At 74.0% G+C, this 57,671-nt stretch carries 49 protein-coding genes (2 of these 49 cut by a window edge); 25 read left to right on the plus strand and 24 right to left on the minus strand.

All coding sequences use genetic code 11. The features are described from left to right. A protein-coding gene (locus ACLQ14_RS14440; RefSeq protein WP_425814190.1) for a dihydrofolate reductase family protein crosses the window boundary here: on the minus strand, positions 1-227 show its 5' portion. 334 nt of this gene lie to the left of the window's left edge; 227 of the gene's 561 nt are visible here — the first part of the coding sequence; its start codon is at positions 225-227; its stop codon lies beyond the left edge, outside the window. A gap of 178 nt (positions 228-405) precedes the next feature. On the opposite strand from ACLQ14_RS14440, the gene ACLQ14_RS14445 reads away from it, so the two are divergent. Continuing rightward, on the plus strand, positions 406-1,005 hold the full coding sequence (locus ACLQ14_RS14445; protein ID WP_425814192.1) for an NADPH-dependent FMN reductase: 600 nt from the start codon (positions 406-408) through the stop codon (positions 1,003-1,005). A 31-nt stretch (positions 1,006-1,036) separates the two neighbouring features. Here the strand turns inward: ACLQ14_RS14445 and ACLQ14_RS14450 are convergent, their stop codons facing one another. Both ACLQ14_RS14450 and ACLQ14_RS14455 read right to left on the minus strand, forming a co-directional pair. After that, complete coding sequence (locus tag ACLQ14_RS14450; RefSeq protein ID WP_425814194.1) at positions 1,037-1,732, minus strand: response regulator; 696 nt, start codon at positions 1,730-1,732, stop codon at positions 1,037-1,039. Continuing rightward, a complete protein-coding gene (locus tag ACLQ14_RS14455) occupies positions 1,729-2,982 on the minus strand; it encodes a sensor histidine kinase (protein WP_425814196.1) in 1,254 nt (417 codons plus the stop codon). The genes ACLQ14_RS14450 and ACLQ14_RS14455 overlap by 4 nt, the downstream gene beginning before the upstream one ends. 168 nt (positions 2,983-3,150) lie before the next feature. Here ACLQ14_RS14455 and ACLQ14_RS14460 point away from each other — a divergent pair, with 168 nt between their 5' ends. After that, on the plus strand, positions 3,151-3,624 hold the full coding sequence (locus ACLQ14_RS14460; RefSeq protein ID WP_425814198.1) for a DUF6069 family protein: 474 nt from the start codon (positions 3,151-3,153) through the stop codon (positions 3,622-3,624). Positions 3,625-3,757: 133 nt separating this feature from the next. On the opposite strand, the gene ACLQ14_RS14465 is transcribed toward ACLQ14_RS14460, so the two are convergent. From ACLQ14_RS14465 to ACLQ14_RS14475, 3 genes are all read right to left on the minus strand, one after another. Further along, positions 3,758-4,870, minus strand: coding sequence for a GNAT family N-acetyltransferase (locus ACLQ14_RS14465; RefSeq protein WP_425814200.1), 1,113 nt, complete (start codon positions 4,868-4,870; stop codon positions 3,758-3,760). A gap of 122 nt (positions 4,871-4,992) precedes the next feature. After that, positions 4,993-6,684, minus strand: coding sequence for a glycosyl hydrolase 53 family protein (locus ACLQ14_RS14470; protein WP_425814202.1), 1,692 nt, complete (start codon positions 6,682-6,684; stop codon positions 4,993-4,995). A gap of 50 nt (positions 6,685-6,734) precedes the next feature. Next, positions 6,735-8,840 carry a beta-galactosidase gene (locus ACLQ14_RS14475; protein ID WP_425814204.1) on the minus strand — a complete coding sequence of 702 codons (2,106 nt, stop codon included), beginning with the start codon at positions 8,838-8,840 and terminating at the stop codon, positions 6,735-6,737. Positions 8,841-9,053: 213 nt separating this feature from the next. On the opposite strand from ACLQ14_RS14475, the gene ACLQ14_RS14480 reads away from it, so the two are divergent. From ACLQ14_RS14480 to ACLQ14_RS14500, 5 genes are all read left to right on the plus strand, one after another. After that, a complete protein-coding gene (locus ACLQ14_RS14480; RefSeq protein WP_425814206.1) occupies positions 9,054-10,403 on the plus strand; it encodes an ABC transporter substrate-binding protein in 1,350 nt (449 codons plus the stop codon). Between the two features lie 90 nt (positions 10,404-10,493). Beyond that, positions 10,494-11,489 (plus strand): carbohydrate ABC transporter permease, encoded by a 996-nt coding sequence (locus ACLQ14_RS14485; protein ID WP_425814208.1) that lies wholly within the window; start codon positions 10,494-10,496, stop codon positions 11,487-11,489. A gap of 1 nt (position 11,490) precedes the next feature. Beyond that, positions 11,491-12,402, plus strand: a complete 912-nt coding sequence (locus tag ACLQ14_RS14490) for a carbohydrate ABC transporter permease (RefSeq protein WP_425814210.1) — start codon at positions 11,491-11,493, stop codon at positions 12,400-12,402. Continuing rightward, entirely contained in the window at positions 12,399-13,421 is a 1,023-nt protein-coding gene (locus tag ACLQ14_RS14495) for a LacI family DNA-binding transcriptional regulator (RefSeq protein ID WP_425814212.1), read from the plus strand. The genes ACLQ14_RS14490 and ACLQ14_RS14495 overlap by 4 nt, the downstream gene beginning before the upstream one ends. A 173-nt stretch (positions 13,422-13,594) precedes the next feature. Continuing rightward, on the plus strand, positions 13,595-13,948 hold the full coding sequence (locus ACLQ14_RS14500) for an RNA-binding S4 domain-containing protein (protein WP_425814214.1): 354 nt from the start codon (positions 13,595-13,597) through the stop codon (positions 13,946-13,948). 55 nt (positions 13,949-14,003) lie between these two features. Here ACLQ14_RS14500 and ACLQ14_RS14505 read toward each other — a convergent pair whose 3' ends face one another. After that, positions 14,004-15,134 (minus strand): branched-chain amino acid aminotransferase, encoded by a 1,131-nt coding sequence (locus tag ACLQ14_RS14505; protein WP_425814216.1) that lies wholly within the window; start codon positions 15,132-15,134, stop codon positions 14,004-14,006. Positions 15,135-15,243: 109 nt separating this feature from the next. Between ACLQ14_RS14505 and ACLQ14_RS14510 the strand changes: the two genes are divergently transcribed. The 5 genes from ACLQ14_RS14510 to ACLQ14_RS14530 all read left to right on the plus strand — a co-directional run bounded on the left by ACLQ14_RS14510 (position 15,244) and on the right by ACLQ14_RS14530 (position 23,772). Continuing rightward, the gene (locus ACLQ14_RS14510; RefSeq protein WP_425814218.1) at positions 15,244-16,548 is read left to right on the plus strand and encodes a sensor histidine kinase; all 1,305 of its coding nucleotides are present in this window, start codon (positions 15,244-15,246) and stop codon (positions 16,546-16,548) included. Then, complete coding sequence (locus tag ACLQ14_RS14515; RefSeq protein WP_425814220.1) at positions 16,545-17,210, plus strand: response regulator; 666 nt, start codon at positions 16,545-16,547, stop codon at positions 17,208-17,210. The genes ACLQ14_RS14510 and ACLQ14_RS14515 overlap by 4 nt, the downstream gene beginning before the upstream one ends. A gap of 159 nt (positions 17,211-17,369) precedes the next feature. Then, positions 17,370-18,146 (plus strand): ABC transporter ATP-binding protein, encoded by a 777-nt coding sequence (locus tag ACLQ14_RS14520; protein WP_425814222.1) that lies wholly within the window; start codon positions 17,370-17,372, stop codon positions 18,144-18,146. Beyond that, positions 18,143-20,095 (plus strand): FtsX-like permease family protein, encoded by a 1,953-nt coding sequence (locus ACLQ14_RS14525; protein ID WP_425814224.1) that lies wholly within the window; start codon positions 18,143-18,145, stop codon positions 20,093-20,095. Before ACLQ14_RS14520 ends, ACLQ14_RS14525 begins: the two co-directional genes overlap by 4 nt. 290 nt (positions 20,096-20,385) lie before the next feature. Continuing rightward, the gene (locus ACLQ14_RS14530) at positions 20,386-23,772 is read left to right on the plus strand and encodes a S8 family peptidase (RefSeq protein WP_425814226.1); all 3,387 of its coding nucleotides are present in this window, start codon (positions 20,386-20,388) and stop codon (positions 23,770-23,772) included. A 74-nt stretch (positions 23,773-23,846) separates the two neighbouring features. On the opposite strand, the gene ACLQ14_RS14535 is transcribed toward ACLQ14_RS14530, so the two are convergent. The 5 genes from ACLQ14_RS14535 to ACLQ14_RS14555 form a co-directional block, all read right to left on the minus strand. Continuing rightward, positions 23,847-24,527: a VOC family protein gene (locus ACLQ14_RS14535; protein ID WP_425814228.1), complete on the minus strand. Its 681-nt coding sequence runs from the start codon at positions 24,525-24,527 to the stop codon at positions 23,847-23,849. 54 nt (positions 24,528-24,581) lie between these two features. Next, positions 24,582-24,977, minus strand: coding sequence for a VOC family protein (locus ACLQ14_RS14540; protein ID WP_425814230.1), 396 nt, complete (start codon positions 24,975-24,977; stop codon positions 24,582-24,584). 23 nt (positions 24,978-25,000) lie between these two features. Continuing rightward, on the minus strand, positions 25,001-26,371 hold the full coding sequence (locus ACLQ14_RS14545) for a DUF1254 domain-containing protein (protein ID WP_425814231.1): 1,371 nt from the start codon (positions 26,369-26,371) through the stop codon (positions 25,001-25,003). 86 nt (positions 26,372-26,457) lie between these two features. Continuing rightward, positions 26,458-27,279, minus strand: a complete 822-nt coding sequence (locus tag ACLQ14_RS14550) for a deoxyribonuclease IV (protein ID WP_425814232.1) — start codon at positions 27,277-27,279, stop codon at positions 26,458-26,460. Positions 27,280-27,289: 10 nt separating this feature from the next. Next, a complete protein-coding gene (locus ACLQ14_RS14555; protein ID WP_425814293.1) occupies positions 27,290-28,675 on the minus strand; it encodes an MFS transporter in 1,386 nt (461 codons plus the stop codon). A 364-nt stretch (positions 28,676-29,039) separates the two neighbouring features. Between ACLQ14_RS14555 and ACLQ14_RS14560 the strand changes: the two genes are divergently transcribed. Then, on the plus strand, positions 29,040-29,636 hold the full coding sequence (locus ACLQ14_RS14560; RefSeq protein WP_425814234.1) for a TetR-like C-terminal domain-containing protein: 597 nt from the start codon (positions 29,040-29,042) through the stop codon (positions 29,634-29,636). A gap of 22 nt (positions 29,637-29,658) precedes the next feature. Here the strand turns inward: ACLQ14_RS14560 and ACLQ14_RS14565 are convergent, their stop codons facing one another. Beyond that, the gene (locus ACLQ14_RS14565; protein ID WP_425814236.1) at positions 29,659-30,525 is read right to left on the minus strand and encodes an alpha/beta fold hydrolase; all 867 of its coding nucleotides are present in this window, start codon (positions 30,523-30,525) and stop codon (positions 29,659-29,661) included. 125 nt (positions 30,526-30,650) lie between these two features. Between ACLQ14_RS14565 and ACLQ14_RS14570 the strand changes: the two genes are divergently transcribed. Continuing rightward, positions 30,651-31,130 (plus strand): MarR family winged helix-turn-helix transcriptional regulator, encoded by a 480-nt coding sequence (locus tag ACLQ14_RS14570; protein WP_425814238.1) that lies wholly within the window; start codon positions 30,651-30,653, stop codon positions 31,128-31,130. An 18-nt stretch (positions 31,131-31,148) separates the two neighbouring features. Here the strand turns inward: ACLQ14_RS14570 and ACLQ14_RS14575 are convergent, their stop codons facing one another. After that, positions 31,149-31,772: a TetR/AcrR family transcriptional regulator C-terminal ligand-binding domain-containing protein gene (locus ACLQ14_RS14575; protein ID WP_425814240.1), complete on the minus strand. Its 624-nt coding sequence runs from the start codon at positions 31,770-31,772 to the stop codon at positions 31,149-31,151. 72 nt (positions 31,773-31,844) lie between these two features. Between ACLQ14_RS14575 and ACLQ14_RS14580 the strand changes: the two genes are divergently transcribed. Beyond that, positions 31,845-32,573, plus strand: a complete 729-nt coding sequence (locus ACLQ14_RS14580; RefSeq protein ID WP_425814242.1) for an SDR family oxidoreductase — start codon at positions 31,845-31,847, stop codon at positions 32,571-32,573. Further along, entirely contained in the window at positions 32,570-33,493 is a 924-nt protein-coding gene (locus ACLQ14_RS14585) for an alpha/beta hydrolase fold domain-containing protein (RefSeq protein ID WP_425814244.1), read from the plus strand. The genes ACLQ14_RS14580 and ACLQ14_RS14585 overlap by 4 nt, the downstream gene beginning before the upstream one ends. 96 nt (positions 33,494-33,589) lie before the next feature. Here the strand turns inward: ACLQ14_RS14585 and ACLQ14_RS14590 are convergent, their stop codons facing one another. From ACLQ14_RS14590 to ACLQ14_RS14600, 3 genes are read right to left on the minus strand one after another with little or no spacing between them, the layout of a single operon-like run. Next, on the minus strand, positions 33,590-34,072 hold the full coding sequence (locus tag ACLQ14_RS14590) for a DUF1269 domain-containing protein (protein ID WP_425814246.1): 483 nt from the start codon (positions 34,070-34,072) through the stop codon (positions 33,590-33,592). 8 nt (positions 34,073-34,080) lie between these two features. Then, a complete protein-coding gene (locus ACLQ14_RS14595) occupies positions 34,081-34,422 on the minus strand; it encodes an SHOCT domain-containing protein (RefSeq protein ID WP_425814248.1) in 342 nt (113 codons plus the stop codon). A 41-nt stretch (positions 34,423-34,463) separates the two neighbouring features. Further along, positions 34,464-34,883, minus strand: coding sequence for a DUF6325 family protein (locus ACLQ14_RS14600; protein ID WP_425814250.1), 420 nt, complete (start codon positions 34,881-34,883; stop codon positions 34,464-34,466). A 130-nt stretch (positions 34,884-35,013) separates the two neighbouring features. Here ACLQ14_RS14600 and ACLQ14_RS14605 point away from each other — a divergent pair, with 130 nt between their 5' ends. From ACLQ14_RS14605 to ACLQ14_RS14615, 3 genes are all read left to right on the plus strand, one after another. Then, on the plus strand, positions 35,014-36,318 hold the full coding sequence (locus ACLQ14_RS14605) for an ion channel protein (RefSeq protein ID WP_425814252.1): 1,305 nt from the start codon (positions 35,014-35,016) through the stop codon (positions 36,316-36,318). 58 nt (positions 36,319-36,376) lie between these two features. Then, positions 36,377-38,185 (plus strand): SulP family inorganic anion transporter, encoded by a 1,809-nt coding sequence (locus tag ACLQ14_RS14610; protein ID WP_425814254.1) that lies wholly within the window; start codon positions 36,377-36,379, stop codon positions 38,183-38,185. 82 nt (positions 38,186-38,267) lie between these two features. After that, positions 38,268-40,952 (plus strand): LuxR C-terminal-related transcriptional regulator, encoded by a 2,685-nt coding sequence (locus ACLQ14_RS14615; RefSeq protein ID WP_425814256.1) that lies wholly within the window; start codon positions 38,268-38,270, stop codon positions 40,950-40,952. A gap of 202 nt (positions 40,953-41,154) precedes the next feature. Here the strand turns inward: ACLQ14_RS14615 and ACLQ14_RS14620 are convergent, their stop codons facing one another. The 5 genes from ACLQ14_RS14620 to ACLQ14_RS14640 form a co-directional block, all read right to left on the minus strand. Then, a complete protein-coding gene (locus ACLQ14_RS14620) occupies positions 41,155-41,910 on the minus strand; it encodes a potassium channel family protein (RefSeq protein ID WP_425814258.1) in 756 nt (251 codons plus the stop codon). A 74-nt stretch (positions 41,911-41,984) separates the two neighbouring features. Further along, positions 41,985-42,803 carry a mechanosensitive ion channel family protein gene (locus tag ACLQ14_RS14625; protein ID WP_425814260.1) on the minus strand — a complete coding sequence of 273 codons (819 nt, stop codon included), beginning with the start codon at positions 42,801-42,803 and terminating at the stop codon, positions 41,985-41,987. Then, entirely contained in the window at positions 42,800-43,483 is a 684-nt protein-coding gene (locus tag ACLQ14_RS14630; protein ID WP_425814262.1) for a hypothetical protein, read from the minus strand. Before ACLQ14_RS14630 ends, ACLQ14_RS14625 begins: the two co-directional genes overlap by 4 nt. A gap of 2 nt (positions 43,484-43,485) precedes the next feature. Further along, positions 43,486-43,881, minus strand: a complete 396-nt coding sequence (locus tag ACLQ14_RS14635; protein WP_425814264.1) for a DUF7144 family membrane protein — start codon at positions 43,879-43,881, stop codon at positions 43,486-43,488. Positions 43,882-43,988: 107 nt separating this feature from the next. Then, positions 43,989-44,540 (minus strand): universal stress protein, encoded by a 552-nt coding sequence (locus tag ACLQ14_RS14640; protein WP_425814266.1) that lies wholly within the window; start codon positions 44,538-44,540, stop codon positions 43,989-43,991. Positions 44,541-44,659: 119 nt separating this feature from the next. Here ACLQ14_RS14640 and ACLQ14_RS14645 point away from each other — a divergent pair, with 119 nt between their 5' ends. From ACLQ14_RS14645 to ACLQ14_RS14665, 5 genes are all read left to right on the plus strand, one after another. Continuing rightward, entirely contained in the window at positions 44,660-45,604 is a 945-nt protein-coding gene (locus ACLQ14_RS14645; RefSeq protein ID WP_425814268.1) for a cation diffusion facilitator family transporter, read from the plus strand. Between the two features lie 242 nt (positions 45,605-45,846). Further along, positions 45,847-46,515 (plus strand): GAP family protein, encoded by a 669-nt coding sequence (locus tag ACLQ14_RS14650; RefSeq protein ID WP_425814269.1) that lies wholly within the window; start codon positions 45,847-45,849, stop codon positions 46,513-46,515. Between the two features lie 58 nt (positions 46,516-46,573). Continuing rightward, positions 46,574-49,861 (plus strand): right-handed parallel beta-helix repeat-containing protein, encoded by a 3,288-nt coding sequence (locus ACLQ14_RS14655; protein ID WP_425814271.1) that lies wholly within the window; start codon positions 46,574-46,576, stop codon positions 49,859-49,861. A gap of 144 nt (positions 49,862-50,005) precedes the next feature. Beyond that, on the plus strand, positions 50,006-51,895 hold the full coding sequence (locus tag ACLQ14_RS14660; protein WP_425814273.1) for an alkyl/aryl-sulfatase: 1,890 nt from the start codon (positions 50,006-50,008) through the stop codon (positions 51,893-51,895). Between the two features lie 133 nt (positions 51,896-52,028). Beyond that, complete coding sequence (locus tag ACLQ14_RS14665) at positions 52,029-53,918, plus strand: alkyl/aryl-sulfatase (protein WP_425814275.1); 1,890 nt, start codon at positions 52,029-52,031, stop codon at positions 53,916-53,918. An 80-nt stretch (positions 53,919-53,998) separates the two neighbouring features. On the opposite strand, the gene ACLQ14_RS14670 is transcribed toward ACLQ14_RS14665, so the two are convergent. Both ACLQ14_RS14670 and ACLQ14_RS14675 read right to left on the minus strand, forming a co-directional pair. Continuing rightward, positions 53,999-54,526 (minus strand): PH domain-containing protein, encoded by a 528-nt coding sequence (locus tag ACLQ14_RS14670; RefSeq protein ID WP_425814277.1) that lies wholly within the window; start codon positions 54,524-54,526, stop codon positions 53,999-54,001. A gap of 150 nt (positions 54,527-54,676) precedes the next feature. Next, complete coding sequence (locus ACLQ14_RS14675; protein WP_425814279.1) at positions 54,677-57,271, minus strand: hypothetical protein; 2,595 nt, start codon at positions 57,269-57,271, stop codon at positions 54,677-54,679. Positions 57,272-57,460: 189 nt separating this feature from the next. Here ACLQ14_RS14675 and ACLQ14_RS14680 point away from each other — a divergent pair, with 189 nt between their 5' ends. Further along, a protein-coding gene (locus ACLQ14_RS14680; RefSeq protein WP_425814281.1) for a CshA/CshB family fibrillar adhesin-related protein crosses the window boundary here: on the plus strand, positions 57,461-57,671 show its 5' end (the start). 8,114 nt of this gene lie beyond the right edge of the window; the window shows 211 of its 8,325 coding nt (coding positions 1-211); it begins with the start codon at positions 57,461-57,463; its stop codon lies beyond the right edge, outside the window.

Genomic DNA, 57,671 nt, shown 5'->3' on the forward strand with positions numbered 1-57,671 from the left:
GAGAAGTCGGCGAAGAGCCGGGACTGCGCGGCGAGCGTCGGATCGGTCTCCCACACGGACATCGCCTCGTAGAGCCGGCGGCCGTAGAGGAACGTCCCGACGCCCCGCAGCAGCTCGATGGTGGACGCGAACACGTCGTCGTCGGGCGGGCCGAAGTCGAAGTCGCCCTCCGCATCCTCGATGTACCCGTCGACGGACATGTTCGTGACGTAGACCAGCCTGCCCATGCGGCGCCGCCTCGACGATCGCTCCGGTCCGCCCGCGAAGGGTTCGACCCTGTGCGTCCATTCAACCCGGCCTGGTCGGACGCGCCACCTCTGGCACGACCGCCCCGCGGCGGGGACAGTGGAGGTAGCCCGTCGACGGGACGTCCGTCGGCCACGGAGCGACGCAGGGGGAAGCAGCATGACGTACCAGATCGGCTACCTGATCGGCAGCCTCGCCAAGGGTTCGATCAACCGGACGTTGTCGAAGGCGCTCATCGCGGTCGCGCCGTCGGACCTCGCGTTCACCGAGATCCCGATCGGGGACCTTCCGCTGTACAGCTGGGACTACGACGCCGACTTCCCGCCCGAGGGCCGGCGGTTCAAGGAGGCGATCGAGGCGTCGGACGGGCTGCTGTTCGTCTCCCCGGAGTACAACCGGTCGATCCCGGGAGCGCTGAAGAACGCCATCGATTGGGGCTCGCGGCCCTGGGGCCAGAACTCGTTCGCGCGCAAGCCTGTCGGCATCATCGGCGCCTCCCCGGGCGGCATCGGCACGGCGGTGATGCAGTCGTCGATGCGGAGCGTGCTGAGCTTCCTCGACGCGCCGCAGCTCAACTCGCCGGAGGCGTACATCACCTACCGGGCCGACGACTTCGGCGACGACGGGACCGTGGCGAACGAGAGCACGGCCGGCTTCCTCCGGCACTACATGGACGAGTACTGCGCGTTCGTCCAGCGCGTCCTCGCGGTGACCGCGCCGGGGCACATCGGCGACAGCGACCCGGCATCGACGAAGTAGGGCCACCGACAGCGCCGGCGCCGGGCCGGTGTCAGGCGGTCCCGGCGTCGTGGACGAGCACCGCCAGACGGGTGCGGTTCTCGCAGCCCAGCTTGTCGAGGATGCTCGACACGTACGCCTTGACCGTCGGGACGCTGAGGTAGAGCTCGCGACCCACGTCCGCGTTCGACGCGCCCCGGGCGACCAGCCGGGCCACGTCCCGCTCGCGCGGGGTCAGCCGGTCGAGGGCCGCGCGGGCCGCCGCCTGCGCCGTCGACGACGCCGCCACGCGCTCCATGAGCTGGCTCGCGACCGCCGGCGCCAGCACCGCCTCGCCCGACGCCGCCGCGAGCACCGCCGCGACGATCCGCTCCGGCCGCGCGTCCTTCAGCAGGTAGCCGCGCGCACCGGCGCGCAGGGCTCCCGTGACCTCGTCGTCCGTGTCGAAGGTCGTGAGGACCACGACCTCCGGGGCGTGCGGCCGGGCACGGACGCGGCGCGTCGCCTCGAGCCCGTCCACGCGCGGCATCCGCAGGTCCATGAGCACGACGTCGGCCGGGTGCGCGTCCAGCACGGCCGCGATCTCGCCGCCGTCCGCCGCCTCGCCGACGACGTCGAGCCGCCGCGGGCCGTCGCGGTCGTCGCCGGTGGCGCCGTCGAGCATCGTCGTGAGGGCGGCGCGGACGAGGGCGTCGTCGTCGACCACCACCACGCGGACGGCCCCGCGACCCGGGTCGGGCGAGGTCAAGCGCCGGCCCCGACGCCGGCGTGGAGCGGGAGCACGACCCTGACGGTCCACGTGCCGCCGTCGGCGCCCGCGTCGAGGGTGCCGCCCAGCGTGGCGGCCCGCTCCCGCAGGCCCACGAGGCCCACGCCCGGACGGGAGCCTCCCGTCAGGTCGAGGGTCGGCGCTGCACCACGATTCATGTCCGGATCGTCCCGTACGCCGCCCGGGCGCGCCACCCCGGGGGCGACGGGGTTCGTCGCGACGACGCGGACGTCGTCGTCGGACACCGCGACCTCGAGGCGGACGGGCGCACCGGGTGCGTGCTTGCGGGCGTTCGTGAGGCACTCCTGCACCGCGCGGAGCACGGTGTTGCGGGTCGCCCGCGGGAGGTTCTCGACGGTGCCCGTGCTGACCACCTCGATGTCCGCCCCGGCCGCCCGGACCTGTGCGACGAGGTCGTCGAGGGTGTCGACCCCCACGACGGCGTCGTCGGGGTCGCGCATCACGGCGACGACCTGGCGGAGCTCGACGAGGGCCTGCGAGGTCCCGTCCCGCACCACGGCGGCGGCCTGCGCGAGCCGCTCGGGCGGCGCGTCGGGGCGGTACGCGAGGGCCCCCGCGGCGGTCGCGACCAGCGAGAGCCGGTGGGCGAGCGTGTCGTGCATGTCGCGCGCGATGCGCAGCCGCTCCTCGCGGCGGACCTCCTCGGCGCGGCGGTCCCGGTCCGCCTCCGCGGCGCGCACCCGCGCGCGCAGCGACCCCAGCAGCTCCGCGCGCGTGCGCCCGTACGCGCCCCAGCCGAGCAGCGCCGCGTGCACGCCCACGTCGGTCAGCAGCCACCAGCCGTAGCCCATGCTCACGCCGCGCCACGCCCCCTGGACCGCGTGCCCGACGGCGCCCGCGACGGCGACCGGCACCGCGACCCGCAGGCGGGTGGCCCGGGCGACGACGGCCGTCGTCATCGTCGAGGCCGGGGTCGCGGCGGGCGAGACGGCGGCGAGGGCCGCGAGCACGAACGCGGCGATGGTCAGCCGTCGCTCCTCGTCGGCGCGGCCCACCGCGACGAGCACCAGCGATCCCGCCGCCACGGCCAGCACGGCGCACACGACGTCGAGTGCGACCCGTCCGTCGCCGCTCGCCCCCAGCACCGTCAGCGCGGACAGGACCGCCAGCCCGGCGGCCAGCCCGACGACCGCACTCGTCGGGATGCGGAACCGTCGCGCGTCGCACGCCGCGTCGTCCGCGGTGAGGAGGGTCGTCTGCGTGTCCATGACCCCGAGCGTAGGAAGCGGACCGCCGCCTCACTACCGACCGAAGGAGGGGGTCGACCCTCCCGTCGTCGCGTCGACGACCGACCGTCGGCCGCTGTGCCGTCCGAGGCTCCCGGGAGACGGTCAGGTGGTGGGCGCCGCCGGGGTGCCTGGGACGGGGACGGGGCCATGACCAGCAAGAACACGAGGAACGCACTCGCCGGCGAGCGGACGACGGACGCGGTCCGACCGGCGTCGGGCTCGGCGCCCGCGGTCGGCGCGCGGCTCGCGTGGCTGACGACGGGGACCGCGGCGGCCGCGGCCCTCCTGCTGTGGGTGCTCGTCGTCCCGGTCGGGGGCGTCGACCTCCGCGCCGGCGGCGCCGGGACGGGCAGCGGCGGCGACGGGCCGACGGTGGGGCCGGTAAACGTGCTGTTCATCGCGGTCGTCGCGGGCATGGGCGCCTGGTTCGTGGCTGCCCGGATGCGGCGCCGTGGCGTGCCGCGCGGCGCCTGGCTGGGCGTCGCGGCCGGGGTCCTCGCCGCATCGCTCGCCGGCCCGGTCAGCGCGTCGACGTTCGCGAGCGGCGTGGTGCTCGTGGCGATGCACGTCGTCGTCGGCGGGATCCTCGCGCTCGGGTACGCCCGGGCCTGGCGCTCGTGACCGCGCCCGGCGAGTTGTCAGACGCTGGTGAGGGCGGGACCTCACCAGCTTCTGACAGCCTGGCCGACCCGGGGCCTGTCAGAACCTGAGGAGGGCAGGGCCTCACCAGCTTCTGACAACTCGGCGGCGGCGATCAGTCCGGGAGGCGGAGCTGCCAGGCCGCGAACCCGCCGTCGGGCCGGAAGCCCAGCGCGACGTTGATGTCCAGCATCGGGCCGTTCTCCTCCGCGTTCCACGTGACGACGCGGCGGACGTCCGGCCGGCGCGCAGCGAGCGCCTCGAGGTTCGCGACCTTCACGGCCATCCCGAGCCGGTGGCCTCGGTGCTCGGGGTCGACGATGGTCGTGTCCTGGTCGGCGACCGGCCGCGCGTCGTCCGGCTCGGTCGGCACGATGAGCGCGGTGTACCCGACGATCCGGCCCGTCGGGACGTGGACGGCGGCCGTCAGCAGCACCGACTGCCCGCGCTCCGTGAACCGGTCGAGCCACGTCCGCAAGCGCGCGGCGTCCCACGGGTCGGCCTCCAGCTCGAGCCCGCCCGACGGCGCGTCCGTCATCATCCGGCTCTCGAGCGCCGCGATGTCGGCGAGCGCTGACTCCGGGACGTCGTGGAACCAGGTCTGCGTCAGGTACTGGTCGTCCGCGTGCTCGCCGGCCGCCTCGGCGAACCGCCGTAGCAAGCCCGGGTCGACGGGCAGGTCGAGGCGCGACATGCGCTCCAGCTGTTCGAGCGCGAAGCCGCGGGCGAGCGCGAAACGGGTGGCGTCGTCGTCGGCGGGGACGCGCCCCGAGCCCGTGGGCGGGACGAGCGCGCCCGGCCCGGGCGGCGGCTCGGTCACGACGTCGGAGTACGCCTGCACGACGTGCCGCCCCTGGTCCCGCACGACGGCGACCGCGGCGTCCCACAGCGCCGCGCCGACCCCGCGGCGGCGGTGGTCGGGGTGGACGCAGACCTCGAGCTCGACGGCGTCCGTGTTCGACGTCTGCATCGCGCGCAGCCACGCGTAGCCGACGACGTCGTCGGGGGCGAGGACCGCCACGACGGCCGACGTCCGCACGTAGTCGGCGTGCCGGAGCTGCCCGAGCCGCTGGGCGACCGGGTCGGCGGCGTCCCCGTGGCCCCGGGAGGCGAGCTGGGCAGCGGCGTCGACGCGCGCGACGCCGTGCAGCAGCGCCGCCGCGGGGTCGTCGAGGGAGGCGGGCGCGTCGTCGGGGGTGAGGGTGATGAGCCGGAGGGTCGGTGCCATCCGTCCAGCGTGCCCGCCCCCGGTCGTGCGCGCCACGGGTTTCCCACCCTGACCCGGCGAGCTGTCAGAACGTGGTGAGTCTCGAGGCTCATCACGTTCTGACAACCCGTTGGCTTGGCGGGTCAGCCGCGTCCCACGAGCGTCGCCTCCGCCGCGCGGTCCGCGGCGGAGGGCGTGAAGTCGTCGGCCGCGGGCAGCAGGCGTCCGTCGAAGTCGAACATCGCCTGGTTCTCCCACGCGTTGCCCGACGTCGGGTCCGCCGGGTCCCAGCCGTTCCCCGCGACCGCGGTCCACGCGGGCTCCCAGTACACGACGCCGAGCCCACGACCCCCCGGGGCCGACGCGACGGCGTCCTGCACCGCGCGGAACTGGGCCTTCTGCCCGGTCGGCGTCGCGGGGTAGCCGGGGACCAGCTCGGAGGGCTGGTCGATGGTGTTCTCCCAGGCCGGAGTGTCGTCGGCGAGCGTGAAGGGGTAGGACGTCTCGACGACGAGCACGTCGCGGTCGTAGCGCGCCGACGTCGTCGAGACCGCGTCCTGGAGGTCGGCGAGGCTGCCGTGCCAGTAGCCGTAGTACGACAGCCCGATCACGTCGAACGGCACGTCCCGCGACGTGATCTCGTCGAGCCACCAGGTCAGCGCCCCGGTGCCCTGGTTGATGTTCGTCAGGTGCAGGATCACCTTCGACGTCGGCGACACGGCGTGCACCGCCTCCGACCCGGCCGTGAGGAACGACGCGAGGTTGTCGAACTGCGGGCCGTCGACGCCGTCGGCAGGGTCCACGTCCCAGGTCTGGCCCCAGGGCAGCAGCATCCCGGAGTTGATCTCGTTGCCGACCTGCACGTACGCGGGCCGCACGCCCGCGCGCACGAACGCTCGCATCGCCGACGTCGTGAACGCCCGCACGTCCTGCGCGAGCTGCGCCGGGGTGTCGCCCGACCACGCCGACGGGATCTTCTGCGCCCCCGGGTCCGCCCACGTGTCCGAGTAGTGGAAGTCGACGAGCACCCGCATGCCCGCCCGCTGCGCGCGCTTCGCGGTCGCGACCGCGTGCGCCACGTCGTTGTACCCGTCGGCCGGGTTCACGAACACCTTGACGCGGGTCAGGTTCATGCCCTGGTCGGCGAGGATCCTGACGGGGTCGCCGGCCTTGCCCTTCGCCGTCCGGTACACCGCGCCGAGGTCCTCGTTCTTGGCGACCGACGACAGGTCGCCGCCGCGCTCAGCCCGCCCGACGACGCCGCGGTCGAACGCGACGTCGTCCGCGTTGAGCCAGGCCCCGCCCGGACCGTCGGTGGTGATCGCGAGCGTGCAGTCCCCTCCCGTGACCTTCGTCGACACGGCCAGCCGGACCCACGCGCCGTCCTGCGTGGTGTCCGGGACGTCGACGCTCGCCGCCTTGCCGCAGCCTGACAGCGACAGGGTCGCGGCGGCCTTCCCGCTCCCCGTGCCGCCGCCCGAGCGGACCCACGCGCTGAACGTCCACCAGCCGTTCGGGACGTGCGAGACCCGCTGCGACACCGTCGCGCGGTAGGCGCTCGCGGACCACTCGGTGAGCCGGTTCCCGGTGCCGTCGTGGCCGCCGGCCTCGACCTTCGCGGCCGAGGCGCCGCCCGCGCTCCCGCGCACCGTCCAGCCGGCGAGGCCGTCCTCGAAGCCGGGGTTCACGACCTGCGGGGCAGCCGCGGGGGAGCGGTCGTGCGCGCTGGCAGGCAGTGCAGCGCCGGCGAGGCCGATGACGGCAAGGGCCGCCGCCGACGCCGCGGTGAGGCGGCGCCGGCGCGCGCGTGGCCGGGTGGTGGGTCTGGGGTTCACGTCATCCTCCTTGATGAGCGGACCTGCCGGCGGGCGCCGGGCAGAGTGGGTCAGCGCGGCGACCTCACGACCGCCACCTCGCCGGCGGGCACCTTGAGCCAGCCGTCGACGGTGGAACCGGTGAGCAGCTCGTCGCCCGTGACGGGGACGGACGCGGGCTCGGTGCCGTGGTTGAGCACGAACGTGTACAAGCGGCCGTCGCCGGTGCGCTCGACGATCTCGACGTCGCGGCCGGTGCCGGCGCCGAGCCCGTCGCGCGGCGCGAGGCCGGCGTCCTGGTAGGCGGCGGCGAGGACGGCGCGGAGGCCGTCGTCGTCGAGGCGCGTGGACACGTACCAGCCGTGCCCGTCGCCGAGCGCGTGCCGTGTCACGGCGGCCCCGCCGGCCACGGGACCGTCGACGTACGTCGCGACGACCTCGGCGCCGTCGAGCGCGAGGTGGTCGGTCCAGGTGTCGGCGACGAGCTCGCGGTGCGCGCCGTCGTCGTCGGGCGCGCCGGACCACGCGACCCGGACCCCGTCGCCCGCGCGCAGCGGCGCGAACTCCTCGACGGTGAGCCCGAGCGCGTCGCGCAGGGGCGCCCCGTACCCGCCCTCGTGCACGGCGTCGTTCTCGTCGACGATGCCGGAGAAGTAGGAGACGACGAGCGTGCCGCCGGCCGCGACGTACCGGGTGAGGTTCGCGGCGTCGTCGGCGGTGAGCAGGTACGACGCCGGCGCGACGACGAGCGCGTACGACGACAGGTCGGCGGACGGGTGGGCGAAGTCGACGGTGACGTGGTCGTCCCAGAGCGCGCGGTACCAGGCGTCGGTGCGCTCGCGAGCGTCGACGTCGACGCTGGGCCGCCACTCGAGGCCCTGCGCCCACGCGGACTCCTGGTCCCACAGCACGGCGACGCGGGCCTCCACGCGGGAGCCCGCGACCTCGGCCAGGTGGCCCAGGTCCGCGCCGAACGCGACGACCTCGCGCCAGACCCGTGAGCCCGTCCCGGCGTGGGGCAGCATCGCCGAGTGGAACTTCTCGGCACCGGACCGGGAGGCGCGCCACTGGAAGAAGCCGACGGCGTCGGCGCCCCGCGCGACGTGCTGCAGCGAGTTGCGGCGCAGCTCGCCGGGCTGCTTGGCGACGTTGCGCGGCTGCCAGTTCACGGCCGACGTCGAGTGCTCCATGAGGAACCACGGGTTGCCCTGCGCGACCGACCGCGTCAGGTCGGCCGCCTGCGCGAGCGTGACCTGGTTGCGGGGGTCGGCGGCGTCGAGGTAGTGGTCGTTGGAGACGACGTCGACCTCGCGGCCCCATGCCCAGAGGTCGGTCGAGCCGCACGCGAACGCCATGAAGTTCGTCGTGATCGGCACGTCGGAGTGCGCGCGGATCGCGTCGCGCTCGGCGACGAAGCAGGCGCGCAGCTGGTGGTCGCTGAACCGCGCGAAGTCGAGGCGCTCAGCGGGGTTCACGACGCTCGCCGCGGCCGCGGGCAGGCCGACCTCGTCCCAGTCGCCGTAGCGCTGGCCCCAGAAGGCGGTGCCCCAGCGGGCGTTGAGCGCGTCGAGCGAGCCGTAGCGGGCGCGCAGCCAGTCGCGGAAGGCGTGCAGTGCGTGCTCGGAGTAGTCCTCGGCGACGGGCACGCCGTACTCGTTGTGCACGTGCCAGAGCGCGAGCGCGGGGTGGGAGCCGTAGCGCTCGGCGAGCGCCGTCGTGACGCGGACGGCCGCCTCGCGGTACTGCGGCGAGCTGGGGGAGACCATGCCGCGCGACCCGAACCCGAGCGGGACGCCGTCGCGGGTGACGACGCGCGCCTCGGGGTACGCGCGGTAGAACCAGGCGGGCGGGACGGTCGTGGGCGTCCCGAGGACGACGCGGATGCCGTTCGCGTGGAGCAGGTCGACGAGCCGGTCGAGCCAGCCGAACTCGAACACGCCCTCGCGCGGCTCGACCAGCACCCACGAGAACACCCCGACGGTCGCGAACGTGACGCCGGCCTCGCGCATGAGGCGCACGTCCTCGGCCCAGACCTCCTCGGGCCACTGCTCGGGGTTGTAGTCGCCTCCGTAGGCGACGCCGTCGAGGCCCCGCGCCCACACGCCGACGGTGTGCTCCGCGGGAGTCCCGGCCGGCGTGGACGACAGGGGGGTACGGGGGCGGGGCTGGTCGTCCATGACGCTCCATCGGGTCGTGGCGGCGCCGGCGGGTCCCGCCGCGTCGCGATCAACTGTGAACGCGCACAGCATAGACAGGCGTCAGGATCGTTGTAAACGCGTGACCCGACGTGATTGACACGCGCCTCCCTGTGTCGGCTACTGTGACCGTGCACAGGCTCGAAGGGCGAGCCGACCGTCGTCCTCGGCGACGGGCTTCAATGAGGAGGTCTCGTGCGACTGCACACGTCACTGAAGGTTGCGGCCGCGGTCGCCGCGACAGCGCTGCTCGCCAGCGCCTGCTCGTCGGGGGGCTCCGGCGACGGCGACGGCGACTCCACGCCGTCGGCCCACACCACCCCGACGGACCCCGCCCAGAAGGTCGACCTGACCTACTGGACGTGGGCGCCCGGCATGGACGAGGTCGTCAAGGCCTGGAACACCGAGCACCCGAACATCCACGTCACCGTGAACAAGCAGGACGGCGGCGACCCGGCGGTCACCAAGCTCCTCACGGCCATCAAGGCCGGCTCGGGCGCGCCTGACGTCATGCAGGCCGAGTACCAGAAGATCCCGACGCTCGTCGCGGCCGACGCGCTCGCCGACATCACCGGCGACGTGAGCGCGGACCTCAAGAGCAAGTTCGACGGCGGCTCCTGGCAGTCCGTGACCCTGGGCGGCGACACGGTCTACGCGATCCCGCAGGACGCCGGGCCCATGGAGTTCTACTACCGGGCCGACATCTTCGAGAAGTACGGGCTCAAGGTCCCCACCACGTGGGACGAGTACGCGCAGGTCGCGACCGAGCTCCACCAGAAGGACCCCAAGGCGTACCTCGGCACGTTCTCCGCGAACGACGCCGGCTGGTTCACCGGGCTCACGCAGCAGGCCGGTGCGTCGTGGTGGGGCATCGACGGCGACGCCTGGTCCGTCGCGATCGACTCCGACGCCACGCAGAAGGTCGCCTCCTACTGGGGCAAGCTCGTCCAGCAGGGCGTCATCGACAACAAGCCCATGTACACCCCCGCGTGGAACAAGGGCCTCAACGACGGCACGCAGGTCGGCTGGGTCTCCGCGATCTGGGCGCCCGGCGTCCTCGAGGGCAACGCGGCCTCGACCAAGGGCAAGTGGAAGATGGCCAAGCTCCCCCAGTGGAACGCCGGCGACGACGTCACCGGCAACTGGGGCGGCTCGGCGACGGCCGTCACCTCGCAGTCCAAGAACAAGGCGTACGCCACCGAGTTCGCCGAGTGGCTCAACACCTCGCCCGAGGCCGCCAAGCTCCTCGTCACCGAGAGCGGCCTCTACCCGGCGGCGCTCGAGTCGCAGAAGTCCGCGCTCAGCGACCCGCCCGCGTTCTTCTCGAACCAGACCGACTTCTACACGCTCGCGTCGCAGATCGCGGGCACCGTCTCGCCGTTCACCTACGGCCCGAACGTCAACGTCGCGTACTCCTCGTACAACGACGAGTTCGGCAAGGCGACCAAGGCCAAGACCGAGCAGGCCTTCGGCGACGCCGTCACGGCCATGCAGAAGACGACGCTCGACGACCTCAAGAAGTCCGGCTACAACGTCAAGGAGTGACGGACGACGGGCCGGCCCGCCCTCCGCGGCCGGTCGGCCCGTCCCGCCCCCTTGTCGTCACGAGCCTCTCGGCACGAACGGAGCCACACCGTGACCACGAGCACCACCAGCGCCGCCGGTGCGTCCGCCCCGCCCACCCGGCCCGCGCCGGCGCCGGGCGCGTCCGCCGCGCGCGGCAAGCGCCGTCGTCGGCCGGGGAGCGCCGCGCCCTACGCGTTCCTCGCCCCCGCGATGACGCTGTTCGCGCTCTTCCTCGCGCTGCCCATCGGCTACGCCGTCTACCTCAGCTTCCGCCACGTCAAGGTCTCCGGCCTGGGGCTCGGCAAGGGCGCCCGCACCGAGGTGTGGGCGGGCCTCGAGAACTACCGCACCGCCCTGACGGACCCGGACTTCGTCGCGTCCGTCGTGCGGGTGCTGGTGTACGGGGTCGTCCTCGTCCCGACGATGCTCGGCCTCGCGTTGCTGTTCGCGCTCCTGCTCGACGCGCGGCGCGTGCGCGCCAAGTCGTTCTCGCGCCTGTCGATCTTCCTGCCCTACGCGGTGCCGGCGGTCATCTCGTCGCTGCTGTGGGGCTTCCTCTACCTGCCGAGCGTCAGCCCGATCACCTACGTCACCGAGAAGCTCGGGTGGGGCTCGCCCGACATCCTCGACTCGGGCTGGGTGCTGTTCGCGATCGCGAACATCGCCCTGTGGGGCGGGGTCGGCTTCAACATGGTCGTCATCTACACGGCCCTCAAGGCGATCCCCAGCGACCTGTACGAGGCCGCCCGCCTCGACGGCGCGACCGAGCGCCAGATCGCGTGGCGCATCAAGGTCCCGATCGTCCTGCCGTCGCTCATCCTCACCTTCATCTTCTCGATGATCGCGACCCTCCAGGTGTTCGCCGAGCCCATCACGCTCAAGCCCCTGACCAACACGATCTCGTCGACGTGGAGCCCGCTCATGACGGTCTACCGCGACGCGTTCGTCCGCAACGACATCTACTCGGCGGCCGCGCTGTCCGTGGTGATCGCGATCGCCACGCTCGTGCTGTCGTTCGGCTTCCTGCGCCTCGTGCAGCGCCGCGCCTTCAGCCAGGAGAAGTGACATGACGACGACGACCGCCTCCGCCACCGCCACGCCCCTGCCCTCTCCCCGCCGCGCGTCGGGCCCGCGGGCCGGCCTCCAGCAGGGGCGCTCCGCCTGGGGCGGGACCGCGATCCTGCTCGTCGGCGCCGCGTACTGCCTGCTGCCCGTCGTGTGGGTCGTCATGGCCTCGACCAAGAGCGCGGGCCAGCTGTTCGACTCGTTCACCCTCGCGCCGTCGACGCACCTGTGGGACAACGTCCTCGACCTGTCCGCGTACCGGGACGGGATCTTCTGGCGCTGGATGCTCAACACGGCCCTGTACGCGGGCGTGGGCGGGATCCTGTCGGTGCTGGTCTCCGCGATGGCGGGCTACGGCCTCGCGAAGTACCAGTTCCGCGGCAAGGCGGCGGCGTTCAACACGATCCTCGCGGGCGTCCTCGTGCCGGGCGTCGTCCTCGCGATCCCGCAGTACCTGCTGCTGGCCAAGGTGGGCATGACGAACACCTACTGGGCCGTGCTGCTGCCCAGTATCATCAGCCCCTACGGGATCTACCTGGCGCGGATCTACGCCGCGGCAGCGGTGCCCGACGACGTGCTGGAGGCCGCCCGGACGGACGGTGCCAAGGAGGGCAGGATCTTCTTCTCGCTCGCGGTCCCGATGATGCTCCCGGGCCTCGTCACCGTGTTCCTGTTCCAGTTCGTCGCAATCTGGAACAACTTCATGCTGCCGTACATCATGCTGGGGAACGACAAGCTCTTCCCCCTCACCGTCGGGCTGTCCGGCCTGCTCAACCAGGGAGCGTCTCAGCCCTCCATGTACACGTCCGTCATCACCGGGGCGCTGCTGTCGATCATCCCGCTCGTCGCCCTGTTCCTGACCCTGCAGCGGTTCTGGCAGGTCGACCTCGCCGCGGGTGCGGTCAAGGCGTGAGCGAGGGCAACGGGGGTCCCGCGCGTCGTCGTCCGACCATCAAGGACGTCGCGGCGGCCGCGGGCGTGTCGCGCGGCACCGTGTCCCGGGTGCTCAACGGCGGCCACTGGGTCTCGCCCGAGGCGCGGGTCGCGGTCGAGGCAGCGATCGAGTCGACCGGGTACTCCGCGAACCACCACGCGCGCAGCCTCGTGACGGGGCGCTCGAACTCGATCGCGTTCCTGCTCACCGAGCCGCAGCACCTGCTGTTCGAGGACCCCAACTTCTCGATCCTGCTGCGCGGGACGGCGCACGAGCTGGCCCGGCGGCGGATGCCCCTGCTGCTCATGGTCGCCGGCACGCGGGACGAGCAGCGCAACGTCGTGGACTACGTCGCGTCGGGGCACGTGGACGGCGTCCTGCTCATCTCGTCGCACGTCGGGAGCACCGTCGTGAAGTCGCTGCACGAGCAGGGCATCCCGACCATCGCGTGCGGCATCCCCATCGGGTTCGAGCACACCGTCGGGTACGTCGCGGCCGACGACTTCGAGGGTGCGCGGACCATGGTCCGGCACCTGCGCGAGCGCGGGCGGACGAGGGTCGCGACGATCACCGGCCCCATGGACACCCCGGGCGGGCGGCTGCGGCTCGACGGGTACCGTGCGGAGCTCGGCGACGCCTACGACGAGTCGCTCGTCGCGCACGGCGACTACACGCGCGACGGCGGCTCCGCCGCGATGACGGAGCTGCTCGACCGCCGGCCCGACCTCGACGCCGTCTTCGTGGCCTCCGACCTCATGGCCGCCGGCGCGCTCGTGACGCTGCGGGCCGCGGGGCGCTCCGTGCCGGGGGACGTCGCCGTCGGCGGGTTCGACGACGCCGGGCTGGCCGCCGCGCTCGAGCCGCCGCTCACGACCATGCACCAGCCGTTCGACCGCATCAGCGCGGAGATGGTGCGGCTGCTGCTCGGCGTCATCGAGGGCGACGCGCCAGCGGCCGTGACCGTGCCGGCATCGTTGGTGGTCCGCGCGAGCACCTGACCGCCCCGGCCAGCCGCAAGTCGTCAGAAGCGCGAGTTGTCAGAAGCTCGTGAGTCTCGAGACTCGCGAGCTTCTGACAGTTCGTGAGGCCGGCGCGCGTGTCAGAACGTGGTGAGCCTCGAGACTCACGAGCTTCTGACACCGCCGGAGGGCGGGCGCGGGACAATGGGGCGATGCGCGTCGACGTGTGGCTGTGGGCGGTCCGGCTGGCCAAGAGCCGGTCGGTCGCGACGTCGTGGTGCCGTGCCGGGCACGTCCGGGTCAACGGCTCGCGCGTGAAGCCCGCCTCATCGGTCAAGGTCGGGGACAGCGTCGAGTTCCGCACGGACCGCGACCGGGTGGTCGAGGTCGTGGCCCTGCTGCCCAAGCGGGTCGGCGCGCCGGAGGCCGTCAAGGCGTACCTGGACCACTCGCCGGCGCCGCTGCCGCGCGAGTACGTCGCGCCCGCCGGGATCCGCGACCGGGGGACCGGGCGCCCGACCAAGCGCGAGCGCCGCGAGCTGGACCGGTTGCGCGGACGCGACTGACGCCGTCGGGCACGTTCCCGCCGACGCCACGCTCCCGACGACGCGGCGGAGCCCGTCAGACGACGCGGCGGAGCCACCCGCGCGCGTCGGGCGTGCGGCCGTACTGCAGGTCGAGGAGGGCGGACCGGAGCTCGAGGCTCGCGGCGCCCGGCGTCCCGTCGCCGACCTGCTGCTCCCACACGACGCCGGCGCCGTCGTCCGCACCCTCCGGGTCGCGGTCCTCACCGCGGATCCCGACGACCGGCGTGACGACGGCGGCGGTCCCGGCCGCGAAGACCTCGGTCACGGACCCGTCGGCCAGCCTCTCCCGGAGCTCGGCGAGCCCGATGCGGCGCTCGACGGGCGTGAGGCCGAGGTCGGGGGCGAGGTCGAGCAGCGAGTCCCGCGTGACGCCGTCGAGGATGCTGCCGAGCGCGGGGGTCAGCAGCTCGCCGCCCGAGGTCACGAGGAAGACGTTCATGGTCCCGGCCTCCTCGAGCCAGGCGTGCTCCTCGCCGTCGAGGTAGAGCACCTGGTCGCAGCCCCGGTCGCGGGCGTCGGCCTGCGCGGCCAGGCTCGCGGCGTAGTTGCCGCCGGTCTTCGCGTCGCCGGTCCCCCCACGCGACGCGCGGACGAACCGGTCCGTGACCCACAGGTTCACGCCGTGGACGCCGCCGCTGAAGTAGGGGCCGGCGGGGCTGGCGACGACGCCGAACGTGGCCTCGTGCGCGGCCCTCACCCCGAGGAACGGCTCGGTCGCGATCATGAACGGGCGCAGGTAGAGGCTGGCCTCCTGCCCGTCCGGGGCGTCGGGGACCCAGGCGGCGTCGGCGCGGACGAGCGCCTCGACGGCCGCAACGAAGTCGTCCTCGTCGAGCACAGGCAGGGCGAGGCGGCGCGCGGAGTGCGCGAACCGGCGTGCGTTCTTGTCGGGCCGGAAGAGCCAGACGCTCCCGTCCGCGTGCCGGTACGCCTTGAGCCCCTCGAAGATCTCCTGGCCGTAGTGCAGGACGGCGGCCGCCGGGTGGAGCGTGAAGGGCTCGAGCGGGTGCACGGACGCGTCGTGCCAGCCGTCGTCGGCGGTCCAGCGGGCCGTCGCCATGTGGTCCGTGAAGTATCGGCCGAACCCGGGGTCGGCGAGGATCTCGCTGCGCGCCGCGTCGTCGACGGGTCGGTCTGACGGGCGAACGTCCAGGTCGAGAGCCATTCCTGCATGCTACGGCTCCGCGCCCCGGGTTCCGCGCCCGCCGTCGGAGGTCGGACGCGTGTCCGGCGCGCGCCGGGTCGCCCGACGGGCCCGCTCCTAGACTCGCCGGGTGAGCGCACGCAGGGCGGACCGGCGTCTCGGGCTCGCGGCCGCGTGGTGGGGGGTCGCGATGCTCGTGCTGCTGCTGACCCCCGTCGCGCAGCGCCTCGACCCGGACGGCGCGGGCGACCGCGTGGGCGCTGCCGCGGTCGTCTGGGGGACGGTCTGGGTGACCGTCCAGGCGGTGGCCGTCGCCCGCGCGTCCGCGGCGCCGCGTGCGGCCCTCGTCGTGGCGGCCGCCGTCGTGCCGCTCGCCGCGTGGACGTCGGTCGCCGCCGCCGCCGTCCCCGCCGTCGTGGTGCTCGTGTACCTGCTGGTGGTGGACGGCGCCCCGGCGCGGTCGTGGGACGACCGGCGGGTGGCGGTGCTCGCCGCGACGTGGGTGCTGTGCGCGGTCGGCGAGCTCGTCGACGGCACCCGCGGCACCGGCGACGCCGGCCCGGCGACGCTCGCGCTCGCCGCGGCGCAGGCCCTCCTCGTGGTGGTCGCGCCGGCCGTCGTCGCGCTCGCCGTCCGGTCGCGGCGGGAGCTCCGGAGGGCGCGGGATCGCGAGCTCGAGGCGCTCGCCCGTGAGCAGGACGCGGTCGCTCGCGCCGCGGTGGCCGCCGAGCGCGCGTCCATGGCGCGCGAGCTCCACGACATCGCCGCGCACCACCTGTCCGGGATCGCCCTCATGGCGGCGGGGATCGAGGCGCTCGCCGTCAACGACCCCGCCGAGGCGGGCCGGGCCGCCGGGCAGGTCCGGCGGCAGGCGGTCGAGGTCGGGCGCGACCTCCGGCAGGTGGTGGGGCTGCTGCGGCCCGCCGCCGACGACGGCCCCGGGCCGCGCTCGCTCGCGGACCTCGCGCGCCTCGTCGACGACGTGCGCGCGGTCGGGCGCGCGGTCGTCCTCGACGTGCTGCGGCTGGACGCGGGGGCGGGGGCCGAGGACGACGGGCTCGGCCGCGGGCTCGGGTCGCTCGCCCAGCTGACCGTCTACCGCACGGTCCAGGAGGCGCTGACGAACGCGGGCCGCCACGCGCCGGGCGCGCCGTGCGCCGTGACCCTCGACGACCGCGCCGACGACGCCCTGCGCGTCGTCGTCCGCAACGAGGCGCCGCCCGGCGGCCCGCCGTCCGGGACGCGCGGGTCGGGCGTGGGCCTGGTCGGCATGCGCGAGCGCGCGGCTCTGCTGGCCGCCGGGCTCGAGGTGGGCCCGACGGACGACGGCGGCTGGTCGGTCGCGCTGCGGGTCCCGCGCGAGCCCGCCAGGACGGCCGACGGCCACGCCGCGGCGCTCCCCGGCGCGGCGACCGAGAACGGAGGTGCCCGATGATCCGCGTCCTGGTGGCCGAGGACCAGCCGCTCGCGCGCGCCGGGCTGGTCGCGCTCCTCGGCGCCGAGCCCGACCTCGAGGTGGTCGGGTCGGCGGCCGACGGCGACGAGGCGGTGCGCCTGGCGCGCGAGCTGCGCCCCGACGTCGTGTGCATGGACGTGCGCATGCCGACGACGGACGGGATCGCCGCGACCCGGGCCCTCGCCGGCCCGGGGGTCGAGGAGCCGATGGCGGTCCTCGTCCTGACGACGTTCGACCTGGACGACTACGTCTTCGGCGCGCTCGAGGCGGGGGCCGCGGGGTACCTCCTCAAGGACTCCGAGCCGGCCGTCGTCGCCGACGCCGTCCGCTCGCTCGCGGACGGGAACGGCATGCTCGACCGGACCCTGACGCGGCGCGTCGTCGGGGAGCTCGTGGCCCGACGGCGGCTGCGGCCCGTGGTCCTCGCGCGCCCCTCGGACCTCCTCACCCCGCGCGAGACCGAGATCGTGCTCCTGCTCGCACAGGGCATGTCGAACGAGGAGATCGCCGCGCAGCTCGTCGTCGAGGTGTCGACGGTGAAGTCCCACCTGGCGCGGATCCTGCCCAAGCTCGGGGTCGGCTCGCGCCTGCAGGCCGCGGTATGGGCCTACCAGTCGGGGCTCGTCGAGACGACCGGTTGAGCAGGGGTTGTGAGGCCCTGACACGTTGTGAGGGCCTGACAACACGAACCTGCATCGAAGGATGGAGGCGCAGAAGTTGCGTCCTCCGGCCCTCGAGCACGCCCGCCCCCCGCTCCTAGCGTCGACGGTGTTCCCGCACCCGTCCTCCCGGAGCCCGCCATGCACCCCGCCACCGCCCTCCCGACCGTGAGCCCCGCCGCCGGTGCAAGGGGAGCACCCGCCGTCCAGCTCGTCGACGTGACCCGGACGTACACGGTCGGCCCGGTGGTCGTGCCGGCGCTCCGGGGCGTCTCGCTCGCGCTCCCCGCCGGGTCGTTCACGGCGATCATGGGCCCGTCCGGCTCGGGCAAGTCGACCCTGCTCGCCTGCGCGGCCGGGCTGGACACGCCGACGTCGGGCCGCGTCGTCGTCGGGGGAGTGGAGACGACCCGCATGTCCGCCGACGCGCTGACGCGGTTCCGCCGCGAGCACGTCGGCTTCGTGTTCCAGTCGTACAACCTCGTCGGTCACCTGACGGTCGCCGAGAACCTCGTGCTCCCGCTGCTGCTGGCCGGGCGGCGGGCCGAGCCCGTGCGGGTCGAGGCGGCGCTCGCCGCCGTGGGGCTGCTCGGCCTCGAGCGTCGCCGCCCGGGCGAGCTGTCCGGCGGCCAGGCGCAGCGCGTCGCGATCGCCCGGGCGCTCCTCGCCCGCCCCACGGTGCTGCTGGCGGACGAGCCGACCGGCGCGCTCGACTCCCGCACGGGCGCCGAGGTGCTCGCGGTGCTCCGGCGGCTGGCCGCGGAGTCGGGGCAGACGGTCGTGCTGGTGACGCACGACCCGGCGGTGGCCGCCGCGGCCGATGCCGTCCTGTTCCTCGCCGACGGCCGGCTCGTCGACCGCCTCGACGCGCCGACGGCCGCGACCGTGGCCGACCGCATGCGGGGGCTGGGCCGGTGACCGGGCTGTGGGGTGTCGCTGCCGCCGGCGTGCGCGCCCACCGGGTGGCCGCGGCGGGGACCGCGCTCGTGCTCGTCCTGGCCGGGGCGCTGCTGGGCGCCACGGGCGTCCTTGCCGAGTCGGGTCTGCGCGCAGGGGGCGCCGACCCGACCCGTGGCGGCGGCGTCGTGACGCTCGCCGGGTCGTTCGGCGGGTCCGCCTGCGGGATCGTCGTGGTGGCGGTCGCGACGACGGTCTCCCTGGCGCTGCGTGCCCGACGGCGCGAGCTCGCGCTCGTGCGGACGGTCGGCGCGACGCGGGCCCAGGTCCGCGGGCTGGTGGCGCGCGAGGCGGTCCTGGTCGCGCTCGTCGCCGCGCCGCTCGGCGCCCTCGCGGGGCTGCCGGCCGCGCGGGTCCTCCGCGGGCTCGTCGTCGACGCGGGCCTCGCGCCCCCGGACTTCGAGGTCGCCCTCTCGCCGCTGCCGGTCGTGGCCGCGACGGTGCTCGTGACCGGGACCGCCCTCGTCGCGGGGCTGGTCGGGGCGCGCGAGGTGCTGCGCGACGCCCCCACGGCGGCGGTCGGCGCGAGCGCGGCCGAGCCGGCCACGCTCGGGCACGGGAGGCGGGTCACGGCGTGGGTCCTCGCCGCCGCCGGCGTGCTCGCGGCCTTCTCGCCCGTGGCGTTCCCGGGGACCGTCGGCAGCACGGCCGCGGCGTCGTCGGTGCTGCTGCTGGTCGGGGCCACGGCGGTCGGTGGGCCGGCCGTCGTCGGCGCGCTCTTCGGGGCGCGTGGGACCCGTGGGTCGCGAGGCGACAGCCGGCGCGCTCCCGCCCTGCCGGGCCCGCCGGTGCGGGGCGTCGGCCGGTGGCTCGCCGTCGCGTCCGCCCGCGGCTTCGCGCGGCGCCTCACGCTCGTCGTCGTGCCGCTCGCGCTCGTCGTCGCGTTCGGCACCGTCCAGACGGCGACCGACCGGGCAGCCGCGCGGGCGTCCGCCGCGCAGCTCGTCGCGGGCCTGCACGTCGACCTCGTGGCGCAGGTCCCGGCCGGCGCGACGCCCGCCGCGGCCGACGCGCTGGTCGCGCGGGTCGCGGCGCTCCCGGGCGTGCGCGGTGCGGCGGTCGAGTCCGGGACCACGGTCGCCGTGCGCAGCGACGACGACGCCGACCTCGGCCCGCTCGCGTGGGAGACCGCGGGGGTGCGCGCGTTCCAGGCCCCCGCGTTCGACGGCTTGGTCGACCCGCGCGTGACGTCCGGGTCGCTCCGCGCGCTCGCCGCGCCGGGGACGGTCGCCGTGAGCCGGGACGCGGTGCTGGGCGACGGCACCGGGGTCGGCGACCCGCTCGTGGTGCGGTTCGCCGGGGGGCAGGAGGCGCGGCTGCGCGTCGTCGCGGTCTACGAGCGGGGCCTCGGGTTCGGCGACTACCTCATGGGCGAGTCCACGGTGCGGGCGCACGGGCACCCGGTCGCCGGCGACGTCCTCGTCCGCGCAGCCGCGGGCCGCGTGGGCGCGGTCGAGCGCGAGCTGGGCGCGCTCGGGCTGGCGGCCGAGGCGCCGTCGTCGTACGTGGCCACCCACGCCGGGACGGGCGAGGCGGAACGCCGGCTCTCGGAGCTGTCGCTGCTCTCGCTGCTCGCGTTCGTCGTCGTGGCCGCGCTCGACGCCCTCGTCCTCACGACGCTCCAGCGCCGCGACGAGGTCGTGCTGCTGCGCCGGACGGGCGCGACCCGGCGGCAGCTGGTGTCCGCGTCCTGCTGGGAGGCGCTGCTCGTTGCGGGGGCGGCGGGCGTCGTCGGGACGCTCGTCGCTGCTCCCGCGGTGCTCGGCGCGGGCTACGGGCTCCTCGGGTCCGTCGTGCCGGTGGCGGACTGGCGGACCTGGGCCGCGCTGGTCGGGGCGTCGGCCGTGGTCGCGTTCGCCGGCACCGTCCCGGCGACGCTGCGCAACGCGGCCGGCCGGACCGCCCGCTGAGCGGCACGTCGGGCGGACGGTGTTACGGCTGAGTAACATGCTCGCGACAGCGCTGTCCGGGCTCTTCCCAGCCTGTCGCACGCGACGTAGCGTGACGACGCAGCACGGCCAGGTCCACCCGCTTCGGGTCCGGTGGACGACGGAGTCGACCCGAGCCGGTGACCCCGGCGAGGTGGCGCACCGCGGCCGCCCACCACCCGGAGCTGGAGGACATCTCGCGCATGACACGATCAAGCACACGAGCCGGGCGGGACCGGCACCTCAGGACGGACCGTCCGGGAACGAGGGTGGTGGCAGCGATTGCCGCCACCCTCGTCGCGTCCGCGGGCGGCGTCGGCGCCGCCGTGGCGGCCTCGGCCGACGATGACGGCACGACGCTCGCGTCGCCCGCCACGGTCGTGGCGCCGCAGGCCGTGGACCCGAGCACCAAGCTCGCCGGCTCGCTCGCCACGTCCGTCAAGGGCCGCCACTCGGTCTTCGTCCAGCTCTCGGGCACCGGCGCCGCGGACGTCTCCGCGGACACGTCGGGCACGACGACGCAGAAGAAGGACGCCGCGAAGGCGCGGCGCTCGGCCGTCGCCAAGACGGCGTCGTCGGTGGTCGGCACGGCCGAGGCGCACGACGACGACGCGAGCAAGCTGTTCGAGGTCTCCAACGCGGTGCCGGGCGTGGCCGTGAACGCGGACGGCGCGGCGATCGACGCGATCGCGCAGCGCTCCGACGTCGTCAAGATCACGCCGCTCGTGCCCAAGAAGGTCTCGAACTCGAGCACCGCGAACCTGACCCAGGCGCTGGCCACCTGGCAGGACTACGGGAACACCGGCAAGGGCGTCAAGGTCGGCATCATCGACACCGGCATCGACTACACCCACGCGGACTTCGGTGGGGCGGGCACGGTCGCGGCGTGGAACGCGGCGCACGCGAACAGCGCCGGGCCGTGGACCCCGACGGCGAAGGTCGTGGGCGGGTACGACTTCGTCGGCGACGACTACGACGCCGACCCCGCGGACACGGACACCTACCAGCCCGTCCCGCACCCCGACCCGAACCCCCTGGGCTGTGCCAGCCACGGCACGCACGTCGCCGGCACGGTCGCCGGCTACGGCGAGAACGCGGACGGCTCGACGTTCACCGGGAGCTACAAGCAGCTCACGGCGGACAAGCTCATGACCATGAAGATCGGCCCCGGCATGGCCCCCGACGCGTCGCTGTACGCGCTCAAGGTCTTCGGCTGCGACGGCTCGACCGACGAGGTCCTCCCGGCGCTCGACTGGGCGCTCGACCCGAACGGCGACGGCAACTTCTCCGACCACCTCGACATCGTCAACCTGTCGCTGGGCTCGGACTACGGCGTCGTCGACGACCCGGAGAACGCGGTCATCGACAAGCTCGCCGCACACGGCGTCCTGCCGGTCATCGCCATGGGCAACGCGGGCGACCTCACCGACACCGGCGGCTCGCCGGGCAACGCGGTCCGCTCGCTCGCCGTCGCGAGCTCGGTGGACGCGTACCAGCTCCGTGACGGGCTGAAGGTCAACGCGCCGTCCGACGTCGCGGGCATCGCCGCCGGGCAGTTCTCGGTCGCGTACCCGTGGGCGACGGCGGCACCCGTCACGGGCGACGTCGTGAAGCTCTCGAGCGCGAACGCCGACGGCTGCGACGCGTTCTCGGCAGCCGACGCTGCGACGGTCAAGGGCAAGGTGGCGTGGCTGACCTGGGACGACAACGACGCGACGCGTCGCTGCGGCTCCGCGGGTCGCGCGAACAACGCAGCCGCGGCCGGTGCCGTCGGGGCGATCTTCACCTCGGGCCTCGACGTGTTCGGCGCGGGCATCACGGGCAGCGCCGCCATCCCGGTGATCCAGCTCCCCAAGGCCCAGACGGACCGCCTCCAGGCCTCCGTCGACGCCGGCACGCTGAACGTCACGTTCGACGGCTCGCTCGCGGCGACCATCAAGGACGTCACCCCGTCGATCACGGACACGCTCAGCTCGTTCAGCTCGCGCGGCACCCACGGCTCGCTCGGCGTCGTGAAGCCGGACGTCACGGCTCCCGGCGACACGATCGCGTCCGCGGGCCTCGGCTCGGGCGACGGGGTCCTCGTCGACTCCGGGACCTCGATGGCGACGCCCCACGTCGCGGGGATCTCAGCGCTGGTCAAGGTGGCGCACCCCGACTGGAGCACCGAGCAGCTCAAGGCCGCGATCATGAACACGGCCGACCACGACCTGTACACGGGCGACGACAAGTCCGGCGACATCTTCGGGCCGGCCCGCGTGGGCTCCGGTCGCGTCGACGCGCTGAACGCCGTCAACACCTCGGTGCTCGCGTACGACACGGACGTCAAGGGCGGCGTCTCGGCGTCGTTCGGGGTCGTCGCGGTGCCGGCGAACAAGGCGGTCGTGACCGAGAAGCGCACGGTCAAGGTCCAGAACACCGGGTCGAAGGCCACGACGGTCACGCTCAAGTACCAGGGCATCGTCAAGCAGCCCGGCGTCACCTACACCGTGAAGCCGGCGGCGACGAACCTCAAGGCTCACTCGAGCAAGAACGTCACTGTCACGATGACGGTGGTCACCAAGTCGCTGCGCAAGACGCTCGACCCGACCATGGCCGCGACGCAGACCGACCCGTACACGGGCGGCACCGAGGCACGGCAGTACGTGTCCGACGCGTCGGGCCGGCTGCTCGTGAAGCCGGCCGGAAAGTCCGCGCTGCGGGTGCCCGTCTACGGGGCGGCCAAGCCGACGTCGACGACGTCGACCAAGGCGACGACGTTCCGCAGCGGCAAGAACACCCTGAGTGCGCTGACCCTCAAGGGCCAGGGCGTGTCGCAGGGCTCCGGCTCGACGGCGTTCCGCTCGCTCGCGTCGGTGCTGCAGCTCGGCGACACCAGCCCGAAGCTGCCGAAGTGCCAGGGCACGCAGATGGACGGCTGCACCTGGGGTGCGACCGCCACGTCCGGTGACCTGCGCTACGTCGGTGCCGGGTCCGTGAAGGGCACGCAGGGCTACAAGAACGGCGCCCTGTGGTTCGGTCTCTCGACCTGGGGCGACTGGGCGACCGTCGGGAACACGGTCATCCCGTACGTCGACATGGACACGAACGGCGACGGCAAGGCCGACTACGAGGTCTACGTGCAGAACGCGCCCTCGACCGACCTGCTCGAGGCGTTCACGGTGCGACTGTCCGACGGTGCGCTCGTGGGCCTCGCGCCCGTCAACTTCAACGAGGGCGACGTCGACACGAACGTGTTCGACAACAACGTCCTGACGATCCCCGTCAACCCGGCGGCGATCGGCGTGAAGGCGACGGACACGTCGTTCCCGATCACCTACCAGGTGGGTGTGTCGACGGCGTTCTCGAACGTCGACCTCGACCACTCGAAGGCGGTGCAGTTCGACGTCGCCGACCCGGGCGTCTCGGTCTCGAGCCCGCTGTACTCCGACCAGGGCGGCACGTCGATCGTGTACACGCTCGGGTCGGACGTGGCGAAGAAGGGCACCGACGCGCTCGTCCTGCACCTGCAGGGCACCGAGGGCAAGCGCGCCGAGGTGGTGCACCTGACCAAGGCGTCGAAGCCGAAGGCCGCGCCGCACGGCAAGCAGCACGCGCCGTCGTACTCGCACCTGACGGGCCACACGCACGCGTGGACCCTGAAGGGCGCGACCGACTGACGCGCCGCTGAACGGACGGCCACGGCCCCGGTGGGAGATCCCGCCGGGGCCGCGGCCGTGCTGCGCCGGTCTGCTCAGGCCTCGAGGTCGGCCCAGCCGGCGATGTCGACTCCGTGGTTCTCGGGCGAGGCGACCGTCCAGGTCCTCGGCAGGAACTCGCCGCTGACCAAGCGGCCCCCGGTCGCCACCGCTGCGCGCGTGCGCTCCTCGGTGAGCTCAGCAGGCAGCGAAAGATCGATGTGCGTACGCCCCCGGCCCGGTCGGGGGTTCGTGAGCTCGTGGAACCACAGGTGCGGCCCGCGGCGCAGCGGGTCGACGAGGTCCTCGTCGCCGACCCGGACGTACCCGAAGACTCGCTCGAAGAACGGCCGGAGGTCGACGCCGGCGTCCTGCGCGACGGCGATCCCCACGACCTTGAGGGCGCTCGGGTCGGGCTCGAGGCCCATGCGGTGCGCGGCCTCGCTCACCGCGACGGCCAGCTGGGCGTCGAGGCGGCTCAGCGCGCCGTCCGGGCGCGAGCAGGTCCGGATCGCGACGCCCTCGGGGCGCACGTCGACGTCGGGATCGTGCCGGACGGCGGCAGCCACCTTCGCGATCTCGGTCACGAGCTCGACGGCCTGGGTGAACGACGTGGTCCGGTAGAACGCCTGGGCGCCCCAGAACAGGACGCGCCAGTCCTCGACGCCGGGCGTGGCGTGGAAGTCCTTCGGGAACAGCTGCTCGAAGGGCTGCTCATCAGGAATCGGTTCGGTCATCGTCCTCCTCCTTCTCCCGCGCCCGACGACGGCGTCGTCAGCGCGCGCCGTGCCTCACTGCACGTCCTGCACCAGGCAGAACGGGTGGCCGGCCGGGTCGGCGTAGACGCGGAACCGGTCGGCGGGGTGGCCGTCCTCCTCGGGCGTGCCGCTGACGGCCCGCGCGCCGGCGGCCAGCGCGTGCTCGTGCGCGTCCTCGAGGTTGTCGACGGCGACGTCCAGGTGCACGCGCCCGACCGTCGAGTCGCGCGACCACGGGGGAGGCGTCGCGTCGGAGCGTTGGAACGCGAGCCGCGGTCCGTCGTCGGGCGCGACCAGGACGAGCCAGTCGTCGCCGTCGGGGTCCCACTCGGCATGCCCGGGCGCGTACGGCCAGTCGAGCAGGCGCCGGTAGAACTCCGCGAGCTCGCGGGGCTCGGGGCAGTCGAGGACGATCTCCCGCAGACGCACGGGCGCTCCCTTCGCGTCCCGGCTCAGCCGACGCGCTCGACGCGGGGCGGCAGCCACGTCCCGTCGAGGATCGCCTGCTCGGGCCAGTAGTCGCGGATGTAGAGCGAGAACGCCGCCGGGGGCGCGGGCAGCCAGTTGCTCTCGGGGGCGCCGTCCGGCCGGGTGTTCCCGACGTAGATCGTCAGCGACCCGTCGTCGCCGTACACGAGGTCCGGGTTCTTGGTGCCGAGCGAGTACCGGCCGAGGTCGTTCTCGAAGTAGAAGTGGTGCTCGTTGTACAGGGTCAGCGAGAAGAACCCGTGCACCGGCGGCAGGTCGCCCGCCGCGAACGTCACGGTGTATCCCTGCGTCCCCTCGAGCTGTCCGCCGTCGACGTCGGTGTCCGTGAAGATGTACTTCGTCTCCTGCGGAGCGTTCTCGAACATGTTCGACCGGGCGATCGCCGCCCGGGTGAGGTAGTCCGTCCCGAACGCCGAGTTGTTCTTCGGCGAGAACCATCCGTTGCCCGCGGCCGGCCCGTTGAACTCCCAGCGCAGGAGCGGGGAGATGAGCTCCTGCTCCGCCTCCTGAGCGACCTCGAGCAGCGTCTGCTTGACCTCGGGCGACGCCTCGGCGGCCGCGAGCAGGGTGCGGAACTGCTGGTAGAGGGACTCCTCGCCCGGCAGCGGCGGCACCGTGGCGAGGACCTCGGGCAGCTGGTCGAAGAAGTGCTCGGGGTCGACCCACCGGATCTCGCCGGCGCTCACCTCGCCGGGGACGGGGAAGGTCGGGACGTTCGCCCAGTCGTCGGTCTTCATCGTGCCGTCGAACTGGTCGAGGGGGTAGATCGTCACGTACGGCAACAGCTCCATGACCGCGGCCCGGTCCTCCGGGGTGTCCTCGATGAACACGCGCGGGCAGAAGGCGGCGAGCGCCGTCGTCGAGCGGAACGACCCGGTGATGCCCTCGGGCAGCTCGCCGTCCCAGTGCGGCCCGACGACGGCGTAGAAGCCGGGCTTCGTGCCGTACTGCTTGCCCATCTGCGCGAACGAGTCGGTGCGGTGGTCCCAGGCGGCGGCGACCCAGAACCGGTCGCCGAAGTCGGGGACCTGGAACACGGCGGGCTGCTCGTCGATGCTCCCGAACCCGAAGCCGTAGAGCACGTCCTGGTTGGTGCAGGCGACGAAGCGCTGCCCCGCCGGGATGTAGTCGGTCAGCATGCACACGCGACCCAGCGGCGCGTTCGGCAGGACACCGCCACGGAGGCCCGGCTCGGGGACGGACGTGAGGGCGGTCCGCCGGTTGATCATCGACACCATCGGCCAGCCCCACACGTAGGCGAACCTGCCCACCGTCCGGACGTAGGAGTCGGGCAGGAGCGCACCGGGCACGGGCCCGGCGGGAGTCTCGGGCATCGGGGTCCTCTCACAGGCGTCGACGGGACAGCGACGACGCTAACCACGTCCGGGCGCCCCGGCGACCGGAGGCGCCGCGGGCGGCCTCAGCGGCCGACCTGCTCCTCCAGCCACGCCACGTCGCGGGGCGCGTCGGCGTGCGTCTCGCAGATCACCGGGGCACCGACCGCCTGGACCAGCGCGACGAGGACCGCGGGGTCGATCTGCCCGTCGGTGAGGCTCGCGTGCCGGTCGGCGCCCGAGCCGAAGGTGTCCCGGCTGTTGTTGGCGTGCACCAGGGAGATGCTCCCGACGACGGCGCTCACGTCCGCCGCGGCCGTCTCCAGCGGGATGCCGCTCGCCCAGCCGTGGCACGTGTCGAAGCAGAAGCCCAGCGGCACGCCGGCCTTCTCGGCGGCGGGCGCGACCACGGACCACAGCTGCTCGACGCGCTCGAGGCCGCGGGCCATCGCGCCGTCGCCGCCGGCCGTGTTCTCGATCAGCACCGGCACCTCCGACTGCAGCGGCTCGATGGCCTTGCGCCAGTTGTCGAAGCCGACCTCGAGCGGGTCGCCCTTGCCGACGTGCCCGCCGTGCACGATCACGCCCTTCGCGCCGACGAGCGCGGCGCCCGTGACCATCTGCTGCAGGAGCTTGCGCGACGGGATGCGGATCCGGTTGTTCGTGCTCGCGACGTTGATGACGTACGGCGCGTGCACGTAGAGGTCGAGGTCGGTCGCCTTCGCCGCGTCGCGGAGGGCGGCCGCGCGCTCCTCGGGGGCGGCGTCGTCGGACCCGGCGACGGGGAAGGTGAACTGCGGGCCCTTCCAGCCCTGCGGGTCGCCCAGGAAGACCTGGGCCTGGGTGGCGCCCATGTCGAGGGACTGGGCGACGGCGTCGTGCTGGTCGACGTGAGCTCCGATGCGCATGCGCCCCAAACTACGCGGCGCCGCCCACGGTCTGCTCGGCGGTCGAGGTCCGCTCGCTGGTGGTGTCGCGGCGCGGCATGAGGAGCACGGCGACGAGCAGCAGCACGGCAGCGGCGACGACGCCGACGAACACGCGGTGGACGGCGGTCGCGAGCTCGGGGCCGGACGGGTGCCCGGCGTGCGCGCCGAGCGTCGCGTTGACGACGGCGCCGTAGACCGCGACGCCCACGGCCGAACCGATCGAGCGCGCGAACATGTTCGCGCTCGTCACGACGCCGCGCTCGGACCAGCCCACGCTCGACTGCGCCGCGACCATCGTGGGGACCGCGCTGAAGCCCATCCCGACCCCGATCACGAGGCAGAAGGCGCCGACCTCCCAGGGCGTCGACGCGTCGTCGAGCAGGAGCAGGAGCGCGGACCCGACGGTGACGATCGACGCGCCGAGCAGCGACGTCGAGCGGAAGCCCCAGCGCAGGTACACCCGGCCCGCCAGCGAGGCCGCGGCCGGCCAGCCGAGCGTCATGGTCGCGACGGAGAACCCGGCCACGAGCGCGCCCGTGCCGAGGCTGATCTGGACGAACGTCGGGACGTACGACGTCAGCCCCAGCACGACGGCGCCGATCGCGAGCGAGGCGACGGTCGTGGTGACGAGGATCCTTCGGCGGAACACCCACAGCGGCAGGACGGGCTCCGGCGCGACGCGTTGCCGCAGCACGAACAGGACGCCCAGCAGCACCCCGCCGCCGAGCACCGCGACTCCCGTCACCGAGCCCCACGCCCATGCCTGCCCGCCCTCGAGCAGGCCGAGCAGCACGAGGATCGAGGAGCCGGTGAGCAGCGTGGCGCCGAGGTAGTCGACCCGGTGGGGCCGCCGCTCGACCTTCTCGTGGAACGACCGCGCGAGGATCCAGCCCGCGACCAGGCACAGCGGGATGTTGACCCAGAAGATCCAGCGCCACGACACCCACTCGGAGAAGATGCCGCCGATGAGCGGGCCCGCGACCGCCGACACGCCCCACACGCTCGCGAGGTAGCCCTGCGCGGTCGCGCGCTCCTCGACCGTGTAGATGTCGCCGGCGATCGTGATGGACATCGGCATGATCGCGCCGGCGCCGAGGCCCTGCACGGCCCGGAACACGATGAGCGCGGGCATCGACCAGGCGAACCCGGCGAGGATCGAGCCCGCCAGGAACACGGCGATGCCGGCGAGCATGAGCGGCTTGCGCCCGACGACGTCGGCGAGCTTCCCGTAGATCGGCGTCGAGGCGGCCTGGGCGAGCAGGTAGACCGACAGGAGCCACGGGAACTGGGTGAAGCCGCCGAGGTCCGCGGTGATGGTGGGGATCGCGGTCGCGATGACCGTCGAGTCGAGCGCGACGAGCGCCGTCGACAGCATGAGCGAGAGCAGGATCGGGCCGCGGTCGGACCGGAGCCCGACGGACGCGCGCGAGACGCGGGGGGAGGTGGACACCACGACCTACCGCAACCGGACGACTCCCCCCGCTGTTCCCGGAGGCGGGGCCGTCGGCGTGGCGTGCCGGTGCGGCGGCGACGGCGGGGCCGAGCGACCCCCTGCGCCGCTCGGCCGAGAAACCCCCCACGAGCCATTGTGATAATCCGGCCCCCGTAACGCGCAACGAGGTGCCGCTTCACCCGGTTTTTCACCCGCTCTTCGGTGGCGAACGAGCAGGTCGGCGCGACGTGTCAGGACGCCTCCGGGGGATTAACGTTCCGACCAGTGCCATTGGTACGGTCGTCCTATGTCAACGCGGCAAGTGGGGCGTCCTCAGGACCCGGCGATCAGCGAGGCGCTGCTCCGCGAGGCCGAGCGCATCATGACGACCGAGGGCTTCTCGGGCCTGACCGTCGAGCGCATCTGCAGCGACATCGGCTCGACCCGGCCCGCCTTCTACCGCCGGTACCGCAACGCGGCCCACCTCGCGTTCGACGTCGTCCGCCGGCACTTCGGGGCCGAGCCGCCGGCCGCGACCGGCTCGCTCGAGGGCGACCTGATGGCCCTGCAGCTCGCCGAGGTCGCGATGTTCTCCGACCCGCTGATGAGCAAGAACCTGTCCGGCCTGCTCGAGTCGGCCCTCGCCGACCCGACGCTCGCCGACACGTACGCCGGCCAGTTCATCCTGCCGCGGCGCGCCCGCGTCGTGGACGTGCTGGACGCGGCCGTCGCCCGGGGCGAGATCGCCGGGTACGACGATGTCCCGTTCCTCTGCGACCTGCTCGTCGGCCCGTTCTTGTCCCGGGCGCTGCTGCCGGGCTCCGAACCCATCGACGACACCCTGGCCCGCTCGACGACGCGCGCCGTCCTCGCGACGCTCGGGGCGCTGGCGCCGGCGGCGTAGTCCGCACCGCGCGCCGCGGGGCTCACACGCCGTCGACGCGACCGACGAAGTCGAGGACCGCCTCGGCGAGCCGCTCCGGAGCCTCCAGTGCGACGTAGTGCCCGACGCCGTCCAGCGACACCGCGCTGACCTCGCCCGACGAGGCCTCGGAGAACGTCGTGGCGGTGAACGAACGTCCAGCGGCGCCGACCGCGAGCACGGGGACCGTGAGGCCCGGAGACTCGGCGAGGGCCCGGATCTCGGGACCGTCGCGCAGCATCGACCGGTAGAGGCCGGTCGCCCCGCGCCACCCGCCCGGCCGTGCGTAGGTCCGGACGATGTCGTCGACGTCCTCGGGAGTCCCGTCTGCACCCGCGCCGCCGAGGTCGAACCGGCTGATGAGCTCCCGCTCGCGCCCCGCCAGCAGGAGCTCGGGGATGCCGGGTGCAGCGAGGGCGCCGATATACCAGGCGCCGCCGCGGGTGACGTCGGCGAGGGCCTCCATCCCGAAGCCCGGCAGGCCGGTCTCGATCGCGACCAGGCTCCGCACGTCCTGCGGGTGCTGGGTCGCGAGACGGAACACGGTCTGCCCGCTCACGTCCTGCCCTGTCACGTGGACCGGGCCGACGCCGAGCTGCTCGACGAGCAGGTGCAGGTCCTCGGCGGAGGTGGCGCTGTCGTACTCGCCGGGCCCCGCGTCCGAGTCGCCGAAGCCGCGCAGGTCGACCGCGTAGACGCGGTGACGCGCGGCGAGCAGCGGCAGGAGGCGGCGGAAGGCGCGCCACGTCTCCGGGAACCCGTGGACGAGCAGGATCGGGGAGCCCTCGGTCCCTGCCGAGACGTAGTGCAGCGTCGTCCCGTTCAGGTGGGCGTGGTGGTGCGTGAGGGCGGCGGCGGTCACGGCGTTCACGGCGTTCTCCTCGGGTTCGACAGTCGTGTCATTAGACAATGTGGTTGTCCATCAAGATAGACAACCACCGTGTCGTTGTCCAGATCTCGCGCCCCGCTCTCCCGGCCCTGTCGTACCCTGCGGCCATGTCTCGCTCCGGCGCCGACCTCGCGCTCCTCCTCCTCGGCGGCTTCCGCTCGCTCGTCGACGCCGCGCACGACGAGCTCGCCGCGCGCGGCTACGACGACGTGCGGTCGGTGCACGACTTCGCGATGCGGGCGATCGTGTCCGGCGCCGACTCGACGTCCGAGCTGGGGCGCCGCCTGTCGGTCTCCAAGCAGGCGGCGGCCAAGACGGTCGCGGTGCTGCAGGAGCGCGGGTACGTCACGCGCGAGCCCGACCCGGGCGACGCCCGCCGCAAGCACCTGCGGGTGACCCCGCTCGGCTCCGAGGTGCTCCGGGAGGGCGAGGCTGTCTTCGACGACCTGCGCCGGCAGTGGGCCCGGCAGATCGGGCGCGCGGAGCTCGAGACCCTCGAGAAGCACCTCGCCGCGCTGGTCGGAGACGCGCGGATCCGCCTGGACACGCCCGGCTGGCTGGCGCGGGGCAGCGGCGAGCCGGGCTGACCGCGGCCGCGAACGGTGTCAGCGGGCGGGTGCTGCGCCGTGGAGCGCGTTGCTGATCAGCCGGTCGACGAGGTCGGCGTCCAGCGCCTCGTCGAGCACGAGGAGCCGGTGGTAGCAGGCGCCCCAGAGCTGGTCGACGAGCACGTCCAGGGGCGCGTCCTCGCGGAGCTGCCCGCGCTCGCGCGCCCGCGCGAGCACGCGCACCGCCTCGTCGCGTCGCGGTCGGCCGTACGAGGTGGCGAACGCGGCACGGAGCACGGGGTCTGACTGGGCCGCGCCGATGAGCTCGCGCACGACCTGGCCGGCGCGGTCATCGGTCATGAGGTGGGTGAAGGCCATGAGCTGGCTACGGAGGTCGGCCTCGACGTCGCCCGTGTCCGGGAACTCGAGCGCCTCCTCGACCCGGTCGAAGTAGGCCTCGGCTGCGAGCGCGCCCGGGCTCGGCCACCACTTGTAGAGCGTGGTCTTGCTCGCCCCCGACGTGGTCGAGACGCGTTCGAACGTCACGGCGGCCATGCCGTCGTCGAACAGAAGGTCGGCTGCCGCGGCGAGGACCTCGGCGCGCACCTCGCCGGCGGGGCGTCGGCCGCGGCGTCGGCGGGGGGTGGACGCGTTCTCTCCAGAAGTGGACACGTCGTCCATTATTGCGTACGGTCATCTCTATCTGAACGACCCGTCCATATTGAGGCGGGTCGGAGCAACGGAGGAGGCACCATGACCAACCGTGTGGCACTCGTGACAGGTGGGTCCGGCGGCATCGGGCGGGCGGTCGCCGGGAGGTTGGCCGACGACGGCCTCGACGTCGCCGTGCACTACCTCGGCAACGCCGACCGGGCCGAGGATGTGGCGGCCGAGGTCCGTGGCCGGGGCCGCCAGGCCGTCACCGTCCGCGCCGACCTCGGCGACGAGGCGTCGACGCTCGCCCTCTTCGACACCGTCGAGGCCGAGCTCGGGGGAGTCGACGCCGTCGTCCACACGGCGGGGATCATGCCGCTCGCACGGGTCGCCGAGACCGACCTCGAGACCTTCGACCGCGTCCTGCGGGCGAACGTGCGCGGCACGTTCCTCGTCGCCCGTGAGGCCGCGCGCCGCGTCCGCAGGGGCGGGGGCATCGTGCTCTTCTCGACGTCGATCACGCGGCTACAGACCCCCGCCTACGGCGCCTACGCGATGTCGAAGGGGGCGGTCGAGGCGCTTCCGCTGATCCTCGCCCGCGAGCTCGCCGGCCGCGACGTCACCGTCAACGCCGTCGCGCCCGGGCCCACCGACACCCCGCTCTTCCGTGAGGGCAAGCCCCAGGAGCTGATGGACCGGATCGCGGGTCTCAACCCGGCCGGGCGCCTCGGTACCCCGGACGACGTCGCCGAGGTGGTCGCGGCGCTCGTCGGGCCGGCGCGCTGGATCAACGGCCAGACGATCTTCGCGAACGGCGGAGCGGCATGAGCCGCGAGCAGGCGCGCGAGGTCGAGCACCTCCTGCGGAGCGGGCCGCTCGACCTGGGTGGTGACCTCGCCGAGCAGCGTCCGCTCCTCGAGGCGCTCATGACGTCGCACCCGCTGCCTGCCGGGATCACCGAGGCGACCGGGACGCTCGGCGGGGTGCCGGTCGTCGAGGTCGCTCCCGCCACGCCGGCGGCGACCGGGGTCCTGCTCTACCTCCACGGCGGCGCCTACGCCCTGGGCTCGGCCCGTGGAGGCGCCGGGCTGGCGGCCGAGCTCGCGGTGCGCACCGGCCGGCGGGCGCTCAGCGTCGAGTACCGGCTCGCGCCCGAGCACCCGTACCCGGCGGCGCTCGACGATGCGCTCGCCACGTACCGCGCGCTGCTCGCCGACGGGACGGGGGCCGAGGAGGTGGTCGTGGTCGGTGAGTCGGCCGGGGGCGGGCTCGGGCTCGCTCTGCTCATGGCTGCTCGAGACCAAGGGCTCCCGCTGCCTGCCGCAGCCGTCCTGCTCTCCCCGTGGGCCGACCTGACGCTCTCCGGGGCGTCGGTCGTGGAGCGCGCGGACCTCGACCCCGCGCTGACGGGGGCGGCGCTCCGGCGTCGCGCCGTGGACTACGCCGGTCCGGCCGATCCGGCGGCGCCGGGGCTCAGCCCGGTCCGTGGCCGGTTCGACGGGCTCCCGAGCCTCCTCGTCCAGGTCGGGTCCGACGAGATCCTCCTGGACGACGCCGTACGGGTCGTGGCCGCCGCTGCGGCCGCCGAGGTCGCGGTGACGCTCGAGGTCACGCCCCACGTCCCGCACGTCTTCCAGGGGTTCGCGGCCGTGCTCGACGAGGGTCAGCGCGCGCTGGCGTCTGCTGCGAGGTTCGTGGACGACCAGCTGGAGACGGCGGCCGTCGCCACGGTCGCCGAGGCTGCCTGAGTGCTCACGCGTCCCGTCAGGGGAGCGGAGACGGCCGAGACACCGATCCAGCTTCGGTATCTCGGCCGTCTCGCTCTCTCCGCCCTGCGGGTGAGGTCAGTCCACGACCTCGAGCAGGTTCTTCTTCTCGGCGTCCGTGAGGTTGGTGAGGACGAGGTGCCCGCCCAGCCCGTGGACGCGCTCGCCCAGCCGATCGAGGTTCGCGCCCTCGGTGACCGCGAACAGCGCGGAGGTGCCCTGGGTGATCTGCGCGCGGAGCTGGTCGAGGTCCGACTCCTTGATCCCGAGGCCGTTCAGGGCCTTGCTCGCGCCGCCGATCGCCGCGCCCGCCGCCGCGCCGATGAACGGAACGAAGAACAGCAGCCCGAACACGAACCCCCAGAGCGCGCCCCAGCCCGTGCCCTTCTTGGTGTCCTCGTGGCCGTGGTGCGTCGTCGGGCGGGCGTCGCCCTCCGGCCACGACACGACGGCCGTGTCGTGGATCTCGACCAGGCCCTCGCGCCCGGCCTGGCGCAGGATGCCCTCCGCCTCGTCGGCCCGGGCGGCGTCGTCGTACTTCCAGACGGTGAAGGTCGTCATCCCGCGCCTCAGCCCAGGATCTTCGACTTGGCCTGGGCGAACTCCTCGTCGCTCAGGATGCCCTGGGCGTGCAGCTGGCCGAGCTGCTGGAGCTGCGCGTACAGGTCGTCGCCGCCCCCGGCGGGCGCGGCCTCGACCTGGGCGGGCACCGGTGCCGCCTGGACGGGCTCCGCGTAGACGGGCTGGGGTGCCGTCTGCTGGGCGGCGTACTCCTGCTGCTGCTCGTACGAGCGGCGCTGCTGGTGCCGCGCCATCGCGCCGGTGGTCGCGGTCGCGGTCCCGGCGATGACAGCCGTGCGGGCGGCGGTCCCGATGAGACCCGGGCGTCCGATCCTTGCTCTCCTGATCACGGTGGTGCTCCTTCGTGTCGAACGGGCTGCGGGGTGGGGCGTCAGTCGAGCGCGTCGGCGCTCGCGTTGACGACCTCGGCGGGGATGCGCTCAGCGATCACGACCTCGGCGCCCACCTTCCCGAGGGCCTCGACGAGGCTCCGGGCCCAGGTGTGCTCGATGACCGCGACGAGCGCGGCGCCGCCCGGCTCGAGCAGGTCGGCGACCGCCTCGACGTCCTCCTCGGTCGCGAGGTCGGCCCCCGTGTCGCCGAGCTCGTCGACGCCGGGGATCACGCCCTCCGCGAGCTCGCCCGCGTCGACGGTGCCGTCCTCGCCCTTGCGGACGACGAGCAGGTCCACGACCGTGATCGCGTCGCTGCCGAGGAGGTCGGCGACGGCCTCCCGCACGACGTCGTCGACGTCGCCGTTCGGCAGGCTGATCGCGTAGAAGTCCGCCGGGCCGTAGATGGTGTCGCTCATCGCGTTCCTCTCGTCGAAGGCCGGGACGCCGCGCGGCGCCCCACCCGTCCACCCTCGCCCGCGCGGCGCGCGACCGGCTCATCCCCGGAGGGTGATCCGTCCGCGCCGCCGCCCGTGGTTCGCTGACGGTGTGTCAGACGGCGCACGCCCGCTCGTCACCACGAGGACCCTGCTGCGGCTGGCCGTTCCCGCGCTGGTCGTCGGCGTCGTCAGCGCCCTCCTGCTCTTCGCGCTCTCCGGGCTGGCCACGGACCTCGAGCACCTCGTCTGGGACGACCTCCCCGAGGCGTGGGGGATCCGCACGACGGACACCTGGTGGACGGTGCTCGTCCTCACGGTGACGGGGGTCCTCGTCGGCGCCACCGTCCGCTGGATGCCGGGGCACGCCGGGATCGACCCGGCGACCGCCGAGCTGATCGCCCCGCCCCTCGGGCTGCGGGTGCTGCCCGGCCTCGCGGTCGCGCTCGTGCTCGGACTGGCCGGCGGGGTCAGCCTGGGGCCCGAGAACCCGATCATCGCGATCAACGTGGCGCTCGCGGCCTGGTTCCTGTGCCGGCCCCGGCTGGGCGTGCCCGTCCCGATGGCGGTCGCCCTGGCGGCCGCGGGCACGGTCGGCGCCCTGTTCGCGACGCCCGTCGCTGCGGCGCTCGTCCTCACCGAGACCTTCGCCGAGCGCGGCGTGCAGGGCGGCGCGCTCTTCGACCGGCTGTTCGGCCCGCTCGTCGCCGCCGGGGCGGGTGCGGTCACGATGGACGTGCTCGGGGCGCCGACGTTCGCGGTCCAGCTGCCCGCGTACCCGGGACCCGCGCTCGGCGACGTGCTCTCCGGGGCGGTCGTCGCCGTGGCCACCGCGCTGCTCTGCCTGTCCGCGGTCCTCCTGCTCGCGCCGGTCCACCGCGCCTTCCACGCGATCCGGAGCCCGGTGGTCGCGCTCGGCGCCGCGGGGCTGGTCCTGGGACTCCTCGGCCTGATCGGCGGCCCGGTCACGCTCTTCAAGGGCCTCTCCCAGATGAAGGAGCTCGCCCAGCAGGCCGACACGTACACGTGGCTGGGGCTCGCCGTCGTCGGGATCGTGAAGCTCGGCGCTCTCCTGGTCGCCGCCGCCGCGGGGTTCCGTGGCGGCCGGATCTTCCCCGCCGTGTTCGTCGGCGTCGCGTTCGGGCTCTCCGCGACCGCGCTCGTCCCCGCCGTCCCGCCCGCGGTCGCGGTCTCCGCGGGCGTGCTGGGCTCCGTGCTGGTGGTGACGCGCGACGGATGGCTGGCGCTGTTCATGGCGACCGCCGTCGCCGGCGACATCCGGCTCCTGCCGCTGCTCTGCATCGCCGTCGCCCCGCTCTGGCTCGCGGTCCGGGCGATGCCGCCGCTGCGGGCGACCGCCGCCGTCGGACGCGCGGAGTTCGGCGCGCTCGGCCCCCAGGCGGGCGCGACCGCCTGAGGCCGGGTCATCCCCGGCGGGTGATCCGTCCGTCCCGGCCGGACGCGAAGGTGGGGGAGTGACCGCGACCGCCTCGCAGCCCAGCGCTGTCCCACCGTCCCCGCCGGCCGCTGCCCGCACCTGGCCGGTGTTCACCTCGCTGCAGGGCTACCGCCGAGCCTGGCTCCGCGGCGACGTGATCGCCGGGCTCACGGTCTGGGCCGTCCTCGTCCCCGAGTCGCTCGCCTACGCGACCATCGCGGGCGTCTCGCCCGTCGTCGGCCTCTACTCGGCGGTGCCGTCGCTGATCCTCTACGCGGCGTTCGGGAGCTCGCGGCACCTGGTCGTCGGGCCCATGTCGGCCACAGCCGCCCTGTCGGCGAGCATCGTCGGCGCGTTCGCGAAGGGCGACGACCCCCTCTTCCTCACGCTGACGACGGTCGTCGCCCTCGTGACCGGCGTCCTGTGCCTGGTCGCGGGCGTGGTGCGGCTGGGCTTCCTCGCCTCGTTCATCTCCGAGCCCGTGCTCAAGGGCTTCATCATCGGCCTCGCGCTGACCATCATCATCGGCCAGGTCCCCGCCGGCCTGGGCGTCGAGAAGGGCGAGGGGAACTTCTTCGAGAAGCTCTGGCACATCCTCACCGAGCTCGGAGACATCAAGTGGGCGACCGCCGCGCTGTGCGCGGGCTGCCTCGCGATCATCCTCGTGCTGCGGCGCGTCGCGCCGAAGATCCCGGGCTCGCTCGTCGTCGTCATCCTCGGGATCCTCGCGGTCAAGGTCTTCCACCTCGACGACCACGGCGTCGACATCGTCGGGCACATCGATGCCGGCCTCCCCGACGTCGGGCTGCCGGACGCGACCTGGACGCAGTACAAGGACCTCGTCGGCCCGTGCCTCGGCACCATGCTCGTCGGCTTCGCCGAGGCTCTGGGCGCCGCCAAGACGTACGCCACCCGGGCCGGCTACGACATCGACCCCAACCGCGAGCTCATCGGCATGGGCGCCGCGAACCTCGGCTCCGGGCTCGCGTCCGGCATGGTCGTCAACGGGTCGCTGTCCAAGACCGCGGTGAACGGCGGGGCCGGCGCCAAGACCCAGGTCTCGGGGCTCACCGCCGCGGTGCTCACACTCTTCACGCTCCTGTTCCTCACGGCACTCTTCGAGTCGCTGCCCGAGGCCACGCTCGCCGCCGTCGTGATCGCCGCCGTGATCGAGCTCGTCGACATCGCAGCGCTGCGCCGGCTGTGGAGCCTCGCCACCCCGTCCGTCCGGGCGCTCTACGGGACCGCGGCCCGCTACGACTTCTACGCGGCGCTCGCTGCCGCGCTGGGTGTGCTGCTCTTCGACACGCTGCCGGGGCTGGTGATCGGTGTCATCCTCTCGCTGCTGCTCCTGCTCGTCCGGGGGTCGCACGCCCGGGTCGCGGTGCTCGTCCGCGACGACACCGGCGCCTGGGTGGACGGCGAGCGGGCCGGGCGCCTGGCCCGGCCGGCGCACGCCGTCGACGGGGTCCTCGTCGTGCGGCCGGAGGCAGGCCTGTTCTTCGCGAACGCCGAACGCGTCCGGTCGGCGGTGCGTGCGCTCGCCGCCCAGCAGAACCCGCGGCTCGTCGTCGTGGACGCCGAGACGGTGCCGTTCGTCGACGTCGACGCGGCCGAGATGCTGTCGACGCTGAAGACCGACCTGGCGCGGACGGGCGCCCGGCTCGTCGTGGCCCGCGACGTCGGGCAGGTCCGCGACGAGCTCCGGGCCGCGCTCGACGAGCACAGCCAGCCGCAGCTCTACCGGGACGTCGAGGACGCGGTCGCGAGCCTCCCGGCGACCGAGACGCGCGACGCCGCCGACGGCGGCCGGGACGAACGGGGGCCGGCGGGCACCGGGGCCTGACGTCGCAGGCGACGGCGCGACGTCGGACCTGGTGCGTGCCGTTCCCCGCGCGCGTCCGGCGAGGTCTCGATACGGTCAGCGCATGACAGGGGCAGGGCACCCCAGCGTCAAGATCACGGTCCCGCACGCGATGGCGCGGACCGTCGACCGACCGGCGCTGCGGCAACGACTGGACGAGCTGACGCGCGCCCACCGGGTGGTCGTGGTGTCCGCTCCCGCTGGCTACGGCAAGACGACCGCGCTCGCGCAGTGGGCCGAGAAGGAGGCCCGTCCGGTCGCGTGGCTGTCGCTCGACGCGTTCGACGACGACCCCGGGCGGCTGTTCCGCGGACTGCTCGCGTCGGTGCGCGCCGCGCTGGGCCGCGGCCCCGACCTGCACGACCTCGACGTTCACGAGGGCGACGACGACCCGTCGTCCGCACTGACCGCCCTCCGCCGTGTGCGCGGTCCCGGCGCAGGGGCACGTCTGCGCCAGTCCCACGTCGACGCGCTCCTCGTCGCGCTGGAGGAGGCGGGCCGGCCCCTCGTCCTCGTGCTCGACGACGTCCACGTGCTCCACGCGCCCGGTGCGCGGGACCTCCTGGCCAGCCTCGCCCGCTACGCACCGGACGGCGTGCACCTCGTCGTCGCCGCGCGCTACGACCCGCCGCTACCCGTCCAGCGCCTCCGCGCGTCCGGGGACCTGGGGGCGCTGCGCCGCGAGGACCTGGCGCTCGCCCCCGAGCACGTCGAGCTCGTCGTCGCCGAGCTCGGTCTGGACGTCGACGCCGCCACGGTGCACGAGCTCGCCCGGGCGACAGGCGGCTGGCCCGCCGCCGTCCGGCTCACCGGCCTCGCCCTGCGCGACGCCCCGGACCCGGCCGCCCGCATCCGCGGGCTCTCCGTGGTGCCCACGCCCCTCGCCGACTACCTGCTGGAGGAGGTCGTCGGGACGCTCGAGCCGGAGGTCGCGGCGTTCGTCCTCGACGCGACCGCGGTGCAGCGCGTCGACGCCGAGCTCGCGCGGGCCCTGCACGGCGACGCCGGCCCTGCGCTGCTCGAGCAGTGCGTGCGCTCGGGCCTGTTCCTCGCGGCGTTCGAGCGTGCCGGGGCGCCGACGTCGTACCGCTGGCACGAGCTGTTCGCCGCGCAGTGCCAGGCGGTGCTGCGCCGGTCCGACCCCGCACGGTTCGCTCGGGTGCACCGGGCCGCCGCGGAGGCGCTGGGGCCCTCGGACCTGGCGGCCGCCGTCGGCCACGCGACCCTGGCGCAGGACCCCGAGCTCGCGACGCGGCTGCTCCTCGCCGGCTGGTCGGACGCGTTCGTCGCCGGCGAGACCGGCACGCTCCGCCGCCTCGTCGACGCCGTCGGCGGGCCCGAGCGCGACGCCGCCGACGTCGTCCTCGTCGAGGCCGCGTGCCGCGTGCTCGACGCCGACCCCGCCGCCGACACGCTCGTGGCACTCGCCCGCAGCCGCCGTGACCGGCTCCCGGCGGACCGGCGAGCCACGTTCGACGTCGCGGAGCCGCTGGTCTCGCTCCATGCCGCGCGCGAGACCGGCGCCGGTCCGGAGACGGACGTGCTCGACCGCGCCCAGGCGCTGCTGGCGGCCGCCGACGTCCTCGAGCCCGGGACGCGGGCGCTCGCGTCCTACGTCGTCGGGAGCGCGGAGGCGCGGCTCCCCGCGCACGACGCGGAGGCCCTCGTGCACCTCGGCGAGGGGGCGCGCCTCGCGGCCGAGGCGGGCTGCGTCGCGACGGAGCTCGCGTGCCTCGCGGAGGCCACGGTGCCCCTGTTCGGCGCGGGCGACCTCGACGGCGCGGCGCGACAGGCGCGCGACGTGCTCCTGCGCGCGGACCGGCTCGGCTGGGACGACACCGCCGCCATCGCCCCGGCACACCTGGTGCTCGGGCTCGTCGCCTCGGTGCGCGGCGACGGCGACGAGGCGCGGGCCGCGCTGCAGCGCACGCTCGAGCTCACCACGACGCGCGGCCGGGCGGTCGGGCTGCGCGCCGCCGTGCTGCTCATGGCCGCCTGCCTCGGCGCGGGCGACGCGGCGGGCCTCGCCCAGGCACGCGCCGACGTCGCCTCGCGCGCGGACCTGCTCGCCGGTGAGCCGGCGGTCGCCGACCTGCTGCGGGTCGTCGAGGCCCGCGTGCTCGTCGAGGCCGGCGACGCGCGCGCCGGCTCGGACCTGCTCCGCCGCGCGGGCACGGGCCCCGGGCTGCCGCTCGCGCGCGTGTGGGCCGCCGACGTGCACCGCCGGGCGGGGCTGCGCGAGGAGGCGTGGTCCTCGCTCGCGGGCGTGCCCGCCGATCCGGCGGACGCCGAGGTGTCCGTCTCGCTCGCGCTCACGACGGCGCTCCTGCACGACGCCGGCGGCGACGCCCGGCGCGCGCACGAGGCCCTGGAGGCCGCGCTCGACGCCGCTGAGGAGCGGCAGGTGCTGCGCCCGTTCGGCGAGCTGGGTCCCGAGCTCGCCGGGCTGCTGGGCTCGCACCTGACGTGGGGGACGCGGCACGACGCGTTCGTCGGGGCGCGGCTCAGCGCGCTGTCCGCCCACGACGACCACCGCACCGCCGCGTACTGGGAGCTCACCGAGCGGGAGCGCGAGATCCTCCTGTACCTCCGCTCGTCCATGACCGCCGCCGACGTCGCCCGCGCGCTGTTCGTGTCCGTCAACACCGTCAAGACGCACCAGCGGGCGATCTACCGCAAGCTCGGCGTGACGGGGCGACGCGACGCCGTCCGCGTCGCGTTCGAGCGCGGGCTGCTGGCCGGGGCCTGACGGTCACGTTCCGTTCGCCGACCGTGACGGGGGCGTCCGTGGCCGGGTCGTCGGGCAAGAACCTCTTCCGCCGACCAAGCGCCGATCAGCTGCTTGTTCGACGCCGGAGCCGCTTGCTCGGCGCACGTCCGACTCGGACCCTGCAGGGAGCTCGAGCGGATCGCGCCGGACGAACCGCGCGTCACCGTCGGCGAGCGGGGGGTCACTGTCGGTGGGGTGCCCGGTCGTCGAGACCGTCCGCATTCGGCGCGGCGTCGGCGTCGGCGTCGGCGTCTGCGGTGTCGCTCTCGACGTCGTCCATGCCGCCCGAGCGCCGCCACGCCTGCAGCCCGTAGGACGCGACCAGCCCGGCGACGAGGGTCGCGAGGAAGATCTGTCCGGTCAGCGCCTCGATGTTGGCGAGGCTGCGCCCGGCGGGGCTGGCCGGGGCGAGGTCGCCGTACCCGGTCGTCGTGAGCGTCGTGAACGAGAAGTACTGGAACGACCGGACGTTCTCGTTGCCGCCGCCCGCGAAGAACGGGTGCGGGCCCAGCCAGGAGACGACGGCGAACACCGCGCTGAACGTCATCCCGACGAGCAGGTAGGCGCTGAGCGCCCCGGCGATCGACTGGAGCGTCACGTGCGGGTGGCGCAGCACGCGACCCAGGATCGACACGAGGGTCACCACGAGCATCACGGTGACGAACACGGTGCCGATGCCGGCCGCGTCGCTGGGAGGCAGGGTCAGGTACGCCACCCCGACGACGACCACCGCGACGACGAGCGTCACGACCATGGCGACGCGCTGCCGGTGGCTCGGGGCCGAGGCGCGGAACGCGATCAGGAACGCCAGGACGTACAGGGCCGTGACGACGACCTGCACGGCGCCGTGGCCGCTCGCCGAGTACAGGACGTAGGTGGTGAGCAGCAGCACGAGCACGACGACGAAGTCGTCGGTCCGGCGGACCGCGCGCCTCACGGCGCTCCACGGCCCGCGCCGCGGGGGAGCGACGGGCGAGCCGACCGCTGGGGCCGGGGGGACGTCGTCGGGCATCACAGCTCCGGCGGGGGCGAGAGCGCGGGCGGCGGGGGCGGCGCCGACAGGCTCGCCGCCAGCTCGGCCTCGCGGAGCGCCGCGGACGCCGCGAGCACGACAGCGGACGCGACGGACGTCCCGCTGCCCGGGCCGTGCCAGAACCGCAGGCGCCCGACGAGGCGCTCGGGGCTGCTGGCCACCCAGACGAGGTCGGGCGGCGGGTCGGGCCGGACGCCTGCGGTGTGCCGGACGGTGCCGAGGAGGGTGTCGCGCAGCGCGTCGACGTGGTCGAGCGCCGTCGTGCGGACCTCGACCTCGGACCGGTTGCCGGTCCTCGAGCTGTGGTTGACGAGGGGCTCGGACAGCACCTTGCCGTTGGGGAGGTGGACGACGCGCCCGTCGAAGGTCCGGAGCACCATGGAGCGGCCGTTGAGCTCGACGACGGTGCCGGTGTGGTCGAGCGAGTCGACGAGGTCGCCGAGCCGGACCGGCTTGCGGGTCTGGAGGACGAGGCTGGCGCCGAAGTTGTCGGCGACGCCGCGCAGGGCGAGGAACGCGACCAGGGCCACGATGAGGGTGACGACGAGGAGCGGCTGGACGTTCGCGCCCAGGATGGTCAGGCACGTCCCGATCCCCAGGAGCACCACGAGGTAGCCGGCGAGCCGGGCCGCCGTCACGGCGTAGTCGTCGCTGAGCCCGTCCACCCGCCCGAGGAGGCGCACGACGGCGCGGCGGCCGTACCGCGCGGCGAGCCAGGTCGCGACACCCACGACGACGAGCCAGACGATCGTCCAGCCGGAGATCGCGCCGAAGTCGATCCAGGAGCCGATCTTCATGCGATGGCTTTCTGCCCCGCGATCCGCCGGAACAGGATGATCGCGGACGCCGCGACCACCCACGCGGGGATGATGAGCACGGTCCAGCGGACGTAGCTGAGGGAGAACAGCAGGACGACGACCGCCCCGTAGCTCACCACCGCGAACCAGCGCGGGAAGAGCTGGGCACGGAGGGCGCGCGTGGTCGACACCAGGATGAACACGCCGGCCATGCGGAAGCCGAAGATCATGAGCATCGCGTGCGCGTAGGTGAACATCGTCCGGGTCGCGCTCACGACCTCGAGGCCCGACGAGTCGCCCACCCGGACGGCGGCCACGCCCGAGACCGCGGCCGCCGCAGCGCCGAAGAACATCGCGACGAACACGATGCCCGAGGCCAGCTGCACCGTGGCCAGCAGCGCGTCCTCCCGTTCGGCGAGCTGGCTGATCCGGTGCCGCGAGGCGGCCATGAACCAGAGGAAGCTCAGCCCCGCGAACGGCACGAGGTAGAACCCCGCGATGACGAGCGACCTCCCGCCCGAGCCCTGGTAGTACGCGATCAGGGAGGCGTCGTCCGCGGCGCGGCCGGGGGCGTGGTCGAGGAGCGCGAGGCCCCAGACGAACAGCACCGCGAAGAGGAACCCGGCCAACGCAGCGCCCGAGCCCTGGAAGACGCGACGGTGCCCGGGTTCCTCCGCCACGGTCAGGCCCGCTCGGCCTCTTCGCCGTGCACGATCAGCGCCCACAGGACGAAGAAGTCGAGGACGATCACGAGCACCGACCACCACGGCTGGACGGGCAGCCAGATGAACTGCGTGACGAGGTTCAGCGCGACGAGGATGATCGCGGTGATGCGCGCCCACGCCCGCCCGCTGAGCACCACCAGGCCGACGATCGCGAGCACGATCCCGAAGATCAGATGTGCCCAGCCCCAGCCGTTGATGTTGAGGATGAGCAGCTTCCCGTTCGCTGCGACGTAGCCCTTGTCGGGGCCGAGCACGGCGGCGAGGCCGTAGAAGAAGTTCCAGATCCCGGCGATGAACATGACGATGCCGGCGAACCAGATCCAGCCGACCCAGCTGGTGACCCTCTGTGCCATGGTTCCTCCCTCGAAGTGCCGCCCGCGTTGATGGCCGGCGGTCGTCGTGCGTACTCCTCACGGTCCCGCGACCTGGGGCTTTCGCGCCTCATCCGCGGCGGATGACGTCAACGCCCCCAGGGCGCGCGGATCTCCCTCCAGTCGACGACGGCGAGCGGCACGGTGATCACGGGCCGGTGCTGGTGGTGGGACAGGTGGGCGGCGACGGAGTCCTCGAGGAGGTCCCGCAGGTGGCGACCGGAGCCCGTCGCGCGGGTGCCGACGACGATCGCGGACGCGTCGACGGCGCGGGCCAGGTGCGTCAGCGCGCGGTCGGGGCGGCCCGCGAGGTACCGGAGGTCCCAGTCGAGGGCGTCCTCGCGGAGCCGCGCGGCGAGCGCCGCCCGGAGACCGGCCTCGACGCCCTCCCAGGCGTCGTCGACGCCGTCGGGATCGATCGGGGCGTGCCGCACCGTGCCGTCGGCGCGCTCCTCGACCACGTAGCGGGACGTGTCGACGTATGCGAACGCGACCCGGACGCCGCCCAGCGCGCGGGCGAGGGACGCGGCTGTCCGGACGACCAGCGGGTCCTGCCCGGGGACGACGCCGACGACGAGCGGGTGCCCGGGGAACGGGACCATGCGCTCCAGGCCGGGCTGGGGGACTGCCGTGCTGCCCACGCGGACCACCTCGTCTGAGTCGTCACGTCCAGGGTGCCCCGCGGACGGGCACCGCGCACCGCGCCCTACGATCGGGGGTGGGCGAGGACGTCGCCCGACCGAGACGGGGAGCGGACGCGGTGACCCACGCGCACGACCACGCCCACGGCGCCGGCGGCGTCGTCGGTGCCGATCCCGACGGCGGCCAGTGGCGCCGTCTGGCGGTCGCGTTCGGCATCACGACGGCGATCCTCGTGGCCGAGGCCGTGGGCGCCCTGGTCACCGGGAGCCTCGCGCTGCTGGTCGACACCGCGCACATGCTCACCGACGCGGGCGGGCTGCTCGTGGCGCTCGTCGCGTCCCGCCTCGTGCTCCGGCCGCCGACGGCGCGGCGCACCTGGGGCCTGCGCCGCTTGGAGGTCCTCGCGGCGCTCGCCCAGTCGGCGGTCCTGCTCGCGGTCGGGGTCTACGTGCTCGTCGAGGGCGTCGCGCGCCTGCTGCACCCGCCGGAGGTGCCGTCGACCGCGCTCGTCGTCTTCGGCGTGATCGGGCTGGTCGGGAACCTCGCGTCGCTCGCGGTTCTGAGCGGCGGGCGGTCGTCCAGCCTCAACCTGCGGGCCGCGTTCCTCGAGGTGCTCAACGACGCGCTCGGGTCCGTGGGCGTGATCGTCGCGGCCGTCGTGATCGCGACGACAGGCTGGTACCGCGCGGACGCCGTCGCGGGCCTCGTGATCGGCGCGCTCATCCTCCCGCGGGCGTTCCTGCTCCTGCGGGAGACCGCGTCCGTCCTGCTCGAGACCACCCCGGCCGGGCTCGACCTCGACGAGGTCCGGGCGCGTCTCCTCGCCGTCGACCACGTGCTCGACGTCCACGACCTGCACGCGTCGCTCATCGCCACGGGGCTGCCGACCCTGAGCGCGCACGTCGTCGTGGACACCGGGTGCTTCCGCGACGGGCACGCGCCGCAGATCCTCGACGCGCTCCAGGACTGCGTCGCGACCCGGTTCGACGTGCCCGTCGAGCACTCGACCTTCCAGCTCGAGCCCGCGACCCACGCCGCCCACGAGGCCCCCGGCCACCCGTGACAGGGTGCGTCCGGCCGGCGTCGGACACCGTTCTCCCGAGAGGAGACGCCACGTCGGGGCACGACGCGTGGACGTTCCGGAGCCGGTCCGCAACGACGACGGTCGGCAACCCGGCCACGACGCGCACACCCTGACGGCCGTTCATCCCCGGGGGATGAGGCGGGGCTGCCGCCCGCCCGGCACGGTGGGGGGACGTCGTCGGGCCGGCATCCGGTCGCCCGCGCGCGCTGAGGAGGTTCCCCGTGGGCTCTGCGATCGGACAGTCCCTGCCGGTGGCGGTCGGCGTCCTGATCAGCCCCCTGCCGATCGTGGCCGTGGTGCTCATGCTCGTGACGCCGCGCGCGAAGGCGAACGCGTTCTCGTTCCTCGTCGGGTGGCTCGTCGCGATCTACGTGCTCGGGACGATCGTCGTGCTCGTCGCGGGAGCCGCCACCCCGAGCGACGACAAGCCCGGCTGGGTCGCGTGGGTCAAGATCGTGCTCGGCGTGCTGCTGCTCCTGGTCGCCTTCCGCCAGTGGTCCGGCCGGCCGCGAGGAGACGCCGAGCCGCCGACGCCCAAGTGGATGCAGGCCATCGACTCCATGAAGCCCCCGGCCGCCGCCGGGCTGGGCGCCCTGCTCGGTGCCGTCAACCCCAAGAACCTGCTCCTCGTGGTCTCCGGCGCCGCAGCGATCTCGGCCGCCGCGCCGGGCAGCACCGGCACCCAGCTCGGCGCTCTGGCGGTGTTCACGGTCATCGCGTCGCTCGGCGTCATCGCGCCCGTCGTGGTCTACCTGTCCCTGGGCGACCGGGCCGGCAAGGTCCTCGACGAGCTCAAGACGTGGATGATCCACAACAACGCCGTGATCATGGCCGTCCTCCTGCTGGTCATCGGCTTCAAGATGATCGGCGACGGCATCACCGCGATCTGAGACCCGGTCGGCTGGCGTACCGCGAACCCGCGTGCCACGCTCGGCAACGGGGGACCACATGACTCGACGGCCGTTTCGCATCCTGCACGACGCACCGCCACCCGGGACCCGACGAGAGGATCGGCGCCGACTCGCGCGGCCCCTGCTCGTCGCAGCTCTCGCGGGCGGCGCGCTGTGCCTCGTCGGTGCCGGCGCGCAGCTCACGAGCGCGAGCGCCGCGGCCCCGACGCACGGTGGCGCGAAGGCCGCGCTGGCCGCGGCCCTGATCCCCAACGCCAACACGGTGCCGATGGCCTGGCTCGGGACACCCGACGAACGACCCGCCGGCGGCCCGGTGCTGACGATGCAGGCGGCGCTCAACGCCGCCACCGCGGGCCAGACGGTGTCCTTCGACCCCAACGACTACTCGTTCACGACGCGCCTGACCGTGCCGCGCGCCGTCACGCTCGAGACGTCCGCACCGTCCACCCTGTTCGCGCAGTGGACGGTGAGCGGCGGTGGCCTCGCCACCGGGGCGGGCGTCACGTTCGGCACCTCCGCCACCGGCGCGGTCGTCCTCGTCAGCGCGGCCGACGCGGCGCTCGACGGGATCACCGTCACCAACCCGAACGACGTCCTCCGGCCCACGGGCATCCAGCTCGCGGCGACCGCGACAGGCGTCACGATCGACCACTTCTCCATGGACGGCGGCGGCCAGGCGTCGTCGATCGGGGTGAGCCTCACCACCGGCTCGGCGACGATCACCGACGCCTCCGTCGAAGGTGTCGCCACCGGCGTCGGGATCACGGCGGCGTCGACGGCCTCGGACATCGAGGTCGTCGGCGGGAGCTTCGAGGCGGCGACCGCGGGCATCGCCCTCGGGACGTCGAACGCGCCCCGGGTCTCCGGGGCGACGCTGCAGGGCGCGGGGACCGGCACGGGCATCGACCTCGCCAGCTCGGCCGGCGCCCGGATCGAGGGCGTCGTCGTCGACGGCTTCGCCCGCGGCATCGGTGCGACGCCCACGAGCACGGCTGCCGGCCCGACCATCACGGGCGCGCGCATCGAGAACGGCGGCCGCGAGGGGATCGCCCTCGGGGCGACGACCGGAGCGACGGTGACGACGCCCACGATCGTCGGCACCGACGCGGCGAGCTCGGTGGGCATCCAGATCCTCAACGCCACGGGCGTCACGCTCGACCGGGTCCGGGTCAGCCACTTCGCGAACGGCGTGCTCACGAACGTCGCGAACTCGGGCACCGGCCCCCGGGTGATCAGCCCCGTGATCTCGAGCTTCACGTCGGGCGGCATCACCCTCGGGTCGACGACCGGCGCGACCGTCACGGGCGCGACGATCACCGGCCTCGGGAGCGGCACGGGGATCTCGGCCGTCAACGCGACGGAGGTGACCGTGACCGACGCCGACATCAGCGCCGTGCTGTACGGCATCGGCTCGCAGTCCACGTGGGACGGGGTCTCGCCGCGGGCGGACTACGCCCTGACCCACATCGACGTGACGAGCACCGTGTCCGGGTCGGCTGCGGTCTACCTGCTCGGCACACGTGACGCCGAGGTCGCGGACGTGCACGCCGACATGCCGGGGGCCGGGTTGATCGTGCACCAGTCGACCGCGACGGAGGCCACCGACATCACGGTCACGGGGCGCGACGGCGCGACCTCCACCACCGGCGCCGCGATCCTCCGTGCCTACGACTCGACGGGCGTGGACGTGGCGCGGTCGGCGATCTCCGGAGGGGGCTCCTACGGCTTCTTCTACTCCAACGTGGACGGCTCGACGGTCACCCACGCGACCGTCTCCGACGTGTCCGAGTACGGCGTGTACGGTCGCGGGCTGTCGAACCTCGACCTGTCGGGGGTGACGTTCCGCGACAACGCCGCGGTGGGCTACCTCGCACGCACCCCGACGAGCGTCGACATCACGCACGACGTGACCCTCCACGACAACGTCATGACCGACAACGACCGCGGGGTCGTCGTCTACTCGGGCTCGACCGCCGTGACCTTCCGCGCGAACACGGTGACCGGGCAGCCGTTCGCGGTGCTGGCCGCCCCCGCCCACGACCTCACGGTCGCGGACAACACGATCGCGGGCGCCGGGACGGCCGAGGACGAGGCCGCGATCATGGTCGAGCCGCTCTTCGTGGACGGCCGCACCCCGGGGTCGTTCTCGTCGTCCGGGATCGTGGTCCGCGACAACACGTTCGCCGGTGACGGCACCGCGGTGCTCGTCGGCTCGCCCGACCAGACCAGCGAGGCCGCGGTGCGACGGACGGTGTCCGACCCGGTGCTCGTCGTCGGCAACACCTTCCCCGCCGCCTCGACGGCCGTCCGCACCTTCCCGAACGCGGTCGTCGGGGAGGACTCGCTCCTCGACCTCCTGGCCGACGAGCAGGTCGACACGGGCGTCCGGGTCGTGACCGCCCCCTTCGCCGTCGACGCCCGCAACTACGACGACCCGAACGACTGGGGCTCCGTCTGCGGGCCGACCGGCTACCTCGACGGCACGCAGGTCCACGACGGCGGCGGCGCCGCCGTCTACGAGCTCGCCGTGGCCCCCGTCCTCTACCCGACGTCGTGCATCGAGCTGTCGCTCACGCAGAGCACGCCCCACCCGACGGTCGTCGGCACCGGCGACACGGTCACCTGGACTCTGGTGCCCCGCAACGACGGACTTCGCTGGGCGCCGGCGGGCTGGACCGTCACCCAGCTCCTGCCCGACGGCGTGGAGCTGGTGTCCCTGACCGGCGACGGCTACACGTTCGACGGCGCCACGGCCACCGCGACGGGCAACCTCGCGGTCGGCGAGGACGGTCCCGCGATCACCGTGACGGTCCGCGTGACGGGGTCGTACCCGGTGGACACCACCCTGCGGGGCGTCGCGTACGTCGCGCCGCTTCCCGAGGCGGCCGCGGGCGACCTCGACGGGGACGGCGCCGACGACGTCGTGTTCGAGCACCTGAACCCGCTCGTGGTCCCCACGATCGAGACGGACACGGACGCGTCCCCGACCGACAACGACAGCCAGGGCTCGTGGGTCGTGGCCGCGTCCGACACGACGCCCACGCCGACTCCGACGCCGACCCCCACGCCGACGCAGAGCCCGACGGCGTCGACGGGTCCGACGGGCTCGACGCCGGCGTCGGGGACGGGCTCCTCGTCGGGACCTGCGGGCTCCTCGGGCGACGGGACCGCCCCCGGCGCCGCCGGCGCGCCGTCGTCGGGCGCGGGCTGGGGCCTGGCGACCACGGGCGCGGCGGTCGCGACCGCCGCCGTGGTGGCGGCGCTGCTGGTGGCGCTCGGGACGGCTCTCGTGCTCGTCCGCCGGAGGCACGCGGGGGGCGAGTGACGACGACCCCGCCGCCGGACAGCGGCGCCCCCGCCGCGCGCGTCGCCGTCGAGCTCACCCGATCCGGGTGATTCTGGCGCACGCCGCGCGGGCGGAGGCGCGCTCCGGAGGCGGCCTCGGCGGATCGTTGCCACCCTGGGCTCCATGTCGACATCCAAGCCAGCAGCACCGAGCATCGTCCAGCAGCAGGCAGAGCTCCTCGACCGTCTGCCGTTCTCCGACACCCAGGACTTCGACGACGCGAGGCGGGGCCTCCTCGGTCGCCGCGAGCCGAACGCCATCACCGACGCCGACGGCACGGTCGTGTGGGACAACGACACCTACGACTTCCTTCAGGGCGACGCCCCCGACACGGTGAACCCGAGCTTGTGGCGGCAGTCGAGACTCAACGCCATCCAGGGTCTGTTCGAGGTCGTGCCGGGGATCTACCAGGTGCGCGGCTTCGACCTGTCGAACGTCACGTTCATCGAGGGCGACACAGGCGTCCTCGTCCTCGACCCGCTCGTGACCGAGGAGACCGCGGCGGCCGCGCTCGCGCTCTACCGTGAGCACCGCGGCGACCGACCCGTCACCGGAGTGCTCTACACCCACCCGCACGTCGACCACTTCGGCGGAGTCCGGGGCATCACGACGCAGGAGGACATCGACGCAGGGCGTGTGCCGATCATCGCGCCCGCCGAGTTCACGGAGCACGCGGCCTCCGAGAACGTTTATGCGGGGACCGCGATGGCGCGGCGCTCGGCGTACATGTTCGGCGCGGCGCTCGCCCGCGGCCCGCAGGGTCAGGTCGGCACCGGTCTCTCCCAGACGGTCGCGACCGGAAACATCACCCTCATCCACCCGACGCTCGACATCACGGAGACGGGGCAGGAGGAGATTGTCGACGGCGTCCGGATGATCTTCCAGATGGCGCCGGGCACCGAGGCGCCCGCCGAGTTCCTCGTCTACTTCCCGGACCGCAAGGCGCTCTGCGCCGCCGAGGACGCGACGCACACCCTGCACAACCTGCTGACGCTGCGCGGGGCGCTGGTCCGCGACGCGCACGCCTGGTCGAACTACCTGACCGAGACGCTCGACCTGTGGGGCGACGAGGTCGAGGCCGTCTTCGCGTCGCACCACTGGCCCACGTGGGGCAACGAGCGGATCGTCGAGTTCCTGGCGCTCCAGCGCGACCTCTACGCCTACCTGCACGATCAGACCCTGCGGCTGCTCAACAAGGGGTTCACAGGCCCGGAGATCGCCGAGCAGATCGTCCTGCCGCCTGCGCTCGAGAACGCGTGGCACGCTCGGGGCTACTACGGCTCCGTGAGCCACAACGTCAAGGCGATCTACCAGCGCTACATGGGCTGGTACGACGGCAACCCCGCCCACCTGTGGCAGCACCCGCCGGTCGAGCAGGGCAAGAGGTACGTGAAGCTCGCCGGGGGTGTCGACGCCGTCGTCGCCAACGCGCAGGAGGCCTTCGACGGTGGTGACTTCCGCTGGGCCGCCGAGGTCCTCAGCCACGCCGTCTTCGCCGAGCCCGACCACGCGGCGGCGCGGGACCTGCTCGCCGACACGCTCGAGCAGCTCGGCTACGGCGCGGAGAACGGCGTGTGGCGCAACATCTACCTGTCGGGCGCGACCGAGCTCCGCTCCGGCAAGTTCGGAACCCCGACGGTCTCCGCGTCGCCGGACGTCATCTCCGCCCTGACCCCGGAGATGCTGTTCGACGCCATCGCCATCCAGGTGAACGGCCCGGAGGCGTGGGACGAGCAGCTGACTATCGGCGTCGTCCTGACGGACACCGACGCCCGCTACCGCCTCTCCCTCGCGAACGGCGCGCTCACCTACAGCTCGGCGGCGCAGTCCGGGGACGCCGATGTGACGCTGACCGCGACCAGCCGGGCCCTGCCGGCCCTCGCGACCGGCGGCCTCTCGGCTGACGGCCTCGCGCAGGCGGGCATCCAGGTGGCCGGCGACGCGTCGGTGCTGAGCCGCCTCGCGGGCGTGCTCGACCCGGGGGACCCGGACTTCTCGATCGTCACTCCGTAGCGACCGGAGGGCGCCCGCCCGCCCGTGTGCCGCGCGTCGAGCCCTCACCCGATCAGGGTGATTCTCGCGCGCGCCACGCGGGCGGAGGCGCGCTCCGGAGGCGGTCCCGGCGGATCGTTGCGAGCCTGGGCTCATGTCGACACCCAAGCCAGCAGCGCCGAGTATCGCCCGGCAGCAGGCGGAGCTTCTCGCCCGCCTCCCGTTCTCCGACACCCAGGACTTCGAGGACGCGCAGCGGGGCCTCGTCGCCCCGCTCGCCGGACCCACCACGGCCCACGACGGCCGGGTCGTCTGGGACAACGGCACGTACGACTTCCTCCAGGGCGACGCCCCGGACACCGTGAACCCCAGCCTGTGGCGCCAGTCGCGGCTGGTCGCGCTCGGCGGACTGTTCGAGGTGACCGACGGCATCTACCAGGTGCGCGGCCAGGACCTGTCGAACATCAGCTTCGTCGAGGGCGACACCGGCGTCATCGTCATCGACCCGCTGATCTCGGCGGAGACGGCCGCGGCCGCGCTCGCGCTCTACCGCGAGCACCGGGGCGACCGGCCCGTCGTCGCCGTGATCTACACGCACTGCCACGTCGACCACTTCGGCGGCGTCAAGGGCGTGACGAGCCAGGAGGACGTCGACGCTGGCACGGTCCGGATCGTCGCGCCGGACGGCTTCGTCGAGCCCGCGGTCGCCGAGAACGTGTACGCGGGGACCGCGATGGCCCGCCGCGCCGGCTACATGTACGGGGCGGCGCTCGCCCGCGGCCCGCAGGGCGGCGTCGGCGCCGGTCTCGGCCAGACGACGTCGACCGGCACGGTCACGCTCATCGAGCCCACCGAGTACGTCACGAGGACCGGCGACGAGCTCACGATCGACGGCGTGCGGATCGTGTTCCAGCTGGCCCCGGGCACCGAGGCCCCCGCCGAGATGCTCTTCTACTTCCCCGACCGCAAGGCGCTGTGCGCGGCGGAGGACGCGACCCACAACCTGCACAACCTGCTGACGCTGCGCGGCGCCGTCGTGCGCGACCCGCACGTGTGGTCGAAGTACCTCACCGAGACGATCGACCTGTTCGGCGGTGACGTCGAGGTCGTCTTCGCGTCGCACCACTGGCCCACGTGGGGCAACGAGCGCGCCGTCGAGTTCCTCGGACTCCAGCGCGACCTGTACGCCTACCTGCACGACCAGACGCTCCGGATGCTCAACCAGGGTCTGGTCGGCGCGGAGATCGCCGAGGAGATCACGCTTCCGCCGGCGCTCGAGAACGCCTGGCACACCCGCGGGTACTACGGGTCCGTCAGCCACAACGTCAAGGCGATCTACCAGCGCTACATGGGCTGGTTCGACGGCAACCCCGCGCACCTGTGGGAGCACCCGCCCGTCGAGCGGGCCAAGCGGTACGTGGACTTCATGGGCGGCGCGGACGCCGTCGTCGAGAAGGCGCGCCCGTCGTTCGAGGCGGGGGACTTCCGCTGGGTCGCCGAGGTGCTGAACCACGTCGTCTTCGCGGAGCCTGACCACGCCGAGGCCCGGGACCTCCTCGCGGACACCTACGAGCAGCTCGGCTACGGCTCCGAGAACGGGACGTGGCGCGACTTCTACCTGTCAGGTGCGACCGAGCTGCGCGACGGCGGGTTCGGGACCCCGACGGCGACGGCCTCGGTCGACATCGTGGGCGCCCTGACCCCGGAGATGCTGTTCGATGCCATCGCGATCCAGGTCGACGGGCCGCGTGCATGGGACGAGCGGCTCACCATCGACGTCGTCCTCACCGACGCGGACGAGCGATACCGCCTGCGGCTTGCCAACGGGGCCCTGACCTACAGCGCGGCACCGCAGGCCGGCGACGCCGACGCGACGATCACGACGACGAAGCGCGCCCTGCCCGCGATCGCGCTCGGGGGAGGGCTCACGCCGGAGAAGCTGGCGGCGTCGGGCACGGAGATCACCGGCGACGCGGGCGTGCTGCAGACGCTCGCGGGGCTCCTCGCGCCTGGGGACCCGGACTTCGCGATCGTCACCCCGTGACCCGCTGAGGCTGCACGCGACGACGCCCGCGTACCGGTTCGCCGGTGCGCGGGCGTCGTCGTCTCAGGTCAGGTGCCCGGTCAGCGGCCCCGCGGCCGCCGCGGCTCGCCGGGCGGGAACTCGCCGTCGTCGGAGCCGTCGTCGTGCGCGAACAGCAGCTCGTGCAGGCGGACCTGCACGTCCTCGACGTCCGGGACGTCGTGCAGGACGAGGCCCGGCTTCTCGCTCGCGTCGGACACGACGAGCGTGCCGCAGCCGAACATGCGGTCGAGCAGCCCACGCTCGGACGCGATGTCGTTGATCCGGTACAGCGGGATGTCGCGGCCGATGCGGGTGACGACGCCCGACCGGACGAGCACGCGCTTCGTCGTGACGACGTAGCGGGTCGTGAGCCAGCGGACCCAACGCGGCAGGACCACGACGCACGCCAGCAGGAACGCGACCACCCCGACGACGCCCACCGCGATCGCGGGCGCGCCGAGCGCGGCCGTCACGGCGACCGCCGCGACGAGGACCACGAGCAGCACGATCGGCCAGAACAGCGCCTTGGCGTGCGTGCGGAGCTCGAGGACGACGTCCTCGCCGTCGGTCAGGTGTGTGTCGGCCATGCGGAGCATCGTGCCAGATGCGCCCGACGCGCGGCCGGCCGGTCTACTTCGCGAGGGACGCCGAGCACGGGATCCCCGCCCGCCGACGACGGGCTCCGCGACCGTCAGCGCAGCTGGAGGGTCGCGGAGCCCGTGTTCGGCAGGGAGGGGTCAGGCGCGGTGAGAGAGTCGGCGCCTCAGCAGCAGCGCGGCCGCGCCGCTCAGCAGGAGGACCAGCGCCGCGCCGCCGACGGCCGCGAGCGGGGCGCCCGTCATCGCGAGGCCGCCGCCGTCTCCGCCGCCGGAGGCCGCGCCGCCGGTCGTCGTGCCGCCGGTCGGGGCGACGGTCGTCGTCCCGCTGTCGGTCGGGGTCGCCGGCGTGGTGGGGGTCGCGGGGGCGGTGGGCGTGGTCGGCGTCGGCGTCGGCGTGGGGGTCGGGACCGGCCCGGGCACCGCGTTCACCACGGTGCACCGCACGTTCTGCCCGAGCGCGACGTCGACGCTTCCCGGCGTGCCGATCCCGACGCCGCCGGTGCGCTGGCTGCGGGCGCCGAGGCACGCCCACACGGAACGGAAGCCGCCAGGCCCCGTCTCGGTGAGCGTGTAGCTGCCCGCGGGCACGGCGACGCCGGTGACCCCCTCCTCCCCGGTCCGGCCGGTCACCGTGGTCGTCCCGTCGGTCGCGGTGAGCGTGAAGTCGGACGGCTCGGCGCCGTCGGCGCGCAGCGGGTCCATCCGCTTGACCAGGGTCAGGTGCGCGGCCTCGTCGGCGTTGGTCACGGTGCAGGTGACGTCGTCCCCCGCGCCGACGGTCACGCTCGACCCGGAGCCACCGGACGTGCACGACCAGCCCTGCGAGGCGTACCCGGCGGGCCCGCCGGACTCGCGGAGGTCGTAGGTCCCGCCGACGACGTCCACGCGCGTCACCGCGTCGGTGCCGGTCCGGCCGCGCAGCGTCGGCAGGTTGGCGCCGTCGCGGGTCGCGGACAGTACCCAGTCGGACGGCTCGGCGGTGCCGCCCCAGTGGTTGTCGACGTGCTTGACCAACGTCAGCGTGCCGCCCGTCCAGGTGTTCGTGATGGTGCACTCGGCGACCTGGCCCTGCGTCAGCGTGACGCGCTGCACCCCGTCGACCGTCGACATGGTGCCCTCGGTGCAGTCCCACTGCCCGGCGTCGTACCCGGCGACCGTGGCGGGCGCGTCGTCGGCCGGCTCCTCGGTCAGCGCGAACGTCCCCGGAGCGACCATGACGCGGCGCACCTTGACGCCGTTCGCGGGCCCGTCGGCGGGGAGCGGGGTCCCGGCGCCGAGCACGCGGCGCGCCGTGAGGTCCCAGGCGGTCGCCTCGAGGGGGCCGCCGTCGACGACCTTGACCAGCGTGAGCTCCGCGGGCTGCGGGGGCTCGACGGTGTTGGTGATCTCGCACGTGACGTCGTCGCCCGCGGCCACGGTGAGCTGGTCGCCCGCCAGGGTGCCGCCACCGGTGCAGTCCCAGTCGCTCGCGGTGTAGCCCGACGGGCCGTCCTCGCTCAGCGTGTACGTGCCGGCGGCCACCGGGACGTCGGTCGCGGAGCCAGTGCCGGACGTCCCGGAGAAGCCGTTGCCGTCGTCGTCGCGGGCGCTCAGCGTCCAGTCGGTGGGCGACACGAGCGCCCGGGTGAACCCGGCCCGGTCGACCTGCTTGACGAGCGTGACGTGTGCGGGCGACCACGTGTTGCGCACGGTGCAGGTGACGTCGTCGGAGGCTCCGAGCGTGATCGCGCTGCCGTTGGCGCCGGTGCCGCCGTCGCACGACCAGTCGCCGGCCGCGTACCCGGCCGGACCGCCCGACTCCGCGAGGTCGTAGCGCCCCGCCGGGACCGCGACCGAGGTGACCGCCGACGAGCCGCTGGCACCACTGACCGTCGTCCCGCCGCTGGTGGCGGTCGCCGTGAGCGTCCAGTCGGCGGGGTCGGCCGTGCCGCCACCCGTGTTGTCGACGGCCTTGCGGAGCGTGAGGTGCGGGCCCGCGGAGCTGTTCGTCACGGTGCACACGATGTGGTCGCCCAGCACCACGTCGATCGACCCGCCCTGGGGGATGGTCTCCTGCCGGGTGTCGCCGCCCACCTCGAGGACGTCGCACACCCAGGCGCTCGCGGTGTACCCGGAAGGCCCGCCGTCCTCGCTGAGCGTGTAGGTGCCGATGCGGACGGACACGTCCGTGACGGCGTCGCTGCCGGTCGGTCCGTCGAGGCTGCCCGGGCCCCGTGCGTGGAGCTGCCACGCGGTCGGGTCGGCTCCGCCGCCGTCGACGACCTTGCGGAGCGTGAACGACGGCTCGATCGCGACGTTCTCCACGGTGCACGTGATGGTGTCGCCGTCGCCCACGTAGACGGTCGGCTCGCGCTGGGTGGTGGGCGAGCCGTCGCTGCACGACCAGTTGTTGAAGCGATAGCCGGTGACCGCCCCGGTCTCCCAGATCCGGTACGTGCCCGCCGGCAGCGTGCGCGTCTGGAAGCCGTTGAGCCCGTCACCCTCGAAGGTCTCGCCCGTGTCGAGGTTCTCGGCGTGCATGGTCCACGCGGTCCGGTCGCTGAACGAGCCGCCCGTGTTGAGGTTCTCGATCCGCTTGAACAGCGAGAGCGTGCCCGTCGGGTCCGCGGCGTGAGCGGCCCGGGGCGACACGCCGACGACGGCCATCGCGGCCAGCACGAGGGCACCGGCCGCAGCGAGCAGCCGGGCGGTCCGCGAGCGTCGCCGGGTGCCGGGCGGAGGCGAGAACGTCACGCCGTCCATCCTGTCCTAGTCCGTCAACGAATGCGATGGCTGCGGCGCCCGGTGGCGGGTCGTCCGTGTCGTCCTTATCGTCGCAGGAGCCGGAGGGGATCGACGGAGGTTGCGATGGGGATGCGTGCGCGACGAAGCGGGCGTCGGCGGGGGCAGCGTCTCACCGCGAGCGTGGCGACGTTCGCGCTGGTGGGCGCCTCCGTGGTCGCCGTCTCGGCGGCTGTCGACGTCGCCACAGCACCCGACGCGTCGGCCACGTTCGCCACCGGGGGCGCCGGGCTGTACAAGGGCTCGATCGACTGGTTCGACCTGGGCACCGACGGCGTCGCGATCCAGAACGGCGCATCCCACACCAACACGCGCACGATCGGGGACCACGAGCTCGCCACGACGTGCACCG

It is taken from the genome of Luteimicrobium sp. DT211, from assembly GCF_049844995.1.
GTDB lineage: Bacteria > Actinomycetota > Actinomycetes > Actinomycetales > Cellulomonadaceae > Luteimicrobium.

Coding starts and splice junctions, on each gene's coding strand:
- ACLQ14_RS14445 (WP_425814192.1), top strand. CDS start 406: ATGACGTACCAGATCGGCTACCTGATCGGCAGCCTCGCCAAGGGTTCG.
- ACLQ14_RS14455 (WP_425814196.1), bottom strand. CDS start 2,982: ATGGACACGCAGACGACCCTCCTCACCGCGGACGACGCGGCGTGCGAC.
- ACLQ14_RS14460 (WP_425814198.1), top strand. CDS start 3,151: ATGACCAGCAAGAACACGAGGAACGCACTCGCCGGCGAGCGGACGACG.
- ACLQ14_RS14465 (WP_425814200.1), bottom strand. CDS start 4,870: ATGGCACCGACCCTCCGGCTCATCACCCTCACCCCCGACGACGCGCCC.
- ACLQ14_RS14475 (WP_425814204.1), bottom strand. CDS start 8,840: ATGGACGACCAGCCCCGCCCCCGTACCCCCCTGTCGTCCACGCCGGCC.
- ACLQ14_RS14490 (WP_425814210.1), top strand. CDS start 11,491: ATGACGACGACGACCGCCTCCGCCACCGCCACGCCCCTGCCCTCTCCC.
- ACLQ14_RS14500 (WP_425814214.1), top strand. CDS start 13,595: ATGCGCGTCGACGTGTGGCTGTGGGCGGTCCGGCTGGCCAAGAGCCGG.
- ACLQ14_RS14505 (WP_425814216.1), bottom strand. CDS start 15,134: ATGGCTCTCGACCTGGACGTTCGCCCGTCAGACCGACCCGTCGACGAC.
- ACLQ14_RS14515 (WP_425814220.1), top strand. CDS start 16,545: ATGATCCGCGTCCTGGTGGCCGAGGACCAGCCGCTCGCGCGCGCCGGG.
- ACLQ14_RS14520 (WP_425814222.1), top strand. CDS start 17,370: ATGCACCCCGCCACCGCCCTCCCGACCGTGAGCCCCGCCGCCGGTGCA.
- ACLQ14_RS14535 (WP_425814228.1), bottom strand. CDS start 24,527: ATGACCGAACCGATTCCTGATGAGCAGCCCTTCGAGCAGCTGTTCCCG.
- ACLQ14_RS14545 (WP_425814231.1), bottom strand. CDS start 26,371: ATGCCCGAGACTCCCGCCGGGCCCGTGCCCGGTGCGCTCCTGCCCGAC.
- ACLQ14_RS14550 (WP_425814232.1), bottom strand. CDS start 27,279: ATGCGCATCGGAGCTCACGTCGACCAGCACGACGCCGTCGCCCAGTCC.
- ACLQ14_RS14555 (WP_425814293.1), bottom strand. CDS start 28,675: ATGCTGTCGACGGCGCTCGTCGCGCTCGACTCGACGGTCATCGCGACC.
- ACLQ14_RS14560 (WP_425814234.1), top strand. CDS start 29,040: ATGTCAACGCGGCAAGTGGGGCGTCCTCAGGACCCGGCGATCAGCGAG.
- ACLQ14_RS14570 (WP_425814238.1), top strand. CDS start 30,651: ATGTCTCGCTCCGGCGCCGACCTCGCGCTCCTCCTCCTCGGCGGCTTC.
- ACLQ14_RS14575 (WP_425814240.1), bottom strand. CDS start 31,772: ATGGACGACGTGTCCACTTCTGGAGAGAACGCGTCCACCCCCCGCCGA.
- ACLQ14_RS14580 (WP_425814242.1), top strand. CDS start 31,845: ATGACCAACCGTGTGGCACTCGTGACAGGTGGGTCCGGCGGCATCGGG.
- ACLQ14_RS14585 (WP_425814244.1), top strand. CDS start 32,570: ATGAGCCGCGAGCAGGCGCGCGAGGTCGAGCACCTCCTGCGGAGCGGG.
- ACLQ14_RS14590 (WP_425814246.1), bottom strand. CDS start 34,072: ATGACGACCTTCACCGTCTGGAAGTACGACGACGCCGCCCGGGCCGAC.
- ACLQ14_RS14600 (WP_425814250.1), bottom strand. CDS start 34,883: ATGAGCGACACCATCTACGGCCCGGCGGACTTCTACGCGATCAGCCTG.
- ACLQ14_RS14615 (WP_425814256.1), top strand. CDS start 38,268: ATGACAGGGGCAGGGCACCCCAGCGTCAAGATCACGGTCCCGCACGCG.
- ACLQ14_RS14625 (WP_425814260.1), bottom strand. CDS start 42,803: ATGAAGATCGGCTCCTGGATCGACTTCGGCGCGATCTCCGGCTGGACG.
- ACLQ14_RS14635 (WP_425814264.1), bottom strand. CDS start 43,881: ATGGCACAGAGGGTCACCAGCTGGGTCGGCTGGATCTGGTTCGCCGGC.
- ACLQ14_RS14655 (WP_425814271.1), top strand. CDS start 46,574: ATGACTCGACGGCCGTTTCGCATCCTGCACGACGCACCGCCACCCGGG.
- ACLQ14_RS14660 (WP_425814273.1), top strand. CDS start 50,006: ATGTCGACATCCAAGCCAGCAGCACCGAGCATCGTCCAGCAGCAGGCA.
- ACLQ14_RS14665 (WP_425814275.1), top strand. CDS start 52,029: ATGTCGACACCCAAGCCAGCAGCGCCGAGTATCGCCCGGCAGCAGGCG.
- ACLQ14_RS14670 (WP_425814277.1), bottom strand. CDS start 54,526: ATGGCCGACACACACCTGACCGACGGCGAGGACGTCGTCCTCGAGCTC.